The sequence below is a fragment of the Acidiphilium sp. MT5 genome (assembly GCF_054767495.1).
On sequence record NZ_BAABMR010000009.1, the window covers coordinates 111,671 to 169,341 of the forward strand.

Genomic DNA, 57,671 nt, shown 5'->3' on the forward strand with positions numbered 1-57,671 from the left:
TGATCCGTGCGCGCGGCAATAATCCGTTGAAATTCTCTGCCGATGATGATGACGCGCTGAGCGCCTTGTTAGGCACCGGGCGGCGCACGGATGTGACACCGGCGGCGGCGGTTGCCGATGCGTTGCGGGATATTCGGCTCCATGAGATCGCGACCATGGCCGCGATGCAATCGGCGGTGCGCGCTTTGCTGGAACGATTGAGCCCGGAGCTGTTTCGCGCCGAGGCCGATGCGGCGGGGCGCACCATGCTGGCTGCCCAGAAACGGGCGCGGGCTTTTGACCTGTTTGAGACGCGCTATGGGGAAATTGCGGCGGCCTTGGCTGATGATTTCGATAGCGTGTTTGGCCGGGCCTTTGCACGGGCTTATGAAGCTGCCTTGCGCGACGCAGAATCGCGCGAGGCCTAAGGGAGTGATAATCCGATGATCCTGCGACGGCATTTTATGCTCTCAGCCCCGCTGCTGTTGCCGCTGGTTTTGGACGGTTGTGCGGCGGGCCCGAAGCGGGCCGCGTCACTCGCGCTGAAGGTGATCGGCGGGGCTCATCAAAACCCAGACAATGCTGGCCCCGCCGCACCGGTTTCGATTGAGATTTTTCAGCTCTCCGACAGTGGCGCTTTCAATGCGGCAACACCGCTGGCCTTGCTGTCCAATGCGAGCGGTTTATTGGGCAGCACACTGACCGCGCCGATGGGGCAATTGATCGTCGCACCAGGGCAGAGGGTCACGGTTGATCGGAAATTGGCGCCGACGACGCAGTTTGTTGGGATTGCCGTGTTTTTCAGGCAGATCGAACAGGCGCAGTGGCGGGTGGTGCTGCCGATCAAGGCGCACAAGGTCAATCGGGCGGTCTTGCGAATAAGCGGAATAAAGGCGATGTTGTCGAAGCGATGATCCAGTCATTGCGGTGGGCGCACCAAACTCAGATCGTATCGATATCGCAGAAGCGGGGCCAGTCATGACATGGACGGGACGTGTTGTTTGGCAGGAGGGCATGTTTTTACGCTCGCAGCATTTCCAGCAGCAGGATCGCTGGCTGGAATCATTACTGCGCGGGCGGGTTGCAGCCTTGCGGCCTCATCCGTGGGGTCTGACGCGGATCAATATTGACCGGGATTTGTTAGCGACGGGGCGATTTGCGCTGGCTGAGGCCGCCGGTGTGTTTGAAGATGGAACGCCGTTTTTATTGCCGGGGGAGGCCGATCACCCGGCTCCGCTGGAGCTTGCGGATAATGTGCGGGCGATGCTGGTGCATCTGGCGTTGCCGATCCGCCAGCCAGGTGCGCCGGAAATCGCCGCCGAGGATGGCAGCACCGAGGGGCGCTATCATGCGGCGCGGTTCGAGGCGTTTGATACGCATTCCGCATCACCCGAGGCAGCGGAGTTGATTATCGGCAAATTAAAGCTGCGCTATATGCTCGATAGCGAGGATCGGGCTGGGTATTTGTGCATTCCCTTGGCGCGGATTAATGAAGTGACGTCGGATCGGCGAGTGGTGCTGGATGATCGGTGGATACCGCCGGCGCTGGTTTGTTACGCGGCGGCTCCTTTGGCTGGGTTCATCACCGAATTTTCGGGGATGATCCATCAGCGCGGCGAGGCGCTGGCGGCACGGTTGAATGCGCCGGGCACCCGGGGCGTTGCGGAAGTATCTGATTTTATGTTGCTGCAAGCGATTAATCGTTGGCAGGCTTTGTTGCAGCATTGGGCTGATGCAGCCAATCTGCATCCGGAGACGCTCTATTCGGCCTTTGTCGAGATGGCAGCGGAATTCGCCACTTTTACCGAAGCGACCCGGCGGCCCAATAGTTATCCGGGGTATCGGCATGAGGATTTGCAGCGCAGCTTTGCCCCGGTGATTGCCGATTTGCGGCGCACATTATCAACGGTGATCGAGCAGAATGCGATTGCGATTCCGCTACAAGAGCGGCGTCATGGCGTGCATGTCGGGCCGATCACCGATCGGTCGATTTTGCGGGCGGCGAATTTCGTGCTGACGGTGCAGGCGGATGTGCCGAGCGAAACGCTGCGGCGGTTATTTCCAGCGCAGGTAAAAATTGGCGCGGTCGAGCAGATCAGGGAATTGGTGAATGTCGCGCTGCCAGGCATTGCGGTGCGACCCATGCCGGTGGCACCCCGGCAAATCCCGTTCTACGCGGGGGCCAGCTATTTCGAACTCGATCGGAATTCGCCCCACTGGCAATATATGCAAAATTCCGGCGGCTTTGCCTTGCATGTCTCGGGCGATTTTCCGGGGCTCAAGCTGGAGCTTTGGGCGATACGCGGCTGAGATTGGGCGCGACGATAAGGCTGTGCGATTGGGAAAGGTGGTTCTGCGATGAGTGATAATCCGTTTTCCGAGCCAGATGATTCCGATAAGACCGTGATCCGTCCGGCACCGGGCGGGCGGCGCGGCGCACCACCACCGGCCTCGCCGTTTGCCGCGGCACCTGCGAGCCCGGCGCCGATGGCCAACGCGGGGGCCGGTGCGGGGGCCGGTGCGGGGGCCGCCACGATGGGGCCGGAGCGGGTGGCGATGGGTGGGTCGCTATTGATCCGCGCCGCGGCACCGTTGCTGCAATTGCTGGCACGGCTGCGCAATACGCTGAATGCGCCGGATTCGGGCGATTTGCGCGAACGCGCGGTTGCCGAATTGCGCCGGTTTGAGGCAACCTGCCGACAAGCCAATATGCCGATCGATCAATTGCGTCCGGCACATTATGCACTATGCGCGAGTTTGGATGACGTGGTGTTGGCCACGCCTTGGGGCAGCCAAGGGGGCTGGGCGGCGCGATCTTTGGTGTCAACATTTCATCAGGAAGTTCAATCGGGCGAGCGATTTTTTGATTACCTCAATCAGATCAAACAGAATCCTGGGGTGTTTTTGCCGGTTCTGGAGTTGATGTATTTCTGCTTGTCGCTGGGTTATATGGGTCGCTATCGGCTAAGTCCGCGCGGACCCGCTGAAATTGATCGGCTGCGCGAGGATACGTATGCGATTATTCGCAGGCAAAGCCCGCCCGGTGATCCGGGGCTTTCACCGCAATGGCAAGGGGTTGCAGCACCCTATCGGCCCCGTGGCTTGGTGGTGCCGGTTTGGGTGGTGGCGGTGGCGGGGTTGGGGATTGTCGCGCTGACCTTTGCGCTGCTATCGTTTTCGCTGGGGCGCCGTTCGGGCGAGGTTTATGCTGACGCGCTGGCCGCCCGGCCGGCGGCGATGCCCGAAATATTGCGCAGCGGCCCGGTGATTGCGCCGCCGCCGCCGGTGCTCGCGGGACCAACGGTGTTGGACCGGTTGCGCGGCTTTCTGGCGCCCGAGATTGCGGCGGGTAAGGTTTCCGTGCTGGGCACGATCAATGCGCCGATCGTGCGGATTAACAATCAAGGCTTATTCGGCTCGGGCAGTGCCTCGGTCGAGACAACTGCCGTGCCGTTACTGATCAAGATTGGCCAAGCCCTGGCGCGTGAAAAAGGCCAAGTGCAGGTGATTGGTTACACCGATAACCAGCCAATCCATACGTTGCAATTTCCGAATAATTTAGTGCTGTCGCAAGATCGGGCCAAGGCGGCGGCTGCGTTGCTGGATCGCTCGATTGGGGACCAAAGCCGGATCACCGCCGTCGGACGCGGTGCGGCCGATCCGATTGCGCCGAACACGACGCCGCAAGGGCGCGCGCAGAACCGGCGAATTGAAATTGTGCTGGAGCGCGGAGCGGCATCATGAAGAAAATTGGTTCGTTCCTGCTGTCGCGCTGGGTGCTGAGCTTTGTTGGTGTGGCGATTCTGGCGGCTTTGATCTGGTTTTTTGGGCCGTTCATTCCGGCCTTGGCCGGGTTGGTAATCCGGCTAGTGCTGATACTGGTGCTGCTGGCGATTTGGCTTGGTATTAATTTGTGGCTCGATCACCGTCGGCGCAAACGCGATGCGGCGTTAGCGGCGGGTGTTGCGGCAGCGGATACGGGTGCTACGGCGCGGGCCGAGGAAGTAGCCGCCTTGTCGGCGAAGCTGAGCACTGCGTTGAATTTGCTGCGGCGGGCGCGGGGCACGCGGGGCTATTTATACGAGCAGCCTTGGTATGTGATTATTGGGCCGCCGGGGGCAGGCAAAACCACGGCTTTGCTCAATGCGGGGCTGAAATTTCCGCTGGCCGCCGAGTTGGGCCAGGGGGCAGTGGCCGGGGTTGGCGGCACGCGGCTCTGCGATTGGTGGTTTACCGACGAGGCGGTGCTGATTGATACGGCGGGGCGCTACACCACGCAAGATTCGGATGCAGCCGTCGATCAGGCGGGATGGCTTGGGTTTCTTGATTTGCTCAAGCGCACCCGTGAGCGCCAACCGCTCAATGGTGTGATTGTCGCGATCTCGATTGCGGATATTGCGGGTGCTGATCAAGCGACACGAACCGGCCATGCCCGCGCGATCCGGGCGCGGATTAAGGAAATTACCACGCGGCTGGGTGTGCGGGTACCGGTCTATGCGGTGCTGACCAAGCTTGATTTGATGGCCGGTTTTACCGAATTTTTCGATGATCTCGACGCGACCGCCCGCGCGCAGGTTTGGGGCACCAGCTTTGCCAATCTGGCGACGCCGCAAGGAACAGTGGCGGGATTTGCCGAGGCGTTCCGCGCATTAGGTGAACGGTTGGATCAGCGTTTGATTGATCGGTTACAGGGCGAGCGCAGCCCGGATCGGCGGGCGCTGATTGCCGGGTTCCCCGCGCAAATCTCGAGTTTGGAAGAGCCGTTGACGGCATTTTTGACCGAGACATTCGCGGGGTCGACATTGGACCCAGCCCCGTGGCTGCGGGGGGTTTATTTCAGTTCGGGAACCCAGGATGGTACGCCGATTGACCGGCTGACCGGCGCGCTCTCGCGGGCTTTTGGCATCGATCAACGGCGCGCACCGAGCTTGCGGCCTCAAACCGGGCGCAGTTATTTCCTGGGGCGCTTGCTGCGCGAGGTGATTTTCAACGAGGCCATGCTCGCGAGCGCCAACCCGGCTGCGGTGCGCCGACGGTTGCTGATGCGGCTTGGCAGTTATGCCGGGGTGGGGCTGGTTGTTGCCCTGGCCCTGATGGGGCTGTTGGTTAGTCATGCGCATAATGCGGCGGCGGTGGCCCGGTTGCACCAGGCGATTGACGCAGAGCAACACACGGCCAAAACCATTGCGCTTAATCCGGTGGCGAGTGCGGATTTAACGCCGATTGCGCCGTTATTGGCGCAGGCGCGCGCCCTCGCCAATCAGGCGCAACCGGCAGGCTTTGCTGGTTTGGGACTTGATCAGGGAGCGACGCTGCATCAGGCGGCGGTGAGCGTGTATCGGGGCGCGCTGGATCGGGCGATGTTGCCGCGCTTGATTTTGCAGCTTGAAGCGGAAATGCGCGGGGCGCTGAACCGGCCCGAGTTTTTATATCAGGCGACGCGGGTTTATTTGATGCTGGGCAATCGCGGGCCTTTGGATGCGCCGCTGATTGAAGCCTGGATGAAGCTTGATTGGCAGCGCCTCTATCCGGGGCCGGCGAACCAGGATTTGCGGGCGTCGCTGATGCAAAATCTTACCGATCTGTTGGCGCGGCCCTTGCCGAATGTGCCGCTTGATGGCGCGCTGATCGAGACGGCCCGCACCACTTTCAGCCGGGTGCCGCTGGCGGAGCGGGTTTATTCGCGGATTAGGGATTCGGCGGCGGCAGGGCGCGTGCCGGCCTGGACCCCGGCGGGTGCGCTGGGCGCTGCAGGCGCGCCGTTATTCGTGCGGGCGTCCGGCAAGCCGTTGACGCAGGGAATTCCTGGTTTCTACACGGTGCGCGGGTTTTATACGGTTTTGCTGCCCGCGCTGGGCCATGTCAGCCAGGATGTGGCGCGCGAAAGTTGGGTGCTGGGCCATCAAGAGAGCATCACGCCGAACTCGCCGCAACTGCAATCATTGGAAGATGGGGTAATTGGGATTTACCAGCAGCATTACATCGCCCAGTGGCGCGCGATGATTGCGGATTTGAATTTGGCGCCGTTGGGAACGGCGGGGCAAAGCGTGCAGAGCCTGTATATTTTAAGCTCACCGCAATCACCGATGAAATTATTGCTCGCCTCGATGGCGCGGCAATTGACCCTGACCCAGGCACCGAAATTGCCCAAAGCCGCACCTGGCGTGAAGGCGCCCGCGAAATTGGCGGCGGTGAACGCAGCGGCCTCGCGGCTCAAAGGCTTGATTGGCGGGCCAGCGGCGACTGAAAACGCACCACCGCCCGGTGCTGTGGTAAATGCGGCCTTCGCGCCGCTGCGCCATTTCGTCAACGGGCCTTCAGCGCCAATTGGTTTGACCTTGCAATTACTCAATCAGGTGCAGCAACAATTAGCCGCGATTGCTTCGGCCGCCCCTGGCTCTGGCGGCCCGGCCGCACCGGCCGCCGGAGGTGATGCGGTTTCGCTGCTCGCGGGCGAAGCGGCTCATGATCCGCAGCCGGTGCGGCGCTGGTTACAGGCGATTACCGCCAATGCCGATGGGCTGCGCGGTGGCAGCGCCGCAGCCTCCGCCGCCGCAGCCTTCAATGCACCCGGCGGGGCCGCACAGCTTTGTCAGGCCGCTGTGGCGGGGCGTTACCCGTTCAATAGCGCCTCGGCGCAGGATGTGCCGCTGGCGGATTTTGCCCATTTATTTGCACCGGGCGGCGCCATGGATAGTTTTTTCAATACCCAGGTGCGGCCTTTTGTGAACATGACCGGGCGAACCTGGATGGTGCAGACGGTGAATGGCATCGCACCGCCCGTTAGTCAGGGGGCGGTGGCGGAGTTTCAGCGTGCGGAGGAAATTCAACAGATCTTCTTCAGCGCCGGGGCAACACCGAGTGTGCAATTCACCATCACGCCGGGCGGCTTGAGTTCGGCGGCCTCGCAAGCGGTTTTGCAATTGGGCAGTATTGGCATCACCTATGCGCATGGGCCGGAAGTGCCGACGCAAATCACTTGGCCGGGGCCAAATGGCATGCCGACGGCGATGTTGACCATCACGCCGAGCAATGGTGGTGCGCCGGTGACGTTCCAGGCCAGCGGGCCATGGGCGCTGTTTCGACTATTTAACCAAGCGTCACTGACGGAGGATGGCTCATCGGACCAATATCGGTTGGTGTTTGAGCAGAACGGGTTGGAGGCGACCTTCGTGGTCACCGCCGGGTCGGTGTTCAACCCATTCACGCCGGGCGTGTTGAGCGGGTTTCGCTGCCCGAGCCTGGGCGGGTGATCGTCGTGTTTAAGCCTGATTTTATTGGGTTTTATGGCAAGCTACCCAGCCGGGGGGATTTTATCGTGGATGCAATTCCGCGCGCCTGCGTGGATGCGTGGGACCGATGGGCGCGCGAATCTTTACATGCCGGGCGTGCGGCGTTGAGCGCGCGTTGGACTGAACGGTGGATGGCGGCGCCGATTTGGCGGTTTCGACTCCCAGCCGGGATTTGCGGGCGTGACGCGCTTATTGGCGCATTTTTGCCGAGCATTGATCGGGTCGGGCGACAATTTCCCTTGTTCGTGCTGGCGGGAGCTGCCGATCCTTTGGCGCTCGAGGGAGGCGGCATTTGGCTGGAGTCAGCGGTCGATCAAGCCGTTGCCGCGATCACCGAGGACCACCCGCCGGACGTTTTGGCGGCAGGGTTGCGCGGCGATTTTGCGGATCGGACTTTGACCGTGCAAGGTTGGTGGACCGAGGGCGGGCCGTATCGCGCGGCGTCGCATGAAGATTGGACCGGCTTGCCCAACGCGCAGGATTTTGCCGCGATGATTTCGGATGCGGAGCGCGTTGTTTCATGATCCCGCGATTGACCGATTGGGCGATGACCCATGTTGGCGCCGTGCGCCGCCATAATGAGGATGCGCTGTTGGCGCGGGCTGATTTGGGGCTTTGGGTGGTCGCGGATGGTGCGGGCGGGCACCAGGCCGGCGAGTTGGCGTCCGGCATGATTGTGAGCGCGTTGGACCAGATTGAACCGGGGTTGAGCGCGACCGAATTGCTGAATGCGGTGCGGGCGCGATTGGCGCAAACCCATCGGGCGTTGCGGGCGGAAGCGCAAGCGCGCGGGGCGGACACGATGATTGCCTCGACGGTGATTGCGCTGATTTTGCGCGATCAGCATTTTGCCTGCCTTTGGGCCGGGGATTCGCGCGCCTATTTGCTGCGCGGCGGTGCCTTGACCCAGATTAATCGGGATCATTCGCTCGTGCAGGAATTGGTGGAGTTGGGGCGGATTACCCCAGAGGAGGCGGAGCATCATCCGCAATCGAATGTGATTACCCGTGCGATTGGGATTGATACGGACGAGGTTGAAATCGATAAGGTAATTGGCGCGATTGAGCCTGGCGATCGCTTCTTGCTGTGCTCGGATGGCTTATCGAAAACCTTATCCGAGACCGAAATTGAAGCTTTGTTAGGCGCGCCGCGCGGCGCATCGCCAGCGGAATTATTGATCGGGGCAGCCTTGGCGCGCCACGTGAATGACAATGTAACGGTGGTTGCCGTGGAAATTGCGGCTGACTGAGTAATAAAAACAAAGCGATAAAAAAGTTAAGCAATAAAAAAGCCCGGTCACGGGGACCGGGCTTTTGTCTCGACCGTGGGAACCTGAACGGTTTAGGTCTTTTTGACGGTGGTGAGGTCGTAGGTGACAGTGTCGGGTTTCGGGGTTTTGCCCGCTTCGTCATAGGACGTATATTTATATTCAATTTTGGTATAAGCGATGGATAGCGACTCGGTGCCGCGGTCACTGCCCGCTGAGTCGGACAGTTGGTAGCTTGAGACGGCGCCGTTGGTGAGGGTCAACACCAGATATTCCTGTTCACCGCCATCGGGCTTGGTCCGGGTCATTTTGATCTCGACTTTGGAGCCCATGGCGCCAACCAAATTGTCCTGAAACAACGCCCGTGACGTTCCATCAACATATTTCATGACGCTGATTTCGCTGAGATTCGGACGGCCGGATTCGCGCTTGTCGGACCCGCCGGTGGCACTCATCGAAATCGGTCGGTTGGCACCAAAACTCATCGACATGATCTCGATATGGTCTTTATAGCCGTCAGAGGTGACTTCGCCCTTGATGTCACCAAATTTCATATAGATCGACATAGTCGTTCTCCTGCTGTGTGAATGTTAGAGTTTAACTGACTTCGTAGCGAAACGCACCCTCCGCGTCTGCTGCGACCGACACGCGCGTCACCGCGTTGCCTTCTGCGAGCCGCGAAAGGACTTCAGCCGATAATTCCGGCAGTAAGGTTCGCGACAAAATATTTTCGACATTGCGCGCGCCAGAGGCGCTCTCTTTGCAGCGCGCGGCGATCAGATCGACCAAAGCGGGGTCGTAATGGAACGTCGCTTTGTAGGACGAGCGCACCCGCGCGCCAATGCGCTTGAGTTGCAGCTCGACGATCATTCTGATCACGCTGTCCGATAATGGGAAATAGGGCACCAAGGTGACCCGTCCGAGAAAAGCTGGCTTGAAATATTTGAGCAATTCCGGGCGCAACGCTTCGGCGAGGCCAGTGGCGTCTGGAGCGGTTTCCGGGTCGGCGAACAGCTTATCGATCAGGTCAGTGCCGGCATTGGAGGTCATGATGATGACGGTATTTTTGAAATCGATATCGCGCCCCTCACCATCTTTCATATTGCCCTTATCGAACACCTGAAAGAACACATCCTGCACGCCGGGATGCGCTTTTTCCATTTCATCCAGCAAAATAACCGAGTAAGGCCGCCGACGCACCGCCTCGGTCAGCACGCCGCCTTCGCCATAACCAACATAGCCAGGCGGACTGCCCATGAGCAGCGAGACTTTATGTTCTTCTTTGAACTCGGTCATGTTGATGGTGGTGAGGTTTTGCTCGCCACCATAGAGCAATTCCGCCAAGGTCAGGGCGGTTTCGGTCTTGCCGGTGCCTGAGGTGCCGACCATCAAGAACACGCCGATGGGCTTGCGGGGATCGGTGAGTTTGGCGCGCGAGGTGCGGATGGCCTGGGCGACGGCGTCGAGCGCGTGGGGTTGCCCAATGATGCGCCGCTCCATGGCGGCCTTCAAATCAAGCACCGTGCGGATTTCGTCAGACTGCATTTTGCCCGCGGGAATGCCAGTCCAGCCTTCGACGATTTCGGCAACGGCCTGACCATCGACCACCGGAAAGATCAGGGGATGTTCGCCCTGCAGGGTTTTGAAGCGGGCATTGCGCTCGGCGAGATCGGCGCGCAACTGATCGAGATCCGCATCATCGGCAGGGGTTTCCAGCGCAACCCGCAGATCGCGGATTTCGCCAGCGAGCTGCTTTTCCTCGATGAAGCGCGATTCCAATGATTCCAGCTCGGTAATCACGGTGGCGCGTTCTTCGAGCAACTCGGCTTCACGCACGGCATGATTGGCACCGGTGGCGGCTTCGCGGCGCAAAATACCCATTTCGGTATCAATCAGGCTGATCCGGCGTTTGCGGTCCTCAATCGGTGCCGGCACCGAGGCTTGGCTCATGGCGACGCGCGCGCAAGCCGTATCGATCAGGCTGATCGCTTTATCGGGCAGTTGCCGCGAGGGGATGAAACGCGCCGAGAGCCGCACGGCATCGACCACCGCTTCATCGAGAATCCGCACTTTATGGTGCTTTTCCAGCGTGCCAACCAAACCCCGGATCATCGCGATAGCCATCGGTTCGGGCGGCTCTTCGACTTTGATGACTTGGAACCGGCGTGTGAGCGCCGCATCGCGCTCGAAATATTTTTTATATTCGGCCCAGGTGGTCGCGGCGATGGTGCGTAACTCGCCGCGCGCGAGAGCGGGTTTAAGCAGATTAGCGGCGTCGTTCTGGCCGGCCTGACCTCCTGCGCCAATCAGGGTATGGGCTTCATCGATAAACAAAATGATTGGCTTGGGCGAGGATTTTACCTCCTCGATCACCGATTTGAGGCGATTTTCAAACTCGCCTTTCACGCCGGCACCCGCTTGCAGCAGCGCCATATCGAGTGTGCGGATGGTGACGTGCTTCAGCGCGTCCGGCACGTCCCCTTCGGCGATTTTCAGTGCAAGACCTTCGACCACGGCGGTTTTGCCGACGCCGGCCTCACCGGTCATGATCGGATTATTTTGACGGCGGCGGGTGAGAATATCGATCGCTTGGCGAATTTCGAAATCGCGACCGAGGATCGGATCGATCTTGCCGGCCCGCGCCCGAGCGGTCAAATCTTCGGTAAACTGGTCAAGCGCGCCGGAGCCACCGGGGCGCGGCGCCCCTTCCCCATCACCGCCAGTGCTCGGCGCACCGTCAGCGGCCAGGGTTGCGGTTTGCGCCTCGATGCTCGCGCTGGTGATGGATAACAAATCACGCTTGAGGGCATCGACCGGGATTTTGGCAAGCTGGCTTGAGGCCTCACGCGCGCGACGGGCCAAAGTTTCATCGGCGAGCAGCGCCCAGAGAATATGGCCCGAGCGCGCGCGGGTGAGACCATGCTCAATCGAGGCAAGCAGCCAGGCTTGCTTGGCGAGTTCAACGATTTCGGGTGAGAGCGCCGGCGCACGGGCATTGCCGGTTTTCATTTTATCCAGCCCGCGATTGAGATCGATTAAAAATCGGCCATGATCGACATCATAATGACGCAGCAAAATCGGAATGTCAGTATCGGTGCCGTCGGCGAGTTTGGCCAACCAATGCTCAATTTCGACATTGTAATGGCTGCGCGACAGGGTCAGCCCCGCAGCGGCTTCGAGAGCGCGCCTGCAATGATCGTCAAGACGACCAATGAGGGATTTGAGGTCGATTGCCGCCATGAATTTCCTCGCCCCGTCTGAAATAGAGTAGGCAGGCCCGGTCGCTGCACGCAACCGTATCTGCCGCCACGCTAGTTAGCCGAATATTGCCAACCCGCACAAGTCAGAACCGGCGGTTTTTGTGATACGCGTCACGTGGTTCTGTCGCGCAGCGGCATTGCAAAGCGGGTCCATATCGAATTATGATCGGATAACGGGCGGTTCGGCGATGCGCCATCCGGCGCGGACGGTCATATCAGCGTCACAAATGATTGTTGAGGATTTTGGGGTGACCATGTCGGGAACAGTTGATCTTGATAAATTATTGGCGCCAATCCGTGACGATGCACCGACGGGGAGTGATCTTCGTGACGATTATTCACCGCAATCACTTTATTACAAGCTGAGAGATGCGCGGTCGGATGCGCGCGCAGCGGAACGCGCCGCAGATGCTGACCCCAGCGCTGACAATGAAGCCGGCCGTCATTGGCGCGATGTTGCTCGGTTGGCGACTGAAATTCTGGCGAGTCAGGCCAAGGATTTGGAGGTCGCGTCCTGGCTAACTGAGGCGCTGGTGCGGCTGGAGGGTTTGGCGGGCCTGCGCGATTGCGCGATTTTATTGCAACGGATGGTCGAAAATTATTGGGACCTACTCTATCCGATGCCTGATGAGGACGGCATCAGCACGCGTGTCGCGCCGATAGCAGGATTGAGCGGCGAAGGCGGCGATGGCACGTTGATCCAACCCTTGCGCAAGACCCAATTATTTGAGCGCGCCGATGGGTCTCCGGCGTTGCTGTTCATTTATCAGCAGGCCGAGACGGTTGCCGGAATTGGCGATGAGACAAGACGCGACGACATGATCGCCAACGGCGCGCCGGTGCTCGCTGACCTGGAAAATGAGGCGCGCCTTGCGGGTAGTGCGCATTTTGCCACGCTGTTGAACGCGGCGCAGACCGCTCTGAACGCATGGTGCGCCCTGGATGAATGCCTCACCCAAGCCGCCGGGGCGGATGCGCCGAGCCTGTCACGTGCGACTTCGGTGCTCGACCAAATCATCGCAATCGCCCGCCGTTATGCGCCGGTCAGCGCCCGCGCTGGCGATGATCAGGATGATCTGGCGGGCGACTTGATGGATCGCGCTGATCCAGGACTGGCCGGCGGCGGCGAGCCGCGGGGGCAGGGGTCGGGGCTGGCTGGTGCGCCGCGCAACCGCGAGGAGGCTTTGCGGCAACTTCATCAGATTGCGGACTATTTTCGGCGCAATGAGCCGCAATCGCCGATCTCGATGACCCTTGATGAGGCGGTGCGGCGCGCCCGGTTGAGCTGGAATGAATTGCTGATCGATTTGATACCCGATGAACAATCGAGGGCCGCGCTGCTGATCCCGCTCGGCATTCGTCCCGAATAGCAGGAATCGCGGGGTTGGGGGTTGGATTGGCATGGGCAGCGTGCGGCGTCATTTGGTTTGCGCTGCTGGATCAGTGATTGACCGCTTCGTAAAGTTGGCGTTATTCTGTATGGAGATTGATCAAGAATGGCGTGGCTTTGCGAATTGATCGCGAAGCATATTCGGTTGTGTGACGTTCACGGGACTGCCATATATCGTTATTGGGGAGAAAATTGATGAGCGGAAGTATTCATGACAAATTGAAGCGGGTTCGTAAGCCGCGCGTGCATATTACGTATGAAGTCGAGACCGAAGGCGCACAAATCGAGCGAGAGTTGCCGTTCGTGATGGGGGTGATGGGCGATTTCTCGGGCGACCCGACGCAACCGCTCAAACCGCTCGCCGAACGTAAATTTGTGCAAATTGATCGCGATAATTTCAACGATGTGATGGCGCGGATCGCACCGGGCCTGAAGCTCAAAGTTGACAACACGCTGGCTGGCGATGGCAGTCAGATGGCGGTCAATCTGGCTTTCAATTCGATCGATGATTTTGAGCCAGGCCGGGTGATCGAGCAGGTCCCTGCCCTCAAATCGCTGCTGGAGACCCGCAATAAATTACGGGATTTATTGAGCAAAGCGGATCGGTCTGACGAGCTGGAAGGTTTGCTCGAAAAAGTGCTCCAGAACGATGCGGAACTCAAATCGCTTTCCGACCAACTCGGCCTCGGTCAAAAGGACGCATGATCCATGTCTGACGCTCAATCTGCCGGCCCGGCGGCTGGTGCCACCACGACGACGGAAGAAGGTTTTAGCCTACTCGATCAGGTTGTCTCCGCGACCAAGCAAACGGAGCCGGATCGGGCGCAGGATCTGGTCAAGGCGCTGGTCGAGCAGGCGCTCAGCGGCACCGTTACATTTGATAAGAATTTGACCCGCACGATTGATCGCGCCATTGCCGTGATCGACCAGCGACTATCCACCCAGTTGAATGCGGTGATCCATGATCCGAAATTCTTGAAATTGGAAGGAAGCTGGCGGGGCCTGCATCATTTGGTGATGAACTCTGAGACCGGCACCGGGCTGAAGCTCAAACTGCTGAACATGTCCAAGAAAGAGCTTAATCGCGATTTGACCAAGGCGATCGAGTTCGATCAGAGCACGTTGTTCAAGAAAATCTACGAGAATGAGTTTGGCTCGCCGGGCGGCGAACCTTATGCGGCATTGGTCGGCGATTATGAATGGACGCATCATCCTGATGATGTCGAGAGCTTGCGCCTGATCTCGAATGTCGCAGCGGCGTCCTTTGCGCCGTTTATTTCGGCGGCCGGGGCTGGCATGTTTGGCTTCTCGGACTGGTCGGAATTATCTAAACCGCGCGATCTTGCGAAGATTTTCGATACCGCCGAATATGCAAAATGGCGTGGGTTCCGCGATACCGAGGATAGCCGGTTCGTCTCATTGGTCATGCCGCGCACCTTGGCGCGCGTTCCCTATGGCAGTGCGACCAAGCCGATTGAGGAGTTTAATTACGAAGAAGCACCGTATGATGCGGCGGGCAATGCGCGGGCAATGGATCATCATGATTATTGCTGGATGAATGCCGCATTTGCGATGGGCGTTCGTTTGACCAATTCATTCTCAGAGAACGGCTTCTGCACCGCGATCCGTGGCGCGGAAGGCGGCGGTAAGGTTGAAAATCTGCCGTTCCATGTGTTCCAATCCGATGACGGCGATATGGACGCGAAATGCCCAACCGAGATTGGCATCACCGATCGGCGCGAGTTCGAGCTTTCCAATCTTGGATTTTTGCCGCTCTGCCACTATAAAAATACCGATTATGCGGTGTTTTTCGGCGCACAGACGGCCCAAAAGCCCAAGAAATATGACCGGCCAGACGCGACAGCGAATGCGGCGATATCGGCGCGGTTGCCCTATATCATGGCGACCAGCCGGTTTGCACATTTTCTGAAAGTGATGGCGCGCGATAAAATCGGATCGTTCATGGAAGCCTCGAACACCGAGGCTTGGCTCAACCGGTGGATCAGCAATTATGTCAACTCGAACCCGGATATCGGACCGGAGACCAAGGCTAAATATCCGCTGCGTGAGGCTCGGGTCGAGGTGAAAGAAATTCCAGGCAAACCAGGCTCCTACAACGCGGTGGCCTATATGCGGCCCTGGTTGCAGATGGAGGAATTGACCACCTCGATGCGCATGGTTGCGCGGATTCCTGAGAAGGCCTGATCGCAGCATCGAGGAGTTCGACCCGCCAATGTCGGGCTTGAACCAGCCAGAAGCCGGATCAACCGCATCGCGCGCACCGGATTTCGGCGCGCGCGATGCGGTTCGGTCCGGCCAGTTTTTTGGCGCTGGCCATCGGGAGCGAGCCGCAAAGCTGGCTGCCTTCATCGCAGCCCCGCTGCGCGGGAGTACCGATTTGTGGTTTGGTGCCGATGGCGCCGTGGAACCGGACTTGCGGCGCGCGTTAATCGAGCGTGACATTGTTTGGATCGATACGCTGATTTCGGCGCAAATCGATGCAATTTTGCATCATCCGCGCCTTTTGCATTTGGAGGGAAGTTGGCTTGGATTGCGCTGGCTGATTGACCAAACCGATCCCAATCAACGGCTGAAATTGAAAATTCTGCCCGTCAGCTGGGCCGAAATTTGCCGTGATCTAGAGCGAGCGCCCGAATTTGATCAGAGCAATTTATTTCGTCGGGTCTATGAGGATGAATTCGGCATTGCCGGTGGTGAGCCGTTTGGGTTGCTGGTGCTTGATTACGAGGTGCGGCATCGGCCCGGTCCGGGGGCGCCGCAGGATGATATTGCCGCTCTCAATAATCTGAGCGCGGTGGCGGCGGCGGCGTTCGCACCAATGGTGCTTGGGGCGGCGCCGGGATTATTTGGCGTGGATCAATTCGCAGAATTATCCGGGGTCGCGGACCCGGTCGCGCCGTTCAGCGAAATTTCATTTCAACGTTGGCGCAGCCTGCGCACCCGCGAGGATACGCGCTTTCTGGCCCTGGCAATGCCGCGTTTGCGCGCGCGGTTGGGCTGGCGCGACATGGTGCCGGCTGAACGCGGATGGCGCTATCATGAGGTGATCGAAAGCACGGCGGAAATGGTCTGGTTCAATGCCGGCTATGCTGTTGCGGCGATGGTCGGGCGCTCGATGGCGCATTATGGCTGGCCGGCTGACATGCGCGGCTATGACACGGATCGGCTCGGCGGCGGGCTGATCGATTATACGCTAGAAGGTGAATTCAGCACCGACCCGAGCCGCGGGCTTGGTCGGTTTGCGCTTGAGATTGCACTGACCGACCGGCAGGAGCGCAGCTTGGTTGAGGCTGGGCTGATGCCGCTCAGCACAATTCATTTCGGTGGCGATGTGTTATTGGGCTCGGCGCGCAGCATTCAAGCGGCCAAGCGCTATAATAGCGAGGGGGCTGACGCGAATGCGCGGATTTCTGCTCAGTTCAACACGATTGTTTGCGTCTCGCGCTTTGCCCATTTCGTGAAAGTGATGGGACGCGAAATGACCGGCGCGTTTCGGCGGGCGGAAGAGATTGAGGACCGGCTGACGCAGTGGCTCACGCGGTTCGTCAATAGTAATTTGGATGTCAGTCCGCAGGTGCGCGCCAAATATCCGCTGTTGGCCGCATCAGTTAGTGTGCGCGAAAAGCCGGGGCAGCCGGGTGTGTTTGGCTGCACCATCCAACTGCAACCGCAATATCAGATAGACGATATTTCGGCGTCATTTCGACTGATTACTGAACTGGCCACTCCCGGCGCCCGCTGAAATGATGCTAAATGATTTCAGCATAACAATCGATTGAGCAGAGGACAGGACCATGGCAGACGCAGATCAAGCAGGAACCGCCTTTCGCGAGGGACGTTTGGATGACGCCGTTGCTGCGGCCAGTGCGGCGGTGAAGGCGAAGCCGACTGACCTCGCCGCCCGCGTGCGGCTTGCGGAAATGTTGCTGCTGGCTGGCAATTTGGAGCGCGCGGATGTGCTGCTCGATGCGGCAGGCCAGTTGGACCCCTCGGCCAGCTTGATCGTGGCGGAATTTCGCCAATTGCTGCGCGCGGATATGGCGCGGCGTCAATTATTCCGCGACGGGCGAGTGCCGGAGTTTCTCGACACGCCCAGCCCGGCAGAGCAGCATTTACTCGCCTGTCTGGTGGCGATGCGCGCTGGTGACTATTCGGCGGCGGCGGAGGCGGCAACCGCCGCTGAGGCTGCGCGCGCGGCAACACCGGGGGTCCATGAGGGCGGACAGTCGGATAACGGCGCCTTCGATGATTTTCGTGACGCGAGTGATGATCTTGGTGGCGTGCTCGAAATATTGACCACGACTGGCAAATATTACTGGATTCCGTTGGCGCGGATTGAAGAAATCATGTTTCATAAACCAACGCGCCCGCGCGATTTGGCGTGGCGACGCGCCTCGATCTCGGTCAATCAGGGGCCGGATGGCGATGTTTATGTGCCAGTGACCTATTTCTCTGACGATGCGGCGCTGGGGGCAGCCTATCGGTTGGGCCGGGCAACCGATTGGATGGATCATGATGGGGTGGTGACCGGCGTTGGCCAGCGTGAATTTTTGGTGGGCGATGCTTCGGTGCCGATCATGGAACTCGGCACGCTGCGCTTTGGGCCAAAATGAGCGGCCCGCAGGAGCGCACGGCCCGCAGCTTTTCTGATCGCGTGCGCGATGCAGGCGCGCGGGTGCAATTATCGCCGTTCGACCGGTTGCTCGATGACGCGCCGGAATTGGATCGGGATCGGCCTCTGTCGCCGAGCGAGGCGATGAGCGTGCTCAAGCGCGCCGTGCGCCGGGATTTGGAGGCGCTGCTGAATGCCAAACGCGGCTGGCGCTCGCTGCCAGGGTTGTTTCCCGCGCTGGTGAATTCCAATGCCGGTTATGGGCTGCCCGACTATACGGCGGGCAGCATGGCGGATGCTGATGCGCGCGAGCGGTTTCGTCAGGAGATTGAACGCACGATCCGGGTTTTTGAGCCACGTTTTGCGCGGATCGCGGTGCGGCTATTGGATGCTGACGCTCGATTGGATTCCACGTTGCGGCTGAAAATCGAGGGGTTATTGCACGCTGATCCTGCACCGGAGCCGATCAGTTTTGATACCATCATTGATGCGGCGACCGCAGAAGTTGCGGTGAAGGACGATCCATTTGTCTGACCATCTGCTTCCCTATTTCAATCGTGAGTTAATTGCGATCCGGCAATTAGCGGCAGAGTTTGCGCAAGCGCACCCGAAAATTGCCGGGCGCCTGCGCTTGGCGCCGGATTCGATTGATGATCCACATGTCGCGCGGCTGCTCGATGGCGTCGCGTTTCTCTCAGCACGGGTGCATGAGCGGCTGGATGATGAATTTCCTGAGCTGACCGATGCCTTGCTCGGCGCGCTGTACCCGCATTTTCTGGCGCCGATCCCTTCCTGCTCGATCGTCCAATTCCAGGCGACGCCGGATTTGGCGGCGCATACCACACTCCGACCAGGCTTCATGATGGAAACCGAACCGGTGCGCGGGCAAGCCTGCCGCTATCGCTCGATTTATCCGGTTGATTTATGGCCGGTGCGGATCGAGACGGCGCGATTGACCGGCTTGCCGTTTGTGGCACCGGTGAACCCAATGGCGCCCGGCGCAGCCAGCGTGTTACGCTTGGTGATCAGCACCCATTCGCCCGATTTGAATTTCGCTACGCTCGGGCTTGACCGATTACGATTATATTTGCGCGGGGCCGGCGCGCTCGCACCGCAGCTTTATGAATTGCTGATGGTGCATACCATTGGGGTTGCGCTTGCTGATGCGCCCGGAGACCCGGCACCGGTCCTGGTGGGGCGCGAGGCTCTGCGCGCCGTTGGCTTTGACGCTGACGATGCGTTATTGCCCTATGCCGCGCGCAGCTTTGCCGGATTCCGGTTAATCAGCGAGTATTTTGCCTTTCCAGAGAAATTTCTATTTGTTGATATCGATCAGCTTGATCGGAAAACCTTGCTCTGCGAGCGTGATCGGATCGAGATTTTCATTTATCTGGATGCGGCGGTGCCTGAGCTGGAACGCGCACTGAGTGCTGATAATTTTGCACTGGGCTGCACGCCGGTGGTTAATTTGTTCCATCAACATTGTGAGCCAATTGCCCTCGATCATACCGATATCGAGTATCGGGTGGTTCCCGATGCGCGGCGCAGCACCGGCGTTGAAATTTGGGGGATCACCCAGGTGCGCGCGATTGCCGCCGATGGCACCAGCCAGCCCTGGCGCGAATTTTATCGCTTGACCGAAAATGAGGCCGAGCCGCCGAGCGGTTTTTATCAGGAACGGCGGCGCAATGCGGCGGCTGACCTGTCGGGCAGCGAGATTTTTATTGCGCCCTATGTGCCGGATTTCTCGCCGAACGCGCCGGCAGAGACAATTTTGGCGGTGGATGCGGTGTGCTTTAATCGCGATCTGCCAGCGGATTTGCCGTTTGGCGGTGGGCAGCCAAAGCTGCAACCGATTTCGGCGCATGATGGGGTGGCGCGCATCCATTGCCTGACCGCGCCGACAGCGACGCTGCGCCCGCTGTTGCGCGAGCAAGGCGCTTGGAAATTGATTTCGCATTTGTCGCTCGGTCATTTATCGATGACGGGCGGGGCTGACGGCGCTGCCGCCTTGCGCGAGATTTTGCGCCTCTATGATCGGGCGGAAACCGCTGAAAGCCGGGCGGCCATTGCGGCTTTGGTGAGTATTGCCTCAAAACCGGGCACGGCGCGGGTGCCGGGCGGGCGGCTCGGCGGTTTTTGTCGGGGCTTGGATGTCACGCTGGAATTCGATGCCAAACCCTATCGCGATGCGGGCTTGTTTTTGCTGGCGAGCGTGATTGAGCGGTTCCTGGCGCTGCACGGCACGATCAATTCCTTCGTGCGCACGACCGTGCGGTTGAGGGGCATGCGCGATGCGGCGATGCGGTTTCCGGCGCGCGCTGGAACGCGGACGCTGGTGTAGCCGATGTCGATGCTGTCGCCGCTTGAGCATTTGCAGCGCAAGCCCAGCCGGTTCAGCTTTCGGGCGGCAACGCGGCTGCTCTGGCTTGCCGGCAGGCGCGAAGATCCGGGCGCGGCGATCCGGTTCGTGGCTGATATCAGCCTCGCACAACCGGGGGCTGAAGTGAGCGCCGTTGAGCCGATAACCGCTCAGCGCAAACGCGCCCGGCTGCAGACGGCGATGATCGGATTGATCGGCCCTAGTGGGACGATGCCGCGCTGGTACACCGAACAGATCGCGCTGTCGGTGCGCAATCGAGCCCCGGCCGTTGCGCAATTTTTCGACCTGCTGGCACAACGGCTGATGGCCGCTTTCGTGGAGGCTGGCGCGAAATATCGCCCGCATTTAGCGGCCGAACGCGGCGCGATGACCAGCCTGCGCGATGCGACATTGGCGCGGACGGCGGCGGCGCGCGGGATCGATGCAGTCGCCACCGATCCGGTCGCGTCAGTCTTGCTCGCGTTGAGTGGGTTTGGCACGGATCGGCTGCTCGATCGGCTCGATGCGGGCGGGTCGGTGATCCAGCATTATGCGGGCTTTTACGCCACCCAAGCGCGCTCGGCGGAGCGGTTGGCGGCCATTATATCCGATTGGTTGGGCCGGCAGGTCTCGATTATTGAATTTGCCGGGCTTTGGCTCACACTCGAACCCAGCGAGCAAAGCCGGATGCCCAAAGGCCGAATTTCGGGACAATTCAACCAATTAGGGCGCGATTGTGCGGTAGGTGCGCGGGCGTTCGATCAGCAGGCGCGGTTCATTCTGCGTATCGGCCCGCTGGACCGGGCGGGATTTGAAGCCCTACTGCCCGACCAGCCAACCTTGCGGCGCTTAGTCTCACTGATCCGCGCCTATGTCGGCATGGAGAGCGATTTCGCGATCAATCTGGTGCTCGATCAAGCGGCGATCCCGATTATGCGCTTGGGCGGTGCCGACGCGCCGCGCTTATCATGGACCGGCTGGCTACCGCGCCCCACGGCTTCACTGACCGGGGGGCGGCATGCCGACGACGCGTTATTTCCGGCATCACTGATTGAACGGCATTCCAAGCCCATCACAAAGCTGATATAAAATCCGCACTGAAGCAAAGGAGCGCATCATGAAAACTTTTCTCAAAGCATCGATTGGATTTGCAATCGTTTTGGTTGCCCCCGCCGCGTTGGCGCAAGCCCCCGGCAATAACCCGAATGCGCAACAGATTATCAACGCGCTGAAACCGACGGGAACCTTATCCACCACCACGCGCGGGATTGTGCCGCTGGCCCAAGGCACCCAGCAAGCCGCACCGTCCATGCCGTTGACCCGCACCGCCGCCCATCCGGGTGTGATGATGGCGCATCACGCTGTGACGGCCCCTGCCCCATCGCCGATTGATGGTCATGGGTCGGTCAATCTCAATATCGATTTTGCCTCCGGCTCCGCAGCGCTGACCCCAAAGGCGAAGGCCGAGCTGGACCAGTTGGGCCATGCGCTGACCAGCCAGCAATTGGCCGGCTATAAATTCAATATTGTTGGCCATACCGACACGACGGGCACGCCGACAGCGAACCTCGCTTTGTCAAACGCCCGCGCTCATGCGGTGGCCACCTATATCGAAACGAAATTCCATGTTGCATCCGCGAAGCTGGAAGCGTCGGGCGTCGGCGAGAAGGATCTGTTGGTAAAAACACCGCAGCAGACCCCGAACCTGCAAAATCGCCGCGTGCAGATCATCAATATCGGCAAGTAATTCACGCCGACTTGCCGTTAACCCCGGATCGTATGACGCATGGGTTCTGACGATACGGTCCGGGTGACACCCCCTGGCGGCAAGCCGCCAAGGCCCACGCTACCAACATCCAAGCCGCCAACATCCAAGCCCAAACCGCCGCGCTCCCAATTTCGCCGGTTCGCTTTGATCGGCGGTGCGGTCTTGGTGGCGGCAATCGCCATCATTGGCCTGTCCCGGCTCGTGTTCGACCGGGCGCCGTTTCCGCTGGCAGGCGAGACAACAATCGCGCTTAATCATCCGCGTCATCTCATGGTGTTCCGGCTACGAGATGATCCGCTGGTGTTAGTGGTCGATTGTTCTTCGCTGCATAGCCAGGGCTTGATGTTTGACCGGATCGCCGCGTTGATCGAAAAGGCCGACGCGCCACGAGATCGGGTGCTTTCATGGCCCGAACTCACAGCCGCTGCCGCAGCCGCGCATCAGACCATCGGCACCTATTATTATGGCAATGATTATTCCGCACGGTCGCTCCGGCGCTTTTTTCGCATCGCCAAGCGCGATCACCAAAAGCTCAATGCCCAAGAGCACAAACTTCGGGCCCTCTTGGAGCGCGTGGGTTATTTACGCGCAGGAGCGAATGGTGCGGTGATATCGCTGCCCGCTGCCGGAGCGGGAAAGCGGGTGAGCATGCATGTCCGCGCCGTGATTTTACGCCACGAGATTTCGCACGGCGCATTTTTTACCTTGCCATTCTACCGTGCCTACACGCAGCATTTCTTCATATCGGTATTGACCCCAGCCGAGCGCCAGGATTTTCGCCGCTTTCTCGGCCATGAGGGATACGATATGTCGAACCAAACGCTGATGATGAACGAAACTCAGGCCTATCTGGTGTTTACCCGCGATCATGAATTTTTCACCGCAACCGCCGTTGGGCTACCGCAAGCAACGATCGACCAATTACGCGCTGATTATATCGCCCATATGCCGAATTTCTGGCTCAAGCGGCTAACGCAGGAAAAGCTGCCACGATGATCGGCGTGATCGAGACGCTGGGCTCGAGCATTTTCCGTTCGCACAGGCTCACGAACAATGCTCTCGCTCATTGTTGTGGCGAGCAACTTTATCCGATCAGATGATTCTATTGGATCGGATGTTGCTCTAAATCACACTATACAGGGCAGCGTGCAGTGCCTGCCAAGTGGCTTGATCCGGCGCCACCATGATGCCGCCATTCAGAGCGTTGGGATGCCACGGCGCACCGTCAGGCTGGCGCACGAACCCCCCTGCTTCCGCGAGGATCAGGCTGCCGGCGGCGTGATCCCACGGCAAGGTTCGGCGCGACAACGACGCATGGATCGCCCCCATCGCCATGGCCCGATAGGTTTGCGCGGCGCAGCGAAAATTGGGCAATTGGCCGAGCGCGGTCAGACCGCGCAACACCCGGCTGCGTTCCGGCTCGGGCATATATTGCCACGAGATCGCGGCGATCATGGCGGCCAACGGCACTGAAGGCGCCACGTGCAGGCGGGTTCGTTCCTGCCCGCGCCACAGCCAAGCGCCGCCGCCGACTTGAGCGATCACCGTGTCATTGCGAATGGGGTCGTAAATCAACCCGGCCAGCACCCGATTTTGCACGATCAGCGCAATCATGGTGCCAAATAAAGGCAAGCCCGCCGCGTAATTCTGAGTGCCATCGATCGGGTCGATCACAAAAATCGGATCATCGCGATCGAGCGCCGCGAAACAAGACGGGTCAGTTTCAGCGCTTTCCTCACCCAGCGTGCCGATGCCGGGAAATAGCTGCCCCAACCCGTCAATCAAGGCGGCTTCGGCGGCGCGATCCGCGTCGGTTACCGGGTCGAGCGGGCCGGATTTGGTGTGGATTTGCCCCGGTTTGGTGCGACCAAATCCGGGCATGATGTGGCGCGTGGCCACATCGCGCATCAGCGCCTCGATGGCGGCGAGGTCGCGTTGATCCAGCATGGTCAGCTATTCCTGCTCGAAGCGCGCACGATCTTCGCGGCTCAACCGCACGGTGATGTTGATCAGCTCGCCCTGATCGTCACGCGCAATGATCTCGCCGTGGCGATAGAGATAGGCAAGCCGCGCACCATCTTCGGCGGGGATTTGATAACTGACGCTGGCCAGGCTCTCGCCCAAACGCGCATCGATGGCGTTACGCAGCCGATCAAGCCCGGTGCCGGTGAGGGCGGAAACCGCAAGGGCTTCCCTGGGCATGTCCGAACTGGCATCAAGCAGGTCGATCTTGTTGAGCACATCGATCGTGCGGGTGCGCCAATCTTGATCGAGCATGCCGGAGGCGGCCATACCGTCCAGCACCGCGAGCACGTCGTCATATTGCGCGGCGCTGTCCGGATGCGCGGCGTCGCGCACGTGCAAAATCAAATCGGCCCCCGCCACCTCTTCGAGCGTGGCGCGAAACGCCGCGACCAATTCGGTTGGCAATTCGGAAATAAAGCCGACCGTGTCCGATAGGATCGCCCGGCGACCGGAGGGGAGATCGATCAAGCGCATGGTGGGGTCAAGGGTGGCGAAAAGCTGATCTTGGGCATGCACAGCGGCACCGGTCAGCGCGTTGAACAAAGTTGATTTGCCCGCATTGGTGTAGCCAACCAGAGCAACCACCGGGAACGGCACGCGTTTGCGCGCCTCACGATGCAGGCCGCGCGTGCGGCGCACATCCTCAAGCTCGCGCTTGAGCCGCACGATGCGATCAGTAATCAACCGGCGATCCGCTTCGATCTGGGTTTCACCAGGGCCGCCCAGAAAGCCGAAGCCGCCGCGTTGGCGCTCAAGATGGGTCCAGGAGCGCACCAAGCGCGATCGTTGGTAGGCGAGATGCGCCAATTCCACTTGCAGCGCCCCTTCCGCCGTGCGGGCACGCGCGCCAAAAATATCCAAAATCAAGCCGGTGCGATCAATCACCTTGCAGGCAAAAGCGCGCTCCAGATTACGCTGCTGCACCGGGCTAAGCGCGGCATCGACAATGGCGACGTCAATCTCAGCCTCGCGCAGCGCCGCAGCGATCTCGATGACTTGGCCACTACCAAACAAGGTGGCGGGCTTGCGCGCCCGCAACGGGATAATCGCATCATGGGCAATGACCAGACCGATCGACGCCGCAAGGCCGATGGCCTCGCCAAGACGGGCATCGGCAGCGCGTTTGTTGGAGCTACCGCCCCTGCCCTGTTCCCAGGGCAGCAAAATGGCGGCGCGAGACGGGCGCTCGCTGGCCAAGCCTGTTTATTCCTCGCCCTGCTCGATGGCGGCCTGCCGCGCGAGGCTGAGCGTCGATCCCGCCGCGCCGGGTGCCGGAGCGGCGGCGCCTTCAACCTTGGTTGCATCGAACAGCTGGATCGGTGCGCCGGGCATCACCGTGGAGATGGCGTGCTTGTAAACAAGCTGGGTATGGCCGTCGCGGCGCAACAGGACCGAGAAATTATCGAACCAAGTGATCACGCCTTGCAGCTTGACGCCGTTGACCAGAAACACGGTGACAGGGGTTTTACTTTTGCGGACATGGTTCAGAAACACGTCCTGCACATTTTGAGATTTTTCAGTAGCCACCGGGGCAATTCCTTATTCTGTCCCGCCTTCACTTGCGGGTTTATGGTGAGCATGAGTCCGACGGATCAAGCCGGCGGACAAGTTGGGATCGGATCACCACAACGTGATGCGCCGACCCCGATCATAGCTTGGTTCGGCCAAAACGCCAATTAATATTTCGTTTGGTTCGCCCCGCTCTGGCAACATCCGATCAGATGGAACCGTCCGATCGGATAAATTTTCTATCTAAAACAATGTCCTAAGCCGCGCGGCGCCAAACCAATGGACGCGCTTTGTATAAAATGGTCAAAACCCGTCCGCTGCGGCCCAGATCAAGCCGGGCATCACCCCGGGTCCAGATCGCGGCATCGCACGCGGCGCGGGGATGGCGGTCGGCGGCTTTGATCACCGCGTCGATCGGCAGGCTGTGGCCATCGAGCTGGATGTCGGCGATCGCCAATCCGAGGCGGCGACGATCCCGCGAGGCCGGATCAATCTCGGCGGGCACGAAGCTGGCGCAGAGCAAATCGACCTGGCGCACCTGATCGGGCAGATGCACGGTCAGGCTGGCAATGTCGGGGCCTGTTTCATCGATAACCGGCGCCAAGATGCTGGCACCAGCGCGTAGCCACGGGGTTACGGCATCGAGGCGATAGCCAATTGCAGCGCGGCGAGCGGCCAAACCGGCGCGAATTTGGGTAAGCACCGGACCATCAATAACCAAGGGCGCACAACTCAGCGCCACGCGCCGCCCTTGCATGGCCTGATCGGCCACCAAGTCCGGATGCAAGCTGACCGGCGCATCACGATCGGCAAACAACGCACGATGCCCGGTATCGAGGAAGCTTTCAGCTTTGACACCTTCAGCGAGCAAAATATCATGGGCATCAAGCTCCACATGATAATAAACGGTCTGCGTGCAATCACGCTCCAGAGTGATCAAGGCACCATCGATCAGTTCCTTGACCGGCACCAGCACATCATCGAGCCACAAAGCGTGGTCCGGCGAGAGCCGCAAATCCCGCGCGGGCAGGCCGGGCGCAAGCGCACCGGCGGCGATGCGCACCGGTTGCGCTGAGGCCGGATTAGGGTGGCGGGTGAAATCCATGGCCCGCGAGCCGACCCAGATGATCGGCCGCACCGCGCCCGAGGCGGTGACCACCTGATCGCCCTGCTGGAGCGCTTCAACCGGGATTGGCCCCCGCGGGGTGGCGATGCGAGTGCCGGGGGTGAAACAGGCATTGATTTGGGTGTTGGTGGTGATCGAGACATCGACGATCGAGCTTGATCCAGACTCAAATTGCGGGTTCAGCGTCAATGTGGCGTTGATCGAGGATGCACCGAAGAGCGCTTGATCGAGGGATTCGAGATAGGGTCCGGCGAGTGAGTTGAGCGAGGCACCCAATTGACTATTAATCAACGCATTATTCGTCGTGACCGTATTCCCAGGTTCGATATAGAAATTGACATGACCGATATTGATGGGTCCAAACGAACTGTTGTAGGTTCCGCTTGCCGCCGCCGCGATGAAATTATCGAAACTTTGATTATTGGTTAACGAACTCGGCGCCTTATCAAAATTGGCGTAATCTTGCTCGACATTGGCGACAATAATCGTGTCGCCCGGCGAAAAATTGACAATATTGCCGCCAAGATAGGTGGCCACCACGTTCGAGGTGCTTGGACCGAAACTCAGCGCGCTTGGGTCGATCAAGAGCACGCCAGAATCACTGGGGTTATTACTGAAGGTGATATTGCCAGTCAGTGAACTCGTTAAAGTTGTTGTGGTACCACTTGGAATTGTTGAAGTATTCGATGACATAATATTATTCCCCCTCAGAAAGGATCAAAATATAGAATCAATTTCTTGTTTTGTCTACGATATATTTTTCGATAGCGAATAAATTTTGAGAACGAGTCGATTTTTTAATTCGATTTATGCATTCGCTGTATGGATCTTACATCCGGCGAACCGATTATCCCGCGTTGTTGGCGGCTCCATATGCGAGATCAAGGTCAATCGCTGACCGGCCGGTGTTTCGCACCGGCTCAACCTGACAGGAGCCTTACAATGAGCAAATTGGCAAAAATCATCACAATCTTCGCCGTCTTCGCCCCCCTCGCAGCACAGGCCGCCCCCTCGACCGCCGCCCACGCGAAACTGGTGGCGGCGATGGATCGCGCCTATCATCTGAGCTTCCCGGTGCCGCAAGCGCCGCAAATCGCAGCGGTGCGCACGGTTCACGCCACGCCGGTGCGCGCGCAGCATAAGGGCTAATCGCCTTTGTCATCGCGTACGACGCGCGGCACCGCGAAAAGCCGCGCGCCTTGGCGGATCAGCCTCGGATCGGCTAGGCTGATCTGATGAAATTCGAGATCACGCGCAGTCAGAAACGGATTGCGATCAATGTTGGCTTGGATGGGGCGTTGGCGGCCATTGCCGTGTTGGCGGCATTTTGGCTCGCTAACCCCACCCATCCGGCGCCGGTGCCGACATTGTTGCCGCTGGCCGGCACTGCGGCGATTTGGCTCATCGGGATTCCGTTCGGGCTTGGCCGCCAGCATTGGCGCTTTACCGGTCTGGCCGACGCGCTTGCAATTATCTTGATTGCCGGCTTAGCAACCTTACTCATCACCTTGCTGCTGGTTGGTGTCGGCGCGCAACTCCCCTCGCTCAGTTTTCCAATTTTACTGCTGATGATGTTTGCGCTGGGTTTGATCGCCCCGCGCCTCGCCTATCGGCTTCTGCGCGCCCGGCGCGATGGCGGGGGTGAGCCGAATAGTGATTTACTGCCGGCCTTAGTGATTGGCGATGGCGAAGCGGGGGAATTATTCCTCGCCGCACTCGCGCGCGATCCCCGCCGCCGCTATCGCGCTTTGGGGCTGGTGCTGCCCTCAGCGCGGGAAGCCGGGCGGCGGATCCATGGCGTGCCGATCCTCGCGGCGCTCGACGAGTTGGGGGCGGTGCTTGATCGGCTGGATGCGGCGGGCGAACCACCAGCGCTGCTCATTATTGCCGGGAGCGAGATCAGCGGCGTCAGCCTGCGCCACGTGCTGGCCCAGGCTGAACCCCGTGGCTTGCGGGTTGCCCGCGCACCAAGCCCAACCGCCCTGGTCGCCCCACAGGCCCATGATGATGGCGGAGCGGGACAGGCGCTGCGCCCAATTGCCATCGAAGATTTGCTCAACCGCCCGCAAGTGGCGCTTGATCGCGATGGGATGGCGCGGCTGATCCAGGGCAAGCGGGTGCTGATCACCGGCGCGGGCGGCTCGATTGGATCGGAACTGGCGCGCCAAGTGGCGGGGTTCGGGCCGGGATTGCTGACCTTGCTCGATTCCAGCGAATTTGCGCTCTGGAGTATCGACCTTGAACTATCCGAGACTGACCCAGCCGTGCCTCGCCAGGCGGTGATTGCCGATGTTCGCGATGCAGCACGGATCAACAGCCTCTGCGCGAGCCTGCAGCCGGATTTGGTCTTTCATGCGGCAGCCTTGAAACATGTGCCAATGGTCGAGGCCAATCCGCTCGAAGGCATCGCCACCAATGCGCTGGGCACCCGCAACGTCGCGGAGGCCGCCCGCGCGGCGGGGGCCGGGTTGATGGTGCTGATTTCAACCGATAAGGCGGTGAACCCCTCCTCGATCATGGGGGCGTCCAAACGATTGGCCGAAATGTTTGCCCAAGGGGTCGATATTGCGGCGCGCACGCAACCCAATAGCGGAGCGATGCGGATTGTCACGGTGCGGTTTGGCAACGTGCTCGGCTCGACCGGCTCGGTGGTGCCGCTGTTTCGTCGGCAACTCGCACGGGGGGGGCCGCTGACGGTGACCCATCCGGATATGAGCCGCTATTTCATGACGGTGCGCGAGGCGGTGTCGTTGGTGTTGCAAGCCTCGGTGGTGGGGTCTTCGGATGCCGCTTTGCCGGTCACGCGGGGGGGTATTTTTGTCCTTGATATGGGCGAACCGGTCAAAATCGTGGATTTGGCGCGGCAAATGATCCGGCTTGCCGGGCTGCGCCCGGATATTGATGTCGCGATTAATTTCACCGGCCTGCGCCCCGGCGAGAAATTATTCGAGGAATTGTTTCACGGACGCGAGCAGCCCATCGAGACAGGATTTCCCGGCTTATTGATGGCAGCGCCGCGTGCGGCTGATGCGGCTTTTGTCAGCCGCGCTCTGGACGAAATTGCCACCCTGATTGCGCGCGGCGATGCGAAGGGGGTGCGCGCGGTGCTGGCACGCCTGGTGCCGGAATATGGGCGTCCGGTTGATCAATCCGGGATTCCATCGGGCGCCGGTTTGCTCTAAGCGAGGGGCATGACCCATAGTCGCAACGACGCTGCCCCCGCCGCCACGCCACCGATGATCAAGTTTCTTGATCTCGCCGCCCAGCAACAACGGCTGGGCCCGGCCCTGCGGGCGCGCATCGATGCTGTGCTCGCCCACGGTGCCTATATTATGGGCCCGGAAGTCGTTGAGTTGGAGCAAGCGCTCGCGCGCTATTGCGGTGCCGCGCATTGCGTGGGGGTCAGTTCCGGCACCGATGCGCTGCAAATTGCGATGATGGCCGAGGGGATCGGGCCGGGGGATGCGGTGTTCCTCCCCGCTTTCACCTATACCGCGACCGCCGAAGTGCCGCTCTTGCTGGGCGCAACGCCGGTTTTTGTGGATATCGATCCGGCCACGTTTCAGATTGATCCCGCCCATCTCGAAGCCCGGATCAACAGCATTCGCCAAGCCGGTCGCCTGCGCCCGCGCGCATTGATCGGGGTTGATTTGTTCGGCCAGCCAGCACCTTGGCCCGCCCTGAACGACATCGCGCAGCGCCATGATTTGTTCACCCTGGATGATTGCGCGCAATCATTCGGCGCGGTGCTCGACAATACGCGGCTGGGCCGCGCCGCCCACGCAACGGCGACGAGTTTTTTCCCATCCAAACCGCTTGGCGCCTACGGCGATGGCGGGGCATTGTTCACGGAGGATGCGAACCGCGCAGCGCTGTACCGCTCATTGCGCACCCATGGCGAGGGAACCACGCGCTACGATGTCCAGCGTATCGGCATGAATGGTCGGCTCGATACGATGCAGGCAGCCGTGCTGCTCGCCAAGCTCGAGGTTTTCGATGCGGAATTGGCGCGCCGCGAGGCCATCGCCTGCGCGTATGATGCCGGGCTGGCTGGCGCGGTGACAATCCCCGCCCGCGTGGCGCAGAGCCGATCAGCCTGGGCGATCTATCCGATTTTATTTGCCGATCATGCAGCGCGCAGCGCCGCGCAAGCCCGGATGCAGGCCCAAGGCGTGCCCAGCGCGATTTATTATCCCAAGCCGCTGCATCATCAGCCCGCCTATGCGCATGCCCATGACGGGGCGGCTTTGCCGGTATCTGAAACGATCGCCACCCGTATCCTCGCCTTGCCGATCCATCCGGATTTGACCGATGCGGAAATCGAGCGGGTGATTGCGGCTGTTATTGAGGCGCGATGATGCCGCGCGGAGATTTATTCGCCGAACTCGGCCCCTATCAATCGGGGTTTTTGCCGGTTGGCGATGGTCATGTGCTCTATTGGGAGCAGGTCGGTAATCCGCGCGGCAAGCCCGTGTTGTTTTTGCACGGCGGGCCAGGCGCTGGCGCGGGAGCCGTGCATCGGCGCTTTTTTGACCCGAATCTATGGCGATTGATCATTTTCGATCAACGCGGCGCAGGCCGGTCAACGCCGCTGGGCAGTTTGGTGGCGAATACCACCCGGCATTTGATCGATGACATCGATGCGTTATTGGATTTTTTGCATATTCCACGCTGCGTGCTGTTCGGCGGCTCCTGGGGCTCGACCTTGGCATTGGCCTATGCGCAGGCCCGACCATCGCGGGTGAGCGGGATGGTGCTGCGGGGGATTTTCCTGGGGCGCCCCAGCGAAGTGGACTGGTTTTTACAGGGGATTGGTCAATTTTTCCCCGACGCCCATGCGAGTTTTGTCAATTTCCTGCCCGAAGCTGAGCGTGGTGATCTTCTAGCTGCTTATTATCGGCGGCTGATCGATCCCGATCCCGCAATCCATGGGCCGGCTTCCCGCGCATGGTCGGTCTATGAGGGATCATGCTCAACCTTATTGCCGAGTTTTGAAACCGTTCATGCCTTTGCGCAGGATCGCACGGCCCTCGGGCTGGCGCGGATCGAGGCGCATTATTTCGTCAATCAGCTCTTTCTGCCGGAATCCGGGCTGCTCGGCGGCATGGCGCGGATCCGCCAAATGCCCGGCGAGATTGTTCAGGGCCGCTATGACATGATTTGCCCGCCTTGCACGGCCTTTGACCTGCTTGCTGCCTGGCCAGCGGCGCGCCTGACGATGGTGCAGGATGCTGGCCATTCTGCGCTCGAGCCCGGCGTGCGCGCGGCGTTGCTCGCGGCGCTGGAGCGCGCTTTTCGGTTTGAGTGATCAGCACCGCTTGAATGATCGCGAGCAGGCTTTGCCCTGATTTTGCCGTATTCGGGGGTGATGCAGAACCATGACAAGAACCGGGGAGGCCGCAATGGCTCTTGGGCCAGATCACATTGGCACAGCAAGGCTCTCACGACGCGTTGTCCTCAGCGCGCTCGGGGCTGGTGCGCTCAGTTTGGCGTCATCAAACACGGCGCGCGCGACCCCGACGAAATTATCTGATCAAGCATCCCTTGCCCCCTCACCCGCGATGCCGCTGATTATGGCGACGGGAGCGCCGGGCGGTGGTTTTTCGCTATACGGCCCCGCATTTGCAACGCTGGCCGAACAATCATTGCACCTGCCCATCGCGTTCCGCGCCTCCGGCGGCAGTGCCGCCAATATTTTGCTGCTTGAACAGAATGAAGCCCAGCTTGGCATGGCGAGCCTCGCGATTGCCAATCAAGCCTGGATGGGGAGTGCGCGCTGGACGGGCGGGCTGAAAATGCGCGGCTTTCGCGCGCTGTTTCCGATTTATCAGCAGCAATTTCAGATCGTATCGCTGGTTCATGGCAAAATTCGGCAACTTGATGATTTGGCCGGCCAGCGGATCGGTGTCGGTCCGCGCGGCGGCACGGGCGCGGTGCTGGCGCCAGGATTATTGCGCGTTACCGGCGTTCAGGGCGCAAAATTGATCACCGGCGGTTATGACCAGCAGATTGCGGCCTTGCGCACCGGCGCGCTGGATGCATGCGCGTTTTTCGGTGCCTCGCCCCTGCCCGCCATTGCCCGCGCCGCATCTGGCGGGCAGTTTCGCCTGATCGGCTTGACCGCCCCCTCCAGCCGCGCTGCAGGCAGCTTTGATCCGGGCGTCAGCGCCAGCATCGTGCCGCGCACCGCCCTGCCCGGCTTGACCCGTCCGGTGATGACCGTTGGCTCCCCGGCGATGGCGCTGGCCCGAGCCGATTTGCCGGACCCCATCGCTGCCGCGTTGACCGAAGCGGCCTTGCTGCACCAGGCCAATTTGCTTGCGACCGCCCGCATCGCCGTGCCCGCCCATGATGTTTGGCAAGCGGGGATCGATACCGTCGCAATCCATCCGGGCGCCGTGCCGGTTCTGCGCCGCCACGGCATCGTGGTGCCCGACAAGCTGATTGGCAAGCCGCTTGGATTACCTAAATTAGTCAAAGGTTAAGGTGCGTGCGTCCAACATAATTGGCGCCGTTGCGCTGCGACAAGGCGGCAATCGGCGCGGAAACCACGGGCGCCGCATGAACATTGATAGGCTCGAATGACCCGCTTGATTGTCGCCATCGTTAATTTTTGTCATCGGCGCGCAGTGCCGGTTTTGGTGCTCTACGCCCTCTTCATTGCGCTTGGGCTGAATTTTGCCGCGCATCATTTAACGATCGACACCGATACCGACCATTTATTTGCCGCCTCCTTGCCATGGCGCCAGCAACAAATGCGCCTGGATCGAGCCTTTCCGCAATTTAACAATTTGATCGTGGCGGTGATTCGCGCACCGACACCTGAAGCCGAAGCCAGCACCGCGCGCGCCCTCGCCCAAGATGTCGCGCGCGACAAAACCCATTTCATCGATGTCAGCCGCCCGAGCAGCGGCGCGTTTTATCGCCAGAACGGTTTGCTGCTCCTACCCCAAGCCAAGCTGGCCGACTTGCTCAACACGATTGTCATTGCCGAGCCGTTCCTCGGGCAGCTCAGCGCCGACCCGAGTGCAGCAGGCTTGTTCAAGGCACTCGGTTTGATCGCTCAAGGGGTGAGCAGCGGGCAGGCGCATCTCGGACCCTATCAGGCGTCGATCACCAGCTTCGCCACCGCCTTGCAACGCAGTCTGGCGGCATCACCCAATCATCCGCCGCCCTCTCTCTCCTGGCAAAATCTGATTGCTCCTAGCATCAGCAACGCCCAAGGTGATGTGCAATTTGTGTTGATCCATCCGGTGCTTGATCACCAGACGCTTGAGCCGGGCGGCGCCGCGACCGCTGCTTTGCGCCAGATTATCGCGACACTGCCTTTGGTGCGCGCTGGTCAGGCGACGGTGCATTACACTGGTCAAATTCCGCTCTCGGATGAGCAATTTGCCAGTCTGCGCCAAGGCGTCTTTGTCGGGCTTGCGGTCAGCTTGGCGTTGATTGCGCTGTGGCTGACCCTCGCTGTGCGCTCATGGCGGATGATCGTGCCCATCCTGGTCACCTTGGTGGCGGGATTGGCATTGACGATCAGTTTTGCCGCCGTGGCGATTGGGCGTCTCAATCTGATCTCGGTGGCGTTCGCGATTTTATTTGTCGGGCTAGCCGTTGATTTTGCGATCCAATTTTGCGTGCGCCTGCGCGATGCCCGTCAACGAATCACCGATCCTGGCCTATCGATGAACGCCGCAGCCCGCGAAGCCGGCGGGCAGATCGCGCTGGCGGCGATTGCCACGGCGTGCGGGTTTCTGGCGTTCGTGCCGACCAGCTTCATCGGCGTTGCCGAACTTGGCTTGATTGCCGGGGTGGGCATGTTGATTGCGTTTATCTGCACCATCAGCCTGCTGCCCGCCTTACTGTCACTCACCCGCCCCCGCGCAGAGGCGGAGCCGATTGGTTTTGCGGCGGGCGCGCGCGCCGATCAATTTCTGATCCGCCATCGCCGGGCGATCCTGGCGGGGTTTGCCGTGCTGGCGCTGGGTGGCGTGGTGTCTGCGGCACGCTTGCAGTTTGATGCCAATCCGCTCGATACCCAGAATCCGAATTCCGAAGCGATGCGCACGCTCCGCTCGCTGACCGGCAATATCGTGACCAACCCGTTTTACGTCGAAGCCCTGGTGCCATCCCTTGCCGATGCCCGCAGCCTGACCGCCAAATTGAGCGCCTTGCCCGATGTTGCCGCCGTGATTTCCGGTGCCGACTTCATCCCCACCCATCAATCGGCCAAGATTGCGATGATCAGCCAAACCCAAGCGATTTTGGCACCCGCGCTGGCCACCGCAACGCCGCCCGCCGTAACGCCCGCGCGGATCCGCGCCGCCGCCGCCGATGCGCGCAAGGCCATCGCACAGGCGGCACCCAAATTGCCTGCCGGGTCACCCATGCTCGCGATCGGCACGGATTTGGCGCGCTTCCCGGCATTGACGAACGCCCAGATCATGGCGGTCAATCAGGTGCTCACCGGCAATTTGCCAGGCGAATTGGATCGGCTGAACCAGGCGCTGAACCCCAAGCCGATTACCGCGGCCAATCTTCCGGCCTCGATCAAGCGCGATTGGTTTCTGCCCAATGGCAGTGTGCGGCTCCAAATCATCCCAACAGCGGCGGCTGGCGCCTCACCGGGCATTGGCCGATTTGTGCGCGCCGTGCAGCGTATCGTGCCGAATGTAGGTGGTCCGGCGGTGATTTCGGTGGCGACGGCAGGGACAATTCTTGGTGCTTTTCGCGAAGCCGCTTTGCTCGCTTCGATCTCGATTGCGGTGATTTTGATCGTGGTGCTGCGCTCGGCGCGCGATGCCGCTTTGGTGATTGTCACGTTGGCGCTTTCGGCCTTGCTGACCGCCCTATTTGCGCAACTGGACGGCTTGGCGTTGAATTATGCGAATATCATTGCGCTGCCGCTGCTATTGGGGGTGGGGGTGTCGTTCAATGTGTATTTTGTGATGAATTGGCGCGCCGGGATGCGCAGCATGCTCGGCTCAGCGACGGCGCGCGCCGTGCTCTTCTCGGCCTTGACCACTGGCACGGCCTTTGGTTCGCTGGCTGCCTCCGCTGATCGCGGCACCGCGAGCATGGGCGTGGTATTGCTGCTCAGCCTGCTCGCCGTGCTGATCGCCACCTTTGTGTTTCTGCCCGCGCTGCTCGCCAGCCTAACCCGCAAAAGCTGATCGGTGCTGGAAAAGCGGAGCCTCAGCCTCGCCGGCCATCGCACCTCGATCGCGTTGGAACCTGATTTTTGGGTGGTGCTGACCACGATTGCGGCGGAACGGTCGATGCCGCTGGCACGCCTAATCGCCGAGATCGATGCAATCCGCGCCCCCGAACAAAAGCTCGCCTCGGCCCTGCGCGTCTTTGCGCTGCATCATCGTCCGGTGTAGACTATTCCAAATCGATCAAGGAAACCGCCGATGCCGCATTATCGTTCTCGCACCACCACCCATGGCCGCAACATGGCAGGTGCCCGCGCGCTTTGGCGCGCGACCGGCATGGGGGATGGCGATTTCGGCAAGCCGATTATCGCGATCGCAAATTCCTTCACCCAATTTGTTCCCGGCCATGTGCATTTGAAGGATATGGGCCAGTTGGTTGCTGCGGAAATCGCCGCAGCGGGCGGGGTTGGGCGCGAATTCAACACGATTGCGGTAGATGATGGCATCGCCATGGGCCATGACGGCATGCTCTATTCGCTCCCCTCACGCGAATTGATCGCCGATTCCGTCGAATATATGGTGAATGCCCATTGTGCGGATGCGCTGGTGTGCATTTCCAATTGCGATAAAATCACGCCCGGCATGTTGATGGCGGCTCTGCGCCTGAACATCCCGACGATTTTCGTCTCCGGCGGCCCGATGGAAGCGGGTAAATATGTTGCCGCCGGGCAGACCCGTGCCGTTGATTTGATCACCGCGATGGTCAGCGCTGCGGACCCGACCCAAACCGATGAGCAGGCGGCGGTGATGGAGCGCTCGGCGTGCCCCACCTGCGGCTCTTGCTCGGGCATGTTCACCGCCAATTCGATGAATTGCTTGGTCGAAGCTTTAGGGCTCGGCCTGCCGGGCAACGGATCGTTATTGGCAACCCATGCCGACCGTCGGAAATTATTTGTCGAAGCCGGCTGGCAGATCGTTGATCTGGCCCGGCGCTATTACGAGCAGGACGACGCGACCGTGCTGCCGCGCGCCATTGCGAGCAAACGGGCCTTTGAGAATGCGATGTCGCTCGATATCGCGATGGGTGGATCAACCAACACGGTGCTGCATTTGCTCGCCGCCGCCCACGAAGCCGGGCATGATTTCACCATGGCGGATATCGACCGGTTATCGCGCCGCGTGCCCAATCTGTGCAAAGTCTCGCCCTCGGTGGCGGATGTGCATATGGAAGACGTGCATCGCGCCGGCGGGATCATGGGCATTCTAGCCGAGTTGGACCGAGGCGACTTGCTGGATCGCGATTGCCCAACCGTCCATAGTGCAACGCTGGGCGAGGCACTGGCGCAATGGGACGTGATGCAGGGGCGCGAGGCGGCGACCACGCTGTACGCGGCTGCCCCCGGCGGCGTGCGGACCACCCAGGCTTTCAGCCAATCGCGCCGCTATGACAGTCTTGATACGGACCGCCGCCATGGGGTGATCCGCGATATTGCACACGCTTTCAGTGTCGATGGTGGCCTTGCAGTGCTGTATGGCAACATTGCCGAAGATGGGGCGATTGTGAAAACCGCCGGGGTTGATGCCGGTAGTCTGCAATTTCAGGGGCCTGCACGCATTTTTGAAAGCCAGGAAGCGGCGGTGGCCGCGATTTTGGGCGATCAGGTCAAGCCTGGGGATGTGGTGGTCATTACCTATGAAGGCCCGAAAGGCGGGCCGGGGATGCAGGAAATGCTATACCCGACCAGCTATCTCAAATCCAAGGGCCTCGGCAAAGCCTGTGCGCTGATCACGGACGGGCGTTTTTCCGGCGGCACGTCGGGCTTGTCGGTCGGGCATATCTCGCCGGAAGCCGCCGAAGGCGGGGCCATCGCACTGATCGAACCGGGCGACATCATCGCGATCGATATTCCAGCGCGCAGCATCAATGTTCTGGTTGAACCCACTCTGTTGGCACAGCGCCGCGCGGCGATGATCGCGCGGGGCCGCGACGCCTTCATGCCACAACCCCGCCCGCGCAACGTATCACCAGCGTTGCAAGCCTATGCCGCGCTGACCACGAGTGCCGCGCGCGGTGCGGTGCGAGATGTGACTCAGATCCGCCCGAAAAATGCGTAACGCGCGAAGCCCGGTTGCCCAATAGCACTCAGCCCGAGTGCTGAGCACCATCATTTAGGAGCACTCAGCCCGAGTGCTGACACTGTTGTTTAAGGGCACTCAGCCCGAGTGCTGAGCATCATCATTTAAGGGCACTCAGCCCGAGTGCTGAGTGCGGGGCACCAGCCGCGCAATTTTCAGGGCAGGGAAGGTTAAGATTTCGGCGAGCGGCATCGGCTGCGCAAAGAACGGGCCTTGGGCCTCATCGCAGCCTAAATCACTCAAGAGCGAAACCTGAGCTTCGTTCACCACCCCGTCCGCCGTCACCACCAAGCCCAAGGCGTGCGCCATATCGATCATGGCACGCAGCATCGATACGGATCGCGGATCGGTCTCGGCCCGCGCAGCGAAATCACCGTGAATTTTCAATCGATTAAACGGAACCTCGTGCAAGCGTGCGAGCGACGTGGCCCCTAGCCCAAAATGATCGATCGCGGTGCGGCAGCCAAAGCTGCGTAATTGCCGCAAATGATCCAGGCATCTGTCACCGCCATCGACCAGCGCCGCTTCGGTGATTTCAAACTCCAGACGTTCTGGCTTGATGCCGGATTTCGCGATGATATCGATCAAGTTGGCAATTTTGGCGCGATCAAGCAACAGGCTCGGCGCCAAATCGAGACCAATCCTGATCGCCGATGGCAAAATCCGCCCGCAAGCGAGGCTTTCATTCATCATCATCTCCGCGATGATGCCGGCAAGGCCGCTCTGTTCCGCGACCGCGAATAAATCCGAGGGCGCGACCTCATTGGCCGATTGTTGCGGCCAATGCGGCATCGCCTCCACCGCCACCATATCGCGGTGTGCCAAGCCAATGACCGGCTGAAACCGCACGGCAACAGCGCCTGCACTCACGGCATTGCCCAAATCGCGCTGGAGATGACGGCGCCGATCAACATCGCGGTGCATGTCCTCGTTGAAAAACCGCCAAGTGCCCCGGCCATCCGCCTTGGCCTGATACAAGGCCAAATCGGCCTGTCTGATCAAGGTTTCAATCGCGGCGCCATGATCGGTCACCGCCGCCTGGGACCGCACCGATTTCAAAGCTGTTTGGACCAGGGTGATGCCAATCGACGTGCCGATCTCCACGGTGATGTCTTCAAACTTGAACGACCGACCCAGGATATTAACGATCCGCTTGGCCACCGCGCGCACTTCGTTGTCATCGTCGGTATCGAGCAAAATTGCGAATTCATCACCACCGAGCCGGGCGGCCAGATCGCCATCGCGGATCGCGCCCCGGATCCGATGCGCCACCGCGCTGAGCACCAAATCCCCGGTTGAATGGCCAAATCGGTCATTGACCGCTTTGAACGCGTCAAGATCGAGGCTCAATAAAGCGCCCCGCTTCGCCGTCATGGCCTGTTCCAGAGCGTCGGTGAAGGCAACCCGATTGGCAAGCCCGGTCAGCACATCGTGGCGCGCCAGATAGGCGTTTTGCTCGCGTGCCTGATGGCTGTCGGTAACGTCTGAACCAACGCCGCGATAACCGACAAAGCGCTGGTTCGGGCCCTCTAAAATCGGTTTTCCGGTCAAAAGCCACCAGCGCCGTTCGCCGCCGATCACAATCGGGATCACGAGGTCGCGCAACGGCGCGAGTTGCGCGAATTGATCGAGCAACGGTGCTAAAGGGTCCTCCGTCGAACCCGGCTCCGGCGGACCATCCCCGCGCAGCACATCAATCAGCGGCCCCACCATCTTTTCGGGATCGCGCTGCGCAACCTCGGCAAAACGGGGCGACACCGACGCCAGATTAAAAGCAGAATCAGTCTCCCAAAGCCAATCGCTGGCACTTTCCTCGAAATCACGCAACAAAATCCGGATCGTCTCGTTGGTTTGTTCAAGGCGTATCGTGGTCAGCGTCTCGATGATCATTTTGCGGCTCAAAAAGCCAAACGCGTAGAATGTATAGAGGCCATACACCAACATCGCCCCGGTGATCATCGATGACTCGACAGGGGCGCCGGGGCCAACCGACATAACAGCCCCGATCACTAACGGCCATAAGGCCGCCAACCCAAAGGTCAACGGCCCAACAATCATGGTCGCGGAGATCAAGGCAATTTCGGTGCCGACAACGATGATCGTTGCGTGGTCGCCGCCGGCGCGCACCACCACATTGAAAAATATCGCCCAAGCCGTCGATAATCCAAAGCGCGTTGCAAACATGAGCTGACGCGCCCGCGCAAGATCTGCAGGCTGGTCGGCATTGTTCAACCACCAATCGCCAACGCCGATATAGATCGTATAGCCGACAACGATGCTGGCGAAACAAAATATGTCGAGCGAATGTTGCAGCGGGGCCACACACTGCAACAGGAGTATAAACGCGATCGCACCGCCCGGGATGGCGGTCATAAAGCTGTTTTTAGCCCAGTTATCGAGATGGATGATCTTGGCACGCGCCGAAAATTCGGCCGGAATTTCGATTCGACCGATTAAACCCGCAGCAAAGCGGCGTCTTCCTTGAGGGCCAGCGCTTTCATCCTTCGGTCTCAAATACCTCATGCCCCACACCAAGTTGCCAAAACACAACCGAACAAATTCTCAAAAGCAACCGACAGCAAGAATTCCAAAAAAATGCCGCCCTACCAACCGCTTATCGCACAAAGCCCGCTACAGCGTCGGCCGACAACCATATCCGAATTGATTATAACGTAGGTCGAATAAACATCAAGTTAATGTTGGCTGCTGACCAGAGTCTGCCGCCTTGACTACACTCAAAATTGAACAAAGGATGATCTCAAATTTTTGATGACCGCCCTTTGATCTCATTCCTGCGATAATTCCAGAAAATAACCAGAGCCGAGCCCCACGATATCGCGAGGCGCAACAGGATCAGAACGCCGAAATCCCCGTCTGCGCACGGCCCAGGATGAGAGCATGCACATCATGCGCGCCCTCATAGGTGTTCACCGTCTCCAAATTCATCATGTGGCGGATCACGTGATATTCATCGACAATCCCATTCCCGCCATGCATGTCACGGGCAACCCGGGCAACATCTAACGCCTTGCCGCAATTATTGCGCTTCATCAGCGAAATCATTTCCGGTGCCGCCTTGCCCTCATCAAGCAGCCTGCCCAGCCGCAGCGCGCCTTGCAAGCCTAGCGTAATCTCCGTTTGCATATCGGCGAGCTTTTTTTGCACAAGCTGGGTCGCCGCCAGGGGGCGTCCGAACATTTGCCGATCGAGCGTATATTGCCGTGCCGCGTGCCAGCAGAACTCAGCCGCTCCCATCGCGCCCCAGGCAATGCCGTAGCGCGCATTATTAAGGCAGGAGAACGGACCGCGCAGCCCTTTGACGCCGGGCAACACATGATCCGTCGGCACAAAGACGTCTTGCAGCATCAACATGCCGGTAATCGAGGCACGAAGCGAAAATTTACCCTCGATTTTTGGCGTCTCGAACCCTTTGGAACCCCGATCAACCAGAAAGCCGCGAATGGTCCCGGTTTCATCCTTGGCCCAGACTAATGCCATATCGGCAATCGGCGCATTGCTGATCCAGGTTTTCGAGCCGTTGAGCAGATAACCACCCTCCACGGGAGTCGCCTTGGTGCGCATCGATCCCGGGTCGGACCCGGCATCCGGCTCGGTCAAGCCAAAGCAGCCCACCCACTCGCCGGTGCGCAGTTTCGGCAAATATTTGTCTTTTTGGGCCTCTGAGCCAAAGGCGGAAATCGGATACATCACCAGCGAGGATTGCACCGAAAACACCGAGCGATAGCCGCTATCGACGCGCTCAAGCTCGCGGGCGATTAAACCATAGGCAACATAGGAGGCATCAGCGCACCCATGGGTCGATAGAGTGGCACCGAGAAAACCCATCTGTCCCATCTCAGACACAATCGCCCGGTCGAATTTCTCCTCGCGAAACGCCTTCAGCACGCGTGGGAATAATTGACCCTGGCAATATTCATGCGCCGCGTCACGGATCGCGCGTTCATCCTCGGAGAGTTGGCCATCAAAATTGAGCGCGTCGGCCCAATCAAATGGCGCGAAACCGCCTTTATGGGCAGTGTGGCTGTGCAACGATGGGTCAATTTTGTTCATGCAGCAATCTCCGTTCCCTCATCATTTGGATGGACATCGTCACCCGACGCATCCTCCGCGTTCGTCACATGAAAATCCGGCTTTGGTCCCGGCCTGCGCGCAATCAGCATAAAAGCGGGCACATCATGACCAAACCCACGCACCACGCCGGCGGAACCTTGATCGTGCGGCGCTGGAACCACCATCGGCTGCTCGGCTGGGACTGACGATCCCTGGGGCGATGAGCCGCTGCGTGCGGTGCGGCGACTGCCCCCGCGTGTGCGCCCCCGCCCGCGCGATGCATCCGGTGCCGCACTCTCGGGCGCGATTTCAGCACTCGGTTGCAGCGGGACTGGCTGCGGCGAGACCTCGCGGGCAGGCCCGGCTACCGCAGGCTTGGCCCCGCGCTTGGCTGGCGGTGGTGCCGCGGTTTTGCCACGCCCGGGACGCCGCCGCCGACCATCTTCCTCCGCCCAATCGACCGGATCGAGTCCCTCGATTTGCATTGGCGGAATGGCATGACCGGTTAGTTTTTCAATCGCCGCGACCGCCTGACGATCTTCTGGCGCCGCAATGGTCAACGCCCGCCCTTCCCGTCCGGCACGGCCCGTGCGGCCAATGCGATGCACGTAATCCTCGGCGTGATGCGGCACATCGAAGTTGAACACATGGCTGAGGCCGCCAATGTCCAAGCCACGCGCCGCCACGTCCGAGCAAACCAGCAGACGGATCGTGTTGGCTTTGAACGCCTCCAGCGTCGCAAAGCGCGCCGATTGCGGCATATCGCCATGCAAGGCGCCGGCAGAAAATTGATGGCGGGTCAGCGATTTATACAAAATATCGACATCGCGCTTACGATTGCAGAATATAAGTGCGTTCTGCACATCTTCCGAGCGGATCAACCGGCGCAACGCCTCACGCTTGTCATGCGGCGCCACCAGCGCCAGCGCCTCGGTAATGGTGGTGGCCACTGTGGCCGGCTTCGAAACCGTGATTTCACGCGGATTGGTCAAAAACGCATCGGCCAGACGCTTGATTTCCGGTGCCATCGTCGCTGAAAAAAACAATGTTTGGCGCAGCACCGGCAGCAGCGCGACGATCCGTTCGATATCGGGAATGAAGCCCATATCGAGCATACGATCCGCCTCATCGATCACCAACACGCGCACATCCGAGAGCAGCAAACCGCCGCGCTCGAATAAATCGATCAAACGACCGGGCGTTGCGATCAGCACATCCACACCCTTGGTCAGCACGTCCTTCTGATCAGCCATGCTCTCGCCGCCGATCAGCAACGCGTGATTCAATTTCAGATGTTTGCCGTATTGCACGAAATTCTCAGCCACCTGAAGCGCCAATTCGCGGGTCGGCTCCAGGATCAACGAGCGTGGCATCCGCGCGCGGGCGCGCGAACCGGACAGAATATCAAGAAGCGGCAGCGTGAAACTGGCCGTCTTGCCGGTTCCGGTCTGCGCGCAAGCCATCACGTCGCGCCCCATCAGCACGGTTGGAATCGCTTGCGCCTGAATCGGCGTTGGCGCGGTGTAGCCTTTTTCTTCAAGAGCTTGGAGAATTTCAGGGGACAAGCCGAGCGAAGCAAAGCCGTTCACGGGCGCTTCATCGACCGAGGGATCGGCAAAATCAGGGGTAACATCCTGGGTATCGGACAAATCGAACAACCAATTCGGTCAAGGGTTTTGCGCAGCCACGCGCAATCCTGCGCCACGGTCTGCGATAAACTCCTATATCAGGAAAGCGCGTGGCAAAGTCAAGAAAGCTCGAGCGCCATCGCAACGCCGGCGATATCGATTTCGGTGCGCAACAACGATTTACTGCCCAACGGCACGGGCTGCGAAATCGAATAAACCGGGGCTGCGCACAGCACGATGCGCCAATCCAACGCAAAGATCCGGCACATCGCGGCAATCCGTGGATCGGCCCACCCATCGACGGCGATTTCAACGACTTGCGTACCCGGATCACAAAAACCGAGTAACCCCGCTTGGTTTGGGTCATCGATCACCACACGGCGCGCCCCGGCCATGGCCGCCGCGAGATCAAGTAATCCCAAATCACGCCCGCCAATGCGCATGGCAGAAGCATCAATCGTCACCACCCCCATGCTCGCGAGCCAGCTATCGAAACTCAGCCGATTGGCAATCACAAAGTCAGAAAGCGGTTCCAGCCGGCGCAACGCAATTTGGGCGCTGATTTCATAGGGTTCGACAGCAAATCGGAGCGCTTCGATGGCAACGCGCATGAATCGGTCGGCATGCAGTGGCGCGGGACGCCCTTGATGAAGGCCGGTTTCACGCTGGGTCACGATCATCCGCCGCACGCGCGTAGGCTGATCAATCGCAATGAAAGGGTTCGCAAGATGCAACGCCTCTAGCGCGGCACGCTGTGCAGGCGTTAGTTCTGCGCCGATCAGCGGCACCGTGCCGATGACATCGCGCTGCAATAACGCAATGGCCAATCCCTCGGTCAGAAACCGCCCCAAGGGAATCGCGGCACCCGACGCGATCGGCGCCGCCGTCGCGACCGCAGCATCGGCCCAACCCGCATTTTCGGGCGCCGTCGGGTCGAACATCCGCGTGGCGAACGGAGCCGGCACAACCAGCCCCGCCTCGTAAACCTCGGTAACCAACCCGGCGCTGCGGGCCATGCGCTGTCCGCCGAAGGGCGGGCGCATCCGGGGTGCGCCAAAGAAAACCGCATCAGGCACAAAACCACGCGGCGCGATTGGCACGAATGTGGGCTGCGCATGGTCCAGACGAAGCCGTGCCATTATTTCGGACCCGTTATATGCCTGAGGCAGGCACGCAGCGATGCCTGGTCCAGCCCGGTTGGGCGCGCCGCATCGGGGGCATCGGTCACCAAGCCATACCAATCAAGACCAAACAGCGCGCACAAAACCCGCGTCCAATCCTCCAATGCGTCGTGGGTTTGCAGTTCCAAAATCGCGGTTCCCGGATCGCAAAATCCAACCAGGGCGAGTGCCGATCCGCTGGGGCCGATCACCGCCGTGGCACTGGCCAATAAGCGCGCTTGTTCAGCCATGGTCAGCGCCGCGAGCTCCACGGCCTCAAAGCCAAATTCCCCCGCTTCAACTGCGATTTCCGCGGGCACTGTTCCAACGATTAGGCGGCGGGTTCGCGCATGATCCTGACCAAATCGGAACCGCAACCGGTCAATCACGCCCCGTGCAAACCGCGATGGTGCCGCGTTCTGCGTCATGTCGGTCGCGATAATCCGGGTGAATTTGGTCGGCCCGGTCATCGCATAATAACCCTGATCCAGCCCCAAAGCCGCCAACAATTCGGCCTGCCAAGGCTGCAAAACCGGTCCCGCGACCTGCAAATTTGCGCCTAACAGCCCCCGCAACATCACCGCCGAGGGCACGCCATGATATAAAAAATGGCGAACATCATGAATATCAGCACCAGCGACCGGCGTGACGATTGCATCAACATGCTGCAAGGAACCCTGCAATGGACCCGGTAGGGTATCCACCGATCGCGCAAATAGGCCCAGAGCCGGGCTGAGGATTGCCATTGAGACCGGGTCGAGCAGTGCCGAAGCGAGCGAAACGGAACTAACCGCCGCCAGCTCATAATGTGCGCCCCGATCATCACCCCGATCATCACCGGGATCGCCGCCTGGATCACGGCCTAACCCCGACGCATCACCCTCGCTGCCTTGCGGTCGCGTATTCAGGCGTCTGGCGGGCTGATGATGCAAAACCGAGTCGGGTGCGGTAGGGTCAAAACAGGCGCTGCGCCACGCGGCCAGACCATGCATGGCCGTCAGCATACCGGCATCGAAACGCGTGATCGAGGACTGCCTGTTGGTTTGGTCGAGCATTGCGCATTTCATGCGGTCTGGGTTGGATAAACGCAAGCCCCCATTGACCCGGTTGGCCGGTCTCGGATGACTTACGACAAAGTTAATTGACCGGCGCGCCAGCTTGCGTCCACACAACGCCGAGCAGGATGGGTTTGGAATCGCTGCAATAAAGCGCTGCGTCAGCGGCGCAGAGGAGCTTTTAATGCCTAACCATCACCGCCGCGGATTTTGGCGCGCGACAATCGCCCTCGGCATCTTGCTTGGTTTATACGCATCCCGTGCCGAAGCGGCGCCCGCGTCTGCGACGGCGCCAGGGTCCGGGACGGCGCCAGGGTCTGCGACGGCGAAAGCAACGATTTTGTCACTGAATGTGACAGGCCAAGCAACCCACGCGCCCGATGCGATGAATGCCTCGCTGCTGGTGCAAACCCACGGACCCGACAGCCGCACCGCGCAGACAAATTTGAACCAGCAAATGGCCAGCGTGCTTCAGCAACTCAACCAAATCGCCACATTATCGGTGACCACCGGCGGCTATTCGGTAACCTCGTCCCAGCACGGGGCCGTGTGGGACGCAACGCAATCGGTCTCACTCGGTTTCCCAGCCGCGCCGAACAGTGAAGCGGCCAAACCCGTGCTGAACCTGATTGGCCAGCTCCAGGCCGATGGCGTGCAACTGCAATCGCTGACCGGCACGCTGCAACCCGCCACGGCGATCGCGACGCGCGATGCCGCCATCCAGTCGGCGGTCAAAACGCTGCATGACCAGGAAATCGCGCTCGCCGCCGCACTCGGCATGAAAGTGGGGCGGATTCAATCCATCAATATGGGGATCGGCGGATCCATTGTGCCGTTGATGCGCTCGATGATTTATAGTGCGCGCCCCGGCGCGCCGCCGATGGTGCAGCCCGGCAACGTCACCGAGCGGGTCAATCTATCGGCAACCGTGGTGCTGCATCCAGCACCCTGACGCAGGCTTGCACTTATTCGGCCACCAACAGCGGGCGCGCAGCCTCGATAGGCGTCGGCCGTAATGTGGAGAGTATCGCCGCCGCACTATCAGCCCAAGACGGAGGCCGAAACTCGCGCTCAATGCGCTGCTCAAGATTACGGCGATGATCCGGATCAGTAATGAGACGTGCGATCACCCGATAAGCATCATGGAGATTATCGGGGTCGAAATAATCACAAAACGCCCCGCCAGCCTCCGGAATCGAGGCGCAATGCGCCGCCGCGACGGTCTTACCGAAGCTCAAACTCTCAGTAACCGGCAGGCCCCAACCCTCGTAGAAAGAGGGAAACACGGTGAACAGACAATTTTGGTATAAGGCAGCCAATTCTTGATCGCTGGGCGCCTCGATCACCCGCAACAACCCATCGAGATGGTTGGTATTCTCGATCTGGGCGAGCAAATCCGCCGTTTGCCAGCCGATCCGCCCAGCAAACACCAATGTTGGCACCTGCTCGGCGGGCAGTTGCGCCATCAAGCGCCGCCACACCTTGAAAATTAGTGCATGATTCTTACGAATTTCAATGGTCGAGACCATCAGTACATAAGGCCGTGACACGGGTGCCGGCTGTGAGGTGCGTTCGGGAAAGGTAACGCCGATCGGCACAATCTGGGTCGCGGGCACGCGGATTCCGGCCTGCGCCGCAAACGCCAAAACATCGTTGGTGGTCGCTTCTGAAATGGTGAATACAATATCGGCTGCCCGCAGCATCGGCGTGAGCCAAGCCCGATAAGGCTCGCGGATGCGCGCCATGACGAATTCTGGCCACAAAATCGGGATCAGATCATAAACCATGAACGCAAAGCGAACACCGAACCGCCGCTTCAATGACTCCACCAAGGCCGGGTAATAACCACCCTGCCAGGAAGCGCCCAACGCCAGAAATACATCGCCCGGCTCCGGCTTGACGGCGGAACCAGCGTGATCGGTGGACGAGGCGGGCATCGGCACCGATGCCACCGTTCCCAGCGCGCCGCTGCCACCCAGCCCGGCCCAACGGCGCAAGCCGCGCAGCAAATCACCGGCTGCCCGCATCGCATCGCGCTGCGCGGCCAAGGCGGCCCGCTCCGCATTGACCAATCCGGCCAGCGGCGCCCGCAAATCCATAGGCAGATTGCGCCCCCACGCACGCAGTCTCGATGGTGGCGCCATGGCGCGCGTGGGCGCTGGCATATCCTGATCAACCGGTCCATCGATCATCGTCGTTTCATTTTGTTGGCTGAACGCCAGCTCAACCCGCGCTTCGATATCAGGCCAAAAAACTTCTTCGAGATCCGAGCCGTTCGGCCTATGTCGCACAAATTTCACCGCCTCGCCTTGCTCCGCTTGGCGGGCAAGTGCGCGATAGACCTCATAGGAAAGTCTCTGAATCCCGGAAGGCCGACTGGCCGCGTAGAAATGCGCAAGCAAGTCTTCGATATCAACCCAAATTGTCATACGGCACCATCGCTGATGATTATGTCAGATTGAAGACGCAATAATGGCATCCGCGCGAGATTTCGGCCCCCGTCATCGCGTCATCCGCCACACATCGCTCTCCCAAAGCAAAGTCAAAGAATGTGTCGCGTTGACTTAAGTGCGCGCCGCGATCAGCGCAACCGTTAACGATGTGACATATCGTTAACGGACCGCCCATGATTGGCGCGATTTCTGGCCCTCCCCTAGCCAGCGACGATAATTCCGTTCAAAACCCCGCTATCGCGAAACCTGAGTTACGGAGCATCTATGCCCACAGCCCTGATTACTGGCATCACTGGCCAAGACGGTGCCTATTTGAGCCAATTGCTGCTCGGCAAAGGCTATCGTGTCATCGGTGTGATGCGCCGATCCGCGTCATCGGATGTGATCGGCGAGCGGCTGCGCTGGCTGGGTATTCTCGATCGGGTGACCTTGGTTGAGGGGAATTTGACCGATCTCGGCAGCCTGATCCGGGTGGTGCAGGATTATCAGCCCGATGAGGTCTATCATTTGGCTGCACAAAGCTTCGTCGCGACCTCATGGCAACAGCCGAGTCTCACCGGTTTGGTAACCGGGCTGGGCGCCGTGACCATGCTGGAGGCCGTGCGCATCGCCCGGCCACAAGCGCGCTTTTATCAAGCATCGTCGTCGGAAATGTTCGGCAAAGTGCAGCAGGTGCCACAATCAGAGGCCACACCATTCTATCCGCGCAGCCCCTATGCGGCGGCCAAGCTCTATGCCCATTGGATGACGGTGAATTACCGCGAAAGCTTCGGCATGCACGCTTCCTCGGGCATTTTGTTCAACCATGAAAGCCCGCTGCGCGGTATTGAATTTGTGACCCGCCGGATCACCAATAGCGTCGCACGGATCAAGCTCGGGCTTGACGACCATCTGACCTTGGGTAACACCGCCGCCCAGCGCGATTGGGGCCATGCCCGCGATTATGTTCGCGCCATGTGGCTGATGCTGCAGCAGGATCACGCTGACGATTACGTGATCGCCACGGGTCGCACCGCGAGCGTTGCCGCTTTTGCCGATATGGCGTTCGGTGTCGTTGGTCTGAATGCCGCCGATTATATTCGCACCGATGAAAAATTGATGCGTCCCGCCGAAGTCGAATTGCTGCTCGGTGACCCCAGCAAAGCCGCCCGTGCCCTCGGCTGGAAGGCGGAAGTAACGCTCGAGCAGCTCGCCGCCGAAATGGTTGAAGCGGATTTGGTTCGTATCAAGAAGGGGATGTAGTGGCGGCGCGGATTCTGATCACCGGAGCCTCAGGGTTTGTTGGTCGTGCCCTTCACCCCGCGATCAACGCTGCCTTTCCTGATGCCATCGTGCGCCCCTTCCTCGGTGATATTGCACAGCGCAGCGTGGTGGTTGACGCTGTCACGCAGGCACGCGCCGATATCATCATTCATCTGGCCGCGATCGCCGCCGTGCCGCAAGCGCAGCGGGATCTGGCCCGGTGTTTTGATGTCAACTTGACCGGCACGCTGCATCTGGCCGAAGCCATGCTCACCCACACACCGAACGCATGGTTGATCTATTTTGGCAGCGGTGATTGTTACGGCGCATCATTCAAATCTGGCCAACCGGTCTCGGAAATGACGGCATTAGCGCCGCTCAACAGCTATGCCGCCTCAAAAGCCGCCGCCGATCTCACCCTCGGCGCGCTCGCGGCCGAACGCGGTTTACGGCTGCTGCGTTTGCGCCCGTTCAACCAAATCGGCGCGGCCATGCCGGAAAGCTACGCGATGGGCAGTTTTGCTGCCCAATTAAAGCGGATTGGTGCCGGCCTAGCACCGCCCATTCTCAAAGTCGGTAATCTCGATGCCGAACGTGATATGATCCATGTCAAGGATGTCGCAGCCGCCGTGGTGCGCGCTCTGGCCCGGATCAACGCAGGCACGCTGCCGGATAATCTGGTGCTCAACCTGGCCTCCGGCCAGTCACGACGGATTGGCACCATGCTGAATGATTTAATCGCGCAATCGGGATTGGCCGTCACGATCGAGGCCGATCCGGCCCGGATGCGCCCGTCGGATATTCCACGGGCGGTGGGCGATGCCAGCGCCGCGCGCCAGCACCTGAATTGGGCGCCGATAATATCCTATCAACAATTTTTATTGGATTTGTTGGCGCCGAATGCCGATCAGTGTTAACGGCCCCCTCACCAACAGGGGTCGTTAACGCTAACGGACATTTGCAAAAACCCGTTGTGATTAGGCCATGATTTCCACAGTCACCGGAATCGATTTTGCCGCCGGTGTTTCCGCGAGTTGATCATGGTGCCCCAGAGCTAACAATGGATTGGTCTCGGGATAATAAGCACCAATCGATCCGTGCGGGATGCTATAGGCAATCGCCGTCAGATTTTCGACCACCCGATCAATCCCGTCATCCGATACCGTGCGCAGCCGCACTTTCGCACCGGCCGAAATGCCACGCGCCTGCATATCCGCCTCGTTCATAAACACGACCATCCGATCGCCTTTGATCCCGCGATAGCGATCATCATTGCTATAGACGGTTGTGTTATATTGATCATGGCTGCGCAATGTCGCGAGGCGTAGCATCGCCGGATTGGCCGTGCGTGCCGGGTCTTCGGCCACACCTTTGAAGACCAAGAAATTGGCCTTGCCGGTGTTGGTTTTCCATTCGCGCTCACTCGCGGGGTTGCGCAAGCGAAACCCGCCCGGCTCACGGACGCGCTTGTTATAGTCATGGAACAAATCCGGATACACAGCCTCAATCGAATCACGGATCCGATCATAATCGGCCACATACCCATCCCAATCGATATGGGTGTACCGGTCAGGGAAAATCGCCTTGGCCATGCCACAGACAATCGCAACTTCCGAGCGTAACGCCGAGCTGGCCGGTTCTAACAATCCGCCGGAGGCATGCACAAAACTCATGCTGTCTTCAACCGTGACCGATTGCAGCACACCACCCTGCTCATCAAGTTCGCTGCGCGCGCGGCATGGCAGGATCAGCGCCTCTTTGCCATGCACCACGTGACCACGATTGAGTTTGGTGTTGATACCCACGGTCAAATCTATTTGGCGCATCGCGGCTTGAACCCGTGGTGTATCGGGCACGGCGGCGACGAAATTACCGCCCATCCCCAAAAACACGCGCACCTCACCGCGCAACATCGCCTCGATGCTGGTCACCACCCCATGACCATGGGCGCGGGGGGGCTCGAATTTGAAAATTTTGGCCAACTGATCGAGATAAGCCTGGGTTGGCTTTTCATCGATGCCCACCGTGCGATCGCCTTGGACGTTCGAATGTCCGCGCACCGGCGAAATGCCGGTTCCTTCGCGGCCAATATTGCCACGCAACAACAGTAGATTAACGCATTGTTGAATATTCTCCGAGCCATGCCGATGCTGGGTGATGCCCATTCCATACATCAAAATAACCGATTTCGCGCTACAATAAATATCGGCGACCTGTTGCAAAATTTCGCGGCTTAACCCCGATGTCTCGATAATATCGTCCCACGCCGTTGCGTCCAAATCCGCAACGAATGCCTCGAACCCATGGGTGTGGTTTGCGATGAACGCTTCATCGAGCACCGGCTTCAGGCCCTGGGCTTTCGCTGCACGATCCGCCTCGATCACCAGCTTCATCACGCCTTTCAGCGCTGCCATGTCACCGCCAATTTTCACCTGGCAATATAAATGGGCAATTTTAGCGCCGTTAAGCAGCATATCCTGCGTGCTTTTCGGGTCGGCAAACCGCTCCAACGCCCGCTCGCGCAACGGGTTAAACACCACAATCCGCGCCCCGCGTTTGGCGGCTTCGCGTAAAGTGCCCATCGCGCGCGGTGAATTGGTACCCGGATTCTGCCCGATATTCAAAATCATGTCAGCATGTTCGAAATCTTCGAGCACCGCTGTGCCTTTGCCAATGCCAATCGAGAGCGGCAAGCCCCGGCTGGTGGGTTCGTGACACATGTTGGAGCAATCGGGGAAGTTATTGGTGCCGACCAGCCGCCCGAGCAACCCCAGCAGAAACGCCGCCTCGTTCGAGGTGCGGCCCGATACATAGAATTCAGCCTGATGCGGGTTATCCATCCGGTTGATGTGGCGCGCAATGATGGCGAACGCCTCGTCCCACGAGACCGGCACATATTTATCCGAAGCCGGATCATAGCGCATCGGCTCGGTCAGGCGGCCCTGCTCTTCGAGCCAAAGATCGCTCTTGCGCGCCAACTCACTGACCGTATGGGTCGCAAAAAATTCGCGGGTTACACGCTTGTCGGTGACCTCCCAAGCGATGGCCTTGGCCCCATTTTCACAAAACTCAAACGACGATGTGTGTTTCGGGTCGGGCCATGCACAGCCCGGGCAATCGAACCCCTCCGGCTGATTGGCGGCCAATAAGGCTCGACTCCCGCGCGCCACCACACTTTGCCGACGCAGAGCTTTGGCCGTCGCCGCTAAGGCGCCCCAACCGCCGGCTGGCGCGTCATAGGGGGCAAAAATCTCATCCTGCTCAGCCATTTTATTCTCCATTTAGCGGCGCGATCATTCGTAATCCAACAATTTTGCTCAATTGGGTCCATCAAGCGCGACGGTCAACCGTGTCAGACGCATTGCTGCGTGTCTTGCCGTTTGAACCCTGGCTCCCCATCCTGTATAGAGAGGACCTTACCGGTCCTGATTAGGAGCAATCATGTTCATCGAAACCGAACCCACGCCCAATCCCGCAACGCTGAAATTCCTGCCGGGCCGCACCGTGCTGGAATCTGGCACGGTCGATCTGGCTGACGCCGAGGCCGCAGCGGTCAGCCCGCTCGCCAGCGCCCTGTTTGCCCTCCCTGGCACCAGCCGGGTGTTTTTTGGCGGCGATTTTATCTCGGTCACCAAGACCGATGCCGTCGAATGGTCCGCGCTGCGACCGCAGATTCTCGGCGCGATCATGGAGCATTTTCTCGCGGGTCACCCGGTCATGGCCAGTGACGCGGCACTGACGGTAGAAGATGTCGATCCAGCCGATCACGAAATCGTTGCCCAAATCAAGGAATTGCTTGATACCCGCGTGCGTCCCGCCGTTGCGGGCGATGGCGGCGATATCGTGTTTCGCGGTTTTCGCGACGGCGTCGTATCGCTACATATGCAGGGCGCCTGTTCCGGCTGCCCATCCTCGACGGCGACTCTGAAAATGGGTATCGAAAATCTGCTTCGCCATTATGTCCCTGAGGTCAAAGCGGTACAGCAAGTCACTGCTTGAATCTGATTTTTTTGCTTGGAGAGATGAATGTCGCTCGATGATATCGCGCTCGATACGCTATTTCGCACTGCGCGCACCAAAAATGCCTGGACCGATCGCCCGGTGAGCGATGAGACGCTGCGCGCCCTCTATGACATCTTGAAATTCGGGCCGACATCGGCCAATTGCTCGCCGGCGCGCTTTGTGTTCATTCGCACGCCAGAGGCGCGCGAAAAGCTGAAGCCCGCGCTGAACCCTGGCAATATCGATAAAACCATGTCGGCGCCAATCACGGTGATCGTGGCGCATGATCCGCTCTTTTACGAGAATTTGCCCAAGCTGTTCCCGCATGCGGACGCGCGCGCCTGGTTCTCGGGCAACCCTGATCTCGCCGAGGAAACCGCCATGCGGAATGGCACCTTGCAAGGCGGCTATTTGATCATGGCGGCCCGCGCCCTCGGGCTCGATGTTGGCCCGATGTCGGGCTTTGACAAAGACAAGGTCGATCGTGCGTTTCTCGCCGATCATGGTTGGAAATCGAACTTCCTGATCAATCTGGGCTATGGCGTCGCGGAGGATTTATTCCCGCGCAGCCCGCGCCTTGCGTTCGAGGAAGCCTGCTCGCTCGTCTGATCATGACCCCTCGCCCGCCTGCGCGAATTCTCGCTCTGGATGCGTCGGGCGCGCAGGCATCGGTCGGGATTGTCGAGGACGGAAAACTGCTCGCTCATCGGCAATCCCAAGCAGGATCGGGCCTTGCCGATCGCCTGGCATCCATGCTCGCGGACACGCTGAACGATGCGGCCCTTGATCCGCACTCCATCGAGGCGATTGCGGTCATGATCGGGCCTGGCAGTTTCACCGGTATCCGCGCGACCCTCGCGCTCGCGCATGGTTTTGGCCAGACGGCCCAGATCCCGGTGCATGGTGTGCGGCTGAGCGAAGCGTTCCATCAGGATTTGCCCGCCCTCACCCGCCCGCTTTGGGTGGCCGCAACGGCCCGGCGCGGCCAGGTGTTTTTGGAGCGTGACGGGATTGCGGCAAGTTTCGCCGATGATGCTGTGCCAACCCCCTCGGTTCCCATCGCTCTTGCCGGCGAGCGCGCTATTACGGTGGCTTCCTACCTCGCGGCCCGTGACGCTAACGTGCTGCTCACCCCCGCACGCATCCCCAGCCTCTGTGCCATCGCCAAAGCCTTGTGCCACCGGCTTGCCGCCGGCGGGCCGATCATCGCGCCTTTGCCACTTTACGTCGATCCGCCCGAAGCCAAGCTGCCCGCCGCCGGGTTGCGCCCCGCACCGGTTTGACGGCGCGATGGTGCAGATCATTCCAGCAACGATAGCCCATGTCCCGCTGCTCGCCGCATTGCAAAATGCCAGCTTTCCTGATGAGCCCTGGCCAGAATCAGCTTTCGCGCCGTTGTTGGCAATCCCAACCGGATTTGGATTGCTGGCGGATCATGAGGCACCGATTGGCTTTGCCCTCGCGCGGGTGATTGTTGATGAAGCTGAAATCATCAGCCTCGGCGTGATTCCCCCCGCGCGGCGTCACGGATATGCACGGGCCATTTTGCTCGCGTTGATCGCCGAATGCCGGGAGCGCGGCGCTTCCACGTTGTTTTTGGAGGTCGCTGCACGGAACGAACCCGCAAAATTGCTTTATCGCACCGAGGGATTTTCTGAATTGGGTAAACGCCGTGGCTATTATCGTAACGGTGACGATGCGGTGTTGATGCGCCGGTCAATCATGCCGATCGAATAACATGGATGCGCAGCATCGCCCGTGATAACGGGTCGTCCTTGAAATGACGACCCGTTATTGACCGATTTCAGGCCGGTGCGGTCACGCCATGGCTCTGATCCTCAAGCGACGTCCAAGCATCATCCCACTCGCCGATGGTCGATGATTTACTATATTCAGTGGAGCGAGCTTCAAAGAAATTCGCGTGCTCAACAGCGTTCAGCATCTCGTCAAGCCAGGGCAGCGGATTTTTCTCGACATGGAATAACGGGTTCAAGCCAAGCTGCATCAATCGCCGATCGGCGATGAAGCGGATATAGGCTTTGACTTCGGCGGCCGTTAATCCTTCAACCGCGCCAAACTCAAACGCCAGATCGATGAACGCATCCTCGTGATCGACGATGGTGGCGCACGAAACGTATAGCTCATGCTTAAGTTCATCGGTCCAAATTTCCGGATTTTCCGAAATGAACGTGCGGAATAGCCGGATAATCGAAATACAATGGAGGCTTTCATCGCGCACCGACCACGAGATAATCTGCCCCATGCCCTTCATTTTGTTAAACCGAGGAAAATTCAACAAAATCGCGAAGGACGCAAAAAGCTGTAGCCCCTCAGTGAATCCGCCGAAGGCCGCCAGGGTTTTCGCAATCTCATGCTTACTGTCAACACGGAAGCCGTGCATATAGTCATATTTGTCCTTCATTTCCTTATACTTCATGAAGGCCGAATATTCGAGTTCCGGCATGCCCACAGTATCCAAAAGATGGGAATAAGCGGCAATATGCACTGTCTCAATATTTGAAAATGCCGAGAGCATCATCAACACTTCGGTTGGTTTAAACACCTGACTATAATGCTTCATATAGCAATTATTCACCTCGACATCCGCCTGGGTGAAAAAGCGGAAAATCTGGGTTAGCAAATTGCGCTCACCCACGGTCAAGTTTTTGTGCCAATCCTTCACATCATCCGCCAACGGCACTTCCTCGGGCAGCCAATGCACGCGCTGCTGGGTCAGCCAGGCTTCGTAGGCCCACGGATAGCGGAACGGCTTATAGACCGGGTTTTCGGTGAGCAGATCAAAGCGTACCGGATGCTGATCCGGGCTGGTCTCAATCGCGGTGACGGACGCATTCATGGGGAAACGCCTCTATATCTAGTGGTCAATGAAGGAATCCACGCAACATATTGAAGTCGGGGCAGAGTCGCAAGACTCATCACCCGATTTATCTCAAAATTTTGGCGCCCGTTTTTCAACAAACGCCGTCATCCCTTCGCGTTGACCCGCCGTGCCGAACAAGGAGAGAAACGTCGCGCGCTCATACAGCACGCCTTCGGCCAGCGAAGACTCAAAAGCCCGATTGACCGCCCGCTTGGCCAGCGCATTCGCCACTGGCGATAGCGATGCGATCGTCTCACCCAATTTGATCGCCTCGGCAATCAACGCCTCTGCCGGCACCACGCGGGCGACCAGATTGGCGCGCTCCGCCTCCACCGCATCCATCATCCGCCCGGTAAGGATCATCTCCATGGCTTTGGATTTGCCAATCGCCCGGGTCAAACGCTGGGTGCCACCGGCACCGGGGGTCACCCCCAGCTTGATCTCGGGTTGACCAAATTTGGCGGTATCGGCGGCAAGGATCATGTCGCACATCATCGCGAGTTCGCAGCCGCCACCCAGCGCAAAACCCGCCACCGCCGCAATCACCGGCTTGGTGATATGCGTGACCGTCTCCCATGTTTTGCCGATGAAATCATCAAGGGCGGTCTCGGGATGGGTGCGGTTTTGCATTTCCTTAATGTCCGCCCCGGCGGCAAAGGCCTTCTCACTGCCGGTGATGATGATGGCCCCAATCGCATGATCTGCGTCAAAACCACGCAGCGCCATGCCCAATTCGGTCATCAGCTGGTCGCATAATGCGTTGAGTGCTTTGGGGCGATTCAGCCGGACCAGCCCGACCCGGCCATGGGTTTCAGTGACGATCATTTCATAGCTCATGGTGCCCTCCGTTACTTAGCTATTAACATGGCGCAAACGATGGATTTTGCAACCAGCCCTAATCCTCACGATGTAAATTGCGCACCTGCGCGCTGCGCGGCACCGCATCAGGGTTCGGGCAGGTGCCGAGCAGCCAATCAAAGCCCGGATTGGTGACACCAAACCATACTTGTTCATTTTTGAAATGATGGCGCAGATGATATTTTTTGATCCAACGGCCCCAACCGGTGATCGGCCGATACGGGATATGCGCGAGAAAATGCACCCACTCATAATAGAGGATCGCCAGCGCCACCCCGGCCATCAACGCGCTGATCACCGAAGCCTGCGGCCAGATCAGGGCGATCAGGCCAGCGGTGATTGCCAAATTGGGCACCAAGAACCACAAAGGCAGAAACAGCAAATCCAGCCGCTCTGGTGCTTGATGATGATCGTAATGCAAG

General features: G+C 59.7%; 48 protein-coding genes (2 of these 48 running past the window's edge). 32 read left to right on the forward strand and 16 right to left on the reverse strand.

All coding sequences use genetic code 11. The features are described 5' to 3' along the window. The 7 genes from tagH to ACYUCQ_RS11120 all read left to right on the forward strand — a co-directional run. Positions 1-407: the 3' end of a type VI secretion system-associated FHA domain protein TagH gene (gene tagH / locus ACYUCQ_RS11090; RefSeq protein WP_460254589.1), read on the forward strand. It extends 1,027 nt beyond the left edge of the window; 407 of the gene's 1,434 nt are visible here — the last part of the coding sequence; the start codon falls outside the window, past its left edge; its stop codon occupies positions 405-407. 15 nt (positions 408-422) lie between these two features. Then, positions 423-893: a type VI secretion system lipoprotein TssJ gene (tssJ, locus tag ACYUCQ_RS11095; RefSeq protein WP_460254590.1), complete on the forward strand. Its 471-nt coding sequence runs from the start codon at positions 423-425 to the stop codon at positions 891-893. A gap of 64 nt (positions 894-957) precedes the next feature. Continuing rightward, positions 958-2,289 carry a type VI secretion system baseplate subunit TssK gene (gene tssK / locus ACYUCQ_RS11100; RefSeq protein ID WP_460254591.1) on the forward strand — a complete coding sequence of 444 codons (1,332 nt, stop codon included), beginning with the start codon at positions 958-960 and terminating at the stop codon, positions 2,287-2,289. A gap of 48 nt (positions 2,290-2,337) precedes the next feature. After that, positions 2,338-3,723 carry a type VI secretion system protein TssL, long form gene (gene tssL, locus ACYUCQ_RS11105; RefSeq protein WP_460254592.1) on the forward strand — a complete coding sequence of 462 codons (1,386 nt, stop codon included), beginning with the start codon at positions 2,338-2,340 and terminating at the stop codon, positions 3,721-3,723. Next, positions 3,720-7,232, forward strand: a complete 3,513-nt coding sequence (tssM, locus tag ACYUCQ_RS11110) for a type VI secretion system membrane subunit TssM (protein ID WP_460254593.1) — start codon at positions 3,720-3,722, stop codon at positions 7,230-7,232. Before tssL ends, tssM begins: the two co-directional genes overlap by 4 nt. A gap of 5 nt (positions 7,233-7,237) precedes the next feature. Then, a complete protein-coding gene (tagF, locus tag ACYUCQ_RS11115; RefSeq protein WP_460254594.1) occupies positions 7,238-7,795 on the forward strand; it encodes a type VI secretion system-associated protein TagF in 558 nt (185 codons plus the stop codon). Continuing rightward, on the forward strand, positions 7,792-8,520 hold the full coding sequence (locus tag ACYUCQ_RS11120) for a PP2C family protein-serine/threonine phosphatase (RefSeq protein ID WP_460254595.1): 729 nt from the start codon (positions 7,792-7,794) through the stop codon (positions 8,518-8,520). Before tagF ends, ACYUCQ_RS11120 begins: the two co-directional genes overlap by 4 nt. 92 nt (positions 8,521-8,612) lie before the next feature. Here ACYUCQ_RS11120 and ACYUCQ_RS11125 read toward each other — a convergent pair whose 3' ends face one another. Together ACYUCQ_RS11125 and tssH are read right to left on the reverse strand one after the other, a co-directional pair. Continuing rightward, the gene (locus ACYUCQ_RS11125; RefSeq protein WP_460254596.1) at positions 8,613-9,104 is read right to left on the reverse strand and encodes an Hcp family type VI secretion system effector; all 492 of its coding nucleotides are present in this window, start codon (positions 9,102-9,104) and stop codon (positions 8,613-8,615) included. Between the two features lie 31 nt (positions 9,105-9,135). Continuing rightward, on the reverse strand, positions 9,136-11,778 hold the full coding sequence (gene tssH / locus ACYUCQ_RS11130; protein ID WP_460254597.1) for a type VI secretion system ATPase TssH: 2,643 nt from the start codon (positions 11,776-11,778) through the stop codon (positions 9,136-9,138). A gap of 247 nt (positions 11,779-12,025) precedes the next feature. Between tssH and tssA the strand changes: the two genes are divergently transcribed. From tssA to ACYUCQ_RS11180, 10 genes are all read left to right on the forward strand, one after another. Continuing rightward, complete coding sequence (tssA, locus tag ACYUCQ_RS11135; protein ID WP_460254598.1) at positions 12,026-13,168, forward strand: type VI secretion system protein TssA; 1,143 nt, start codon at positions 12,026-12,028, stop codon at positions 13,166-13,168. Between the two features lie 215 nt (positions 13,169-13,383). Further along, positions 13,384-13,893, forward strand: coding sequence for a type VI secretion system contractile sheath small subunit (gene tssB, locus ACYUCQ_RS11140; protein ID WP_460254599.1), 510 nt, complete (start codon positions 13,384-13,386; stop codon positions 13,891-13,893). Between the two features lie 3 nt (positions 13,894-13,896). Then, on the forward strand, positions 13,897-15,393 hold the full coding sequence (gene tssC / locus ACYUCQ_RS11145; RefSeq protein ID WP_460254600.1) for a type VI secretion system contractile sheath large subunit: 1,497 nt from the start codon (positions 13,897-13,899) through the stop codon (positions 15,391-15,393). A gap of 37 nt (positions 15,394-15,430) precedes the next feature. Next, positions 15,431-16,951: a type VI secretion system contractile sheath large subunit gene (gene tssC, locus ACYUCQ_RS11150; RefSeq protein WP_460254601.1), complete on the forward strand. Its 1,521-nt coding sequence runs from the start codon at positions 15,431-15,433 to the stop codon at positions 16,949-16,951. A 52-nt stretch (positions 16,952-17,003) separates the two neighbouring features. Further along, complete coding sequence (locus tag ACYUCQ_RS11155) at positions 17,004-17,822, forward strand: type VI secretion system accessory protein TagJ (protein ID WP_460254602.1); 819 nt, start codon at positions 17,004-17,006, stop codon at positions 17,820-17,822. Further along, entirely contained in the window at positions 17,819-18,355 is a 537-nt protein-coding gene (tssE, locus tag ACYUCQ_RS11160; RefSeq protein WP_460254603.1) for a type VI secretion system baseplate subunit TssE, read from the forward strand. The genes ACYUCQ_RS11155 and tssE overlap by 4 nt, the downstream gene beginning before the upstream one ends. Then, positions 18,348-20,165 carry a type VI secretion system baseplate subunit TssF gene (gene tssF / locus ACYUCQ_RS11165; RefSeq protein ID WP_460254604.1) on the forward strand — a complete coding sequence of 606 codons (1,818 nt, stop codon included), beginning with the start codon at positions 18,348-18,350 and terminating at the stop codon, positions 20,163-20,165. The genes tssE and tssF overlap by 8 nt, the downstream gene beginning before the upstream one ends. A 3-nt stretch (positions 20,166-20,168) precedes the next feature. Next, positions 20,169-21,272 carry a type VI secretion system baseplate subunit TssG gene (gene tssG / locus ACYUCQ_RS11170; RefSeq protein ID WP_460254605.1) on the forward strand — a complete coding sequence of 368 codons (1,104 nt, stop codon included), beginning with the start codon at positions 20,169-20,171 and terminating at the stop codon, positions 21,270-21,272. 28 nt (positions 21,273-21,300) lie between these two features. After that, positions 21,301-21,930, forward strand: a complete 630-nt coding sequence (locus tag ACYUCQ_RS11175; protein ID WP_460254606.1) for an OmpA family protein — start codon at positions 21,301-21,303, stop codon at positions 21,928-21,930. Positions 21,931-21,969: 39 nt separating this feature from the next. Then, complete coding sequence (locus ACYUCQ_RS11180) at positions 21,970-22,947, forward strand: hypothetical protein (protein WP_460254607.1); 978 nt, start codon at positions 21,970-21,972, stop codon at positions 22,945-22,947. Between the two features lie 126 nt (positions 22,948-23,073). Here the strand turns inward: ACYUCQ_RS11180 and ACYUCQ_RS11185 are convergent, their stop codons facing one another. The 4 genes from ACYUCQ_RS11185 to ACYUCQ_RS11200 form a co-directional block, all read right to left on the reverse strand. Then, complete coding sequence (locus ACYUCQ_RS11185; protein WP_460254608.1) at positions 23,074-23,898, reverse strand: inositol monophosphatase family protein; 825 nt, start codon at positions 23,896-23,898, stop codon at positions 23,074-23,076. Positions 23,899-23,904: 6 nt separating this feature from the next. Next, positions 23,905-25,173, reverse strand: coding sequence for a GTPase HflX (gene hflX / locus ACYUCQ_RS11190; RefSeq protein ID WP_460254609.1), 1,269 nt, complete (start codon positions 25,171-25,173; stop codon positions 23,905-23,907). A 6-nt stretch (positions 25,174-25,179) separates the two neighbouring features. Continuing rightward, the gene (gene hfq / locus ACYUCQ_RS11195) at positions 25,180-25,503 is read right to left on the reverse strand and encodes an RNA chaperone Hfq (RefSeq protein ID WP_460254610.1); all 324 of its coding nucleotides are present in this window, start codon (positions 25,501-25,503) and stop codon (positions 25,180-25,182) included. 238 nt (positions 25,504-25,741) lie between these two features. Further along, positions 25,742-27,202, reverse strand: coding sequence for a Hint domain-containing protein (locus tag ACYUCQ_RS11200; RefSeq protein WP_460254611.1), 1,461 nt, complete (start codon positions 27,200-27,202; stop codon positions 25,742-25,744). Positions 27,203-27,553: 351 nt separating this feature from the next. Here ACYUCQ_RS11200 and ACYUCQ_RS11205 point away from each other — a divergent pair, with 351 nt between their 5' ends. The 8 genes from ACYUCQ_RS11205 (at position 27,554) to ilvD (ending at position 37,878) form a co-directional block, all read left to right on the forward strand. Further along, positions 27,554-27,760: a hypothetical protein gene (locus ACYUCQ_RS11205; protein ID WP_460254612.1), complete on the forward strand. Its 207-nt coding sequence runs from the start codon at positions 27,554-27,556 to the stop codon at positions 27,758-27,760. Between the two features lie 86 nt (positions 27,761-27,846). Next, a complete protein-coding gene (locus ACYUCQ_RS11210; protein ID WP_460254613.1) occupies positions 27,847-29,793 on the forward strand; it encodes a polysaccharide biosynthesis protein in 1,947 nt (648 codons plus the stop codon). A gap of 9 nt (positions 29,794-29,802) precedes the next feature. After that, on the forward strand, positions 29,803-30,969 hold the full coding sequence (locus ACYUCQ_RS11215; RefSeq protein WP_460254614.1) for a DegT/DnrJ/EryC1/StrS family aminotransferase: 1,167 nt from the start codon (positions 29,803-29,805) through the stop codon (positions 30,967-30,969). Next, positions 30,969-31,919, forward strand: a complete 951-nt coding sequence (gene pip, locus ACYUCQ_RS11220; protein WP_460254647.1) for a prolyl aminopeptidase — start codon at positions 30,969-30,971, stop codon at positions 31,917-31,919. Before ACYUCQ_RS11215 ends, pip begins: the two co-directional genes overlap by 1 nt. A gap of 94 nt (positions 31,920-32,013) precedes the next feature. Then, positions 32,014-33,096, forward strand: a complete 1,083-nt coding sequence (locus ACYUCQ_RS11225) for a TAXI family TRAP transporter solute-binding subunit (RefSeq protein ID WP_460254615.1) — start codon at positions 32,014-32,016, stop codon at positions 33,094-33,096. Positions 33,097-33,192: 96 nt separating this feature from the next. Next, complete coding sequence (locus tag ACYUCQ_RS11230; protein ID WP_460254616.1) at positions 33,193-35,781, forward strand: MMPL family transporter; 2,589 nt, start codon at positions 33,193-33,195, stop codon at positions 35,779-35,781. A gap of 3 nt (positions 35,782-35,784) precedes the next feature. Beyond that, positions 35,785-35,991 (forward strand): ribbon-helix-helix domain-containing protein, encoded by a 207-nt coding sequence (locus ACYUCQ_RS11235; RefSeq protein ID WP_460254617.1) that lies wholly within the window; start codon positions 35,785-35,787, stop codon positions 35,989-35,991. A 30-nt stretch (positions 35,992-36,021) separates the two neighbouring features. Continuing rightward, the gene (ilvD, locus tag ACYUCQ_RS11240; RefSeq protein ID WP_460254618.1) at positions 36,022-37,878 is read left to right on the forward strand and encodes a dihydroxy-acid dehydratase; all 1,857 of its coding nucleotides are present in this window, start codon (positions 36,022-36,024) and stop codon (positions 37,876-37,878) included. A gap of 135 nt (positions 37,879-38,013) precedes the next feature. Here the strand turns inward: ilvD and ACYUCQ_RS11245 are convergent, their stop codons facing one another. The 5 genes from ACYUCQ_RS11245 to ACYUCQ_RS11265 form a co-directional block, all read right to left on the reverse strand. After that, a complete protein-coding gene (locus tag ACYUCQ_RS11245) occupies positions 38,014-40,272 on the reverse strand; it encodes a putative bifunctional diguanylate cyclase/phosphodiesterase (RefSeq protein WP_460254619.1) in 2,259 nt (752 codons plus the stop codon). A gap of 480 nt (positions 40,273-40,752) precedes the next feature. After that, positions 40,753-41,970 carry an acyl-CoA dehydrogenase gene (locus tag ACYUCQ_RS11250; protein WP_460254620.1) on the reverse strand — a complete coding sequence of 406 codons (1,218 nt, stop codon included), beginning with the start codon at positions 41,968-41,970 and terminating at the stop codon, positions 40,753-40,755. Beyond that, complete coding sequence (locus ACYUCQ_RS11255; RefSeq protein WP_460254648.1) at positions 41,967-43,619, reverse strand: DEAD/DEAH box helicase; 1,653 nt, start codon at positions 43,617-43,619, stop codon at positions 41,967-41,969. The genes ACYUCQ_RS11250 and ACYUCQ_RS11255 overlap by 4 nt, the downstream gene beginning before the upstream one ends. A gap of 98 nt (positions 43,620-43,717) precedes the next feature. Continuing rightward, positions 43,718-44,737, reverse strand: a complete 1,020-nt coding sequence (locus ACYUCQ_RS11260; protein WP_460254621.1) for a glycosyltransferase family 61 protein — start codon at positions 44,735-44,737, stop codon at positions 43,718-43,720. Then, positions 44,737-45,813, reverse strand: a complete 1,077-nt coding sequence (locus ACYUCQ_RS11265; RefSeq protein WP_460254622.1) for a glycosyltransferase family 61 protein — start codon at positions 45,811-45,813, stop codon at positions 44,737-44,739. The genes ACYUCQ_RS11260 and ACYUCQ_RS11265 overlap by 1 nt, the downstream gene beginning before the upstream one ends. Before the next feature lie 184 nt (positions 45,814-45,997). Here ACYUCQ_RS11265 and ACYUCQ_RS11270 point away from each other — a divergent pair, with 184 nt between their 5' ends. Beyond that, positions 45,998-46,765, forward strand: coding sequence for an SIMPL domain-containing protein (locus ACYUCQ_RS11270; RefSeq protein WP_460254623.1), 768 nt, complete (start codon positions 45,998-46,000; stop codon positions 46,763-46,765). 13 nt (positions 46,766-46,778) lie between these two features. Here the strand turns inward: ACYUCQ_RS11270 and ACYUCQ_RS11275 are convergent, their stop codons facing one another. Then, positions 46,779-48,242, reverse strand: a complete 1,464-nt coding sequence (locus ACYUCQ_RS11275; protein WP_460254624.1) for a glycosyltransferase family 4 protein — start codon at positions 48,240-48,242, stop codon at positions 46,779-46,781. Positions 48,243-48,530: 288 nt separating this feature from the next. Here ACYUCQ_RS11275 and ACYUCQ_RS11280 point away from each other — a divergent pair, with 288 nt between their 5' ends. Both ACYUCQ_RS11280 and ACYUCQ_RS11285 read left to right on the forward strand, forming a co-directional pair. Continuing rightward, positions 48,531-49,508, forward strand: coding sequence for a GDP-mannose 4,6-dehydratase (locus tag ACYUCQ_RS11280; protein ID WP_460254625.1), 978 nt, complete (start codon positions 48,531-48,533; stop codon positions 49,506-49,508). Then, complete coding sequence (locus ACYUCQ_RS11285; RefSeq protein WP_460254626.1) at positions 49,508-50,425, forward strand: NAD-dependent epimerase/dehydratase family protein; 918 nt, start codon at positions 49,508-49,510, stop codon at positions 50,423-50,425. The genes ACYUCQ_RS11280 and ACYUCQ_RS11285 overlap by 1 nt, the downstream gene beginning before the upstream one ends. A gap of 60 nt (positions 50,426-50,485) precedes the next feature. Here the strand turns inward: ACYUCQ_RS11285 and ACYUCQ_RS11290 are convergent, their stop codons facing one another. After that, positions 50,486-52,777 carry an FdhF/YdeP family oxidoreductase gene (locus tag ACYUCQ_RS11290; protein WP_460254627.1) on the reverse strand — a complete coding sequence of 764 codons (2,292 nt, stop codon included), beginning with the start codon at positions 52,775-52,777 and terminating at the stop codon, positions 50,486-50,488. A 172-nt stretch (positions 52,778-52,949) separates the two neighbouring features. Here ACYUCQ_RS11290 and ACYUCQ_RS11295 point away from each other — a divergent pair, with 172 nt between their 5' ends. Genes ACYUCQ_RS11295 through rimI form a run of 4 tightly spaced genes read left to right on the forward strand, consistent with a single transcriptional unit; the run spans position 52,950 to position 55,247 of the window. Beyond that, a complete protein-coding gene (locus ACYUCQ_RS11295; RefSeq protein ID WP_460254628.1) occupies positions 52,950-53,507 on the forward strand; it encodes a NifU family protein in 558 nt (185 codons plus the stop codon). A 27-nt stretch (positions 53,508-53,534) separates the two neighbouring features. Further along, positions 53,535-54,119 carry a malonic semialdehyde reductase gene (locus tag ACYUCQ_RS11300; RefSeq protein ID WP_460254629.1) on the forward strand — a complete coding sequence of 195 codons (585 nt, stop codon included), beginning with the start codon at positions 53,535-53,537 and terminating at the stop codon, positions 54,117-54,119. 2 nt (positions 54,120-54,121) lie between these two features. Then, positions 54,122-54,793 (forward strand): tRNA (adenosine(37)-N6)-threonylcarbamoyltransferase complex dimerization subunit type 1 TsaB, encoded by a 672-nt coding sequence (gene tsaB, locus ACYUCQ_RS11305; protein ID WP_460254630.1) that lies wholly within the window; start codon positions 54,122-54,124, stop codon positions 54,791-54,793. A gap of 7 nt (positions 54,794-54,800) precedes the next feature. Then, complete coding sequence (rimI, locus tag ACYUCQ_RS11310) at positions 54,801-55,247, forward strand: ribosomal protein S18-alanine N-acetyltransferase (RefSeq protein ID WP_460254631.1); 447 nt, start codon at positions 54,801-54,803, stop codon at positions 55,245-55,247. A gap of 67 nt (positions 55,248-55,314) precedes the next feature. Here rimI and ACYUCQ_RS11315 read toward each other — a convergent pair whose 3' ends face one another. The 3 genes from ACYUCQ_RS11315 to ACYUCQ_RS11325 all read right to left on the reverse strand — a co-directional run. Further along, positions 55,315-56,367, reverse strand: a complete 1,053-nt coding sequence (locus tag ACYUCQ_RS11315; RefSeq protein ID WP_460254632.1) for a ribonucleotide-diphosphate reductase subunit beta — start codon at positions 56,365-56,367, stop codon at positions 55,315-55,317. 93 nt (positions 56,368-56,460) lie between these two features. Continuing rightward, positions 56,461-57,228, reverse strand: a complete 768-nt coding sequence (locus ACYUCQ_RS11320) for an enoyl-CoA hydratase (protein ID WP_460254633.1) — start codon at positions 57,226-57,228, stop codon at positions 56,461-56,463. A 58-nt stretch (positions 57,229-57,286) separates the two neighbouring features. Beyond that, positions 57,287-57,671: the 3' portion of a sterol desaturase family protein gene (locus tag ACYUCQ_RS11325; protein WP_460254634.1), read on the reverse strand. The gene runs 257 nt beyond the window's last position; only the last 385 of its 642 coding nucleotides appear in the window; the start codon falls outside the window, past its right edge — the gene reads right to left on this strand; the stop codon is at positions 57,287-57,289.

Bases quoted from the DNA above. Each gene is read 5' to 3' on its own strand.
- tssJ (WP_460254590.1), top strand. From the start codon at position 423: ATGATCCTGCGACGGCATTTTATGCTCTCAGCCCCGCTGCTGTTGCCG.
- ACYUCQ_RS11175 (WP_460254606.1), top strand. From the start codon at position 21,301: ATGAAAACTTTTCTCAAAGCATCGATTGGATTTGCAATCGTTTTGGTT.
- ilvD (WP_460254618.1), top strand. From the start codon at position 36,022: ATGCCGCATTATCGTTCTCGCACCACCACCCATGGCCGCAACATGGCA.
- ACYUCQ_RS11315 (WP_460254632.1), bottom strand. From the start codon at position 56,367: ATGAATGCGTCCGTCACCGCGATTGAGACCAGCCCGGATCAGCATCCG.
- tssK (WP_460254591.1), top strand. From the start codon at position 958: ATGACATGGACGGGACGTGTTGTTTGGCAGGAGGGCATGTTTTTACGC.
- ACYUCQ_RS11265 (WP_460254622.1), bottom strand. From the start codon at position 45,813: ATGCTCGACCAAACCAACAGGCAGTCCTCGATCACGCGTTTCGATGCC.
- tssM (WP_460254593.1), top strand. From the start codon at position 3,720: ATGAAGAAAATTGGTTCGTTCCTGCTGTCGCGCTGGGTGCTGAGCTTT.
- ACYUCQ_RS11185 (WP_460254608.1), bottom strand. From the start codon at position 23,898: ATGCTGGATCAACGCGACCTCGCCGCCATCGAGGCGCTGATGCGCGAT.
- ACYUCQ_RS11275 (WP_460254624.1), bottom strand. From the start codon at position 48,242: ATGACAATTTGGGTTGATATCGAAGACTTGCTTGCGCATTTCTACGCG.
- rimI (WP_460254631.1), top strand. From the start codon at position 54,801: ATGGTGCAGATCATTCCAGCAACGATAGCCCATGTCCCGCTGCTCGCC.
- ACYUCQ_RS11260 (WP_460254621.1), bottom strand. From the start codon at position 44,737: ATGGCACGGCTTCGTCTGGACCATGCGCAGCCCACATTCGTGCCAATC.
- ACYUCQ_RS11290 (WP_460254627.1), bottom strand. From the start codon at position 52,777: ATGGCTGAGCAGGATGAGATTTTTGCCCCCTATGACGCGCCAGCCGGC.
- tssB (WP_460254599.1), top strand. From the start codon at position 13,384: ATGAGCGGAAGTATTCATGACAAATTGAAGCGGGTTCGTAAGCCGCGC.
- ACYUCQ_RS11125 (WP_460254596.1), bottom strand. From the start codon at position 9,104: ATGTCGATCTATATGAAATTTGGTGACATCAAGGGCGAAGTCACCTCT.
- ACYUCQ_RS11230 (WP_460254616.1), top strand. From the start codon at position 33,193: ATGACCCGCTTGATTGTCGCCATCGTTAATTTTTGTCATCGGCGCGCA.
- ACYUCQ_RS11250 (WP_460254620.1), bottom strand. From the start codon at position 41,970: ATGAACAAAATTGACCCATCGTTGCACAGCCACACTGCCCATAAAGGC.
- ACYUCQ_RS11120 (WP_460254595.1), top strand. From the start codon at position 7,792: ATGATCCCGCGATTGACCGATTGGGCGATGACCCATGTTGGCGCCGTG.
- pip (WP_460254647.1), top strand. From the start codon at position 30,969: ATGCCGCGCGGAGATTTATTCGCCGAACTCGGCCCCTATCAATCGGGG.
- tssL (WP_460254592.1), top strand. From the start codon at position 2,338: ATGAGTGATAATCCGTTTTCCGAGCCAGATGATTCCGATAAGACCGTG.
- tssC (WP_460254600.1), top strand. From the start codon at position 13,897: ATGTCTGACGCTCAATCTGCCGGCCCGGCGGCTGGTGCCACCACGACG.
- tssH (WP_460254597.1), bottom strand. From the start codon at position 11,778: ATGGCGGCAATCGACCTCAAATCCCTCATTGGTCGTCTTGACGATCAT.
- tssG (WP_460254605.1), top strand. From the start codon at position 20,169: ATGTCGATGCTGTCGCCGCTTGAGCATTTGCAGCGCAAGCCCAGCCGG.
- ACYUCQ_RS11295 (WP_460254628.1), top strand. From the start codon at position 52,950: ATGTTCATCGAAACCGAACCCACGCCCAATCCCGCAACGCTGAAATTC.
- tssA (WP_460254598.1), top strand. From the start codon at position 12,026: ATGATTGTTGAGGATTTTGGGGTGACCATGTCGGGAACAGTTGATCTT.
- ACYUCQ_RS11180 (WP_460254607.1), top strand. From the start codon at position 21,970: ATGGGTTCTGACGATACGGTCCGGGTGACACCCCCTGGCGGCAAGCCG.
- ACYUCQ_RS11245 (WP_460254619.1), bottom strand. From the start codon at position 40,272: ATGACCGCCATCCCGGGCGGTGCGATCGCGTTTATACTCCTGTTGCAG.
- ACYUCQ_RS11210 (WP_460254613.1), top strand. From the start codon at position 27,847: ATGAAATTCGAGATCACGCGCAGTCAGAAACGGATTGCGATCAATGTT.
- ACYUCQ_RS11300 (WP_460254629.1), top strand. From the start codon at position 53,535: ATGTCGCTCGATGATATCGCGCTCGATACGCTATTTCGCACTGCGCGC.
- ACYUCQ_RS11270 (WP_460254623.1), top strand. From the start codon at position 45,998: ATGCCTAACCATCACCGCCGCGGATTTTGGCGCGCGACAATCGCCCTC.
- ACYUCQ_RS11215 (WP_460254614.1), top strand. From the start codon at position 29,803: ATGACCCATAGTCGCAACGACGCTGCCCCCGCCGCCACGCCACCGATG.
- ACYUCQ_RS11280 (WP_460254625.1), top strand. From the start codon at position 48,531: ATGCCCACAGCCCTGATTACTGGCATCACTGGCCAAGACGGTGCCTAT.
- tssE (WP_460254603.1), top strand. From the start codon at position 17,819: ATGAGCGGCCCGCAGGAGCGCACGGCCCGCAGCTTTTCTGATCGCGTG.
- ACYUCQ_RS11320 (WP_460254633.1), bottom strand. From the start codon at position 57,228: ATGAGCTATGAAATGATCGTCACTGAAACCCATGGCCGGGTCGGGCTG.
- ACYUCQ_RS11205 (WP_460254612.1), top strand. From the start codon at position 27,554: ATGAGCAAATTGGCAAAAATCATCACAATCTTCGCCGTCTTCGCCCCC.
- tsaB (WP_460254630.1), top strand. From the start codon at position 54,122: ATGACCCCTCGCCCGCCTGCGCGAATTCTCGCTCTGGATGCGTCGGGC.
- ACYUCQ_RS11155 (WP_460254602.1), top strand. From the start codon at position 17,004: ATGGCAGACGCAGATCAAGCAGGAACCGCCTTTCGCGAGGGACGTTTG.
- ACYUCQ_RS11225 (WP_460254615.1), top strand. From the start codon at position 32,014: ATGGCTCTTGGGCCAGATCACATTGGCACAGCAAGGCTCTCACGACGC.